This window comes from Faecalibacterium sp. Marseille-P9590, from assembly GCF_017377665.1.
Taxonomy (GTDB): Bacteria; Bacillota; Clostridia; order Oscillospirales; family Ruminococcaceae; genus Faecalibacterium.
Genome location: NZ_JAFREF010000016.1, coordinates 1 through 56,097, shown reverse-complemented (window position 1 = coordinate 56,097; position 56,097 = coordinate 1). Strand labels below are relative to the sequence as shown.

At 57.7% G+C, this 56,097-nt stretch carries 52 protein-coding genes; 19 read left to right on the top strand and 33 right to left on the bottom strand.

The window, feature by feature from the left end; translation table 11 throughout:
- Positions 1-250 precede the first annotated feature (250 nt).
- Complete coding sequence (locus tag J3349_RS13300) at positions 251-1,900, bottom strand: acetolactate synthase large subunit (RefSeq protein ID WP_207677739.1); 1,650 nt, start codon at positions 1,898-1,900, stop codon at positions 251-253.
- Between the two features lie 209 nt (positions 1,901-2,109).
- Here J3349_RS13300 and aroD point away from each other — a divergent pair, with 209 nt between their 5' ends.
- Positions 2,110-2,868 (top strand): type I 3-dehydroquinate dehydratase, encoded by a 759-nt coding sequence (gene aroD / locus J3349_RS13295; protein ID WP_207677738.1) that lies wholly within the window; start codon positions 2,110-2,112, stop codon positions 2,866-2,868.
- A gap of 269 nt (positions 2,869-3,137) precedes the next feature.
- Positions 3,138-3,737, top strand: coding sequence for a hypothetical protein (locus J3349_RS13290; protein WP_207677737.1), 600 nt, complete (start codon positions 3,138-3,140; stop codon positions 3,735-3,737).
- Between the two features lie 164 nt (positions 3,738-3,901).
- Here J3349_RS13290 and J3349_RS13285 read toward each other — a convergent pair whose 3' ends face one another.
- The 9 genes from J3349_RS13285 to J3349_RS13245 all read right to left on the bottom strand — a co-directional run bounded on the left by J3349_RS13285 (position 3,902) and on the right by J3349_RS13245 (position 16,625).
- Positions 3,902-4,858 carry a calcium/sodium antiporter gene (locus J3349_RS13285; protein WP_158395911.1) on the bottom strand — a complete coding sequence of 319 codons (957 nt, stop codon included), beginning with the start codon at positions 4,856-4,858 and terminating at the stop codon, positions 3,902-3,904.
- Between the two features lie 178 nt (positions 4,859-5,036).
- Positions 5,037-5,969: an ATP-binding cassette domain-containing protein gene (locus J3349_RS13280; protein WP_207677736.1), complete on the bottom strand. Its 933-nt coding sequence runs from the start codon at positions 5,967-5,969 to the stop codon at positions 5,037-5,039.
- Positions 5,970-7,067 (bottom strand): ABC transporter ATP-binding protein, encoded by a 1,098-nt coding sequence (locus J3349_RS13275; protein WP_015565959.1) that lies wholly within the window; start codon positions 7,065-7,067, stop codon positions 5,970-5,972.
- A 13-nt stretch (positions 7,068-7,080) separates the two neighbouring features.
- Positions 7,081-8,184, bottom strand: a complete 1,104-nt coding sequence (locus tag J3349_RS13270) for an ABC transporter permease (RefSeq protein WP_149795104.1) — start codon at positions 8,182-8,184, stop codon at positions 7,081-7,083.
- A 1-nt stretch (position 8,185) separates the two neighbouring features.
- On the bottom strand, positions 8,186-9,121 hold the full coding sequence (locus J3349_RS13265; RefSeq protein ID WP_207677735.1) for an ABC transporter permease: 936 nt from the start codon (positions 9,119-9,121) through the stop codon (positions 8,186-8,188).
- Between the two features lie 129 nt (positions 9,122-9,250).
- Positions 9,251-10,954, bottom strand: a complete 1,704-nt coding sequence (locus tag J3349_RS13260) for a peptide ABC transporter substrate-binding protein (protein ID WP_207677734.1) — start codon at positions 10,952-10,954, stop codon at positions 9,251-9,253.
- Between the two features lie 437 nt (positions 10,955-11,391).
- Complete coding sequence (locus J3349_RS13255; RefSeq protein WP_207677733.1) at positions 11,392-12,723, bottom strand: dicarboxylate/amino acid:cation symporter; 1,332 nt, start codon at positions 12,721-12,723, stop codon at positions 11,392-11,394.
- 237 nt (positions 12,724-12,960) lie between these two features.
- Positions 12,961-14,532, bottom strand: coding sequence for a ribonuclease Y (gene rny, locus J3349_RS13250; protein ID WP_207677732.1), 1,572 nt, complete (start codon positions 14,530-14,532; stop codon positions 12,961-12,963).
- A gap of 332 nt (positions 14,533-14,864) precedes the next feature.
- A complete protein-coding gene (locus J3349_RS13245; protein ID WP_158402953.1) occupies positions 14,865-16,625 on the bottom strand; it encodes a tyrosine-protein phosphatase in 1,761 nt (586 codons plus the stop codon).
- 148 nt (positions 16,626-16,773) lie between these two features.
- On the opposite strand from J3349_RS13245, the gene J3349_RS13240 reads away from it, so the two are divergent.
- On the top strand, positions 16,774-17,364 hold the full coding sequence (locus J3349_RS13240; RefSeq protein ID WP_207677731.1) for a chromate transporter: 591 nt from the start codon (positions 16,774-16,776) through the stop codon (positions 17,362-17,364).
- A 1-nt stretch (position 17,365) separates the two neighbouring features.
- Positions 17,366-17,932, top strand: coding sequence for a chromate transporter (locus J3349_RS13235; protein ID WP_158395893.1), 567 nt, complete (start codon positions 17,366-17,368; stop codon positions 17,930-17,932).
- Between the two features lie 38 nt (positions 17,933-17,970).
- Here J3349_RS13235 and J3349_RS13230 read toward each other — a convergent pair whose 3' ends face one another.
- Entirely contained in the window at positions 17,971-18,804 is an 834-nt protein-coding gene (locus J3349_RS13230) for a Cof-type HAD-IIB family hydrolase (protein WP_207677730.1), read from the bottom strand.
- A gap of 10 nt (positions 18,805-18,814) precedes the next feature.
- On the bottom strand, positions 18,815-20,302 hold the full coding sequence (locus tag J3349_RS13225; RefSeq protein WP_207677729.1) for a GH25 family lysozyme: 1,488 nt from the start codon (positions 20,300-20,302) through the stop codon (positions 18,815-18,817).
- Positions 20,303-20,645: 343 nt separating this feature from the next.
- Between J3349_RS13225 and J3349_RS13220 the strand changes: the two genes are divergently transcribed.
- The 3 genes from J3349_RS13220 to J3349_RS13210 all read left to right on the top strand — a co-directional run bounded on the left by J3349_RS13220 (position 20,646) and on the right by J3349_RS13210 (position 22,625).
- The gene (locus J3349_RS13220) at positions 20,646-21,704 is read left to right on the top strand and encodes a PTS sugar transporter subunit IIC (protein WP_015565970.1); all 1,059 of its coding nucleotides are present in this window, start codon (positions 20,646-20,648) and stop codon (positions 21,702-21,704) included.
- Between the two features lie 136 nt (positions 21,705-21,840).
- Positions 21,841-22,020 carry an antitoxin VbhA family protein gene (locus J3349_RS13215; RefSeq protein WP_158402948.1) on the top strand — a complete coding sequence of 60 codons (180 nt, stop codon included), beginning with the start codon at positions 21,841-21,843 and terminating at the stop codon, positions 22,018-22,020.
- 5 nt (positions 22,021-22,025) lie between these two features.
- On the top strand, positions 22,026-22,625 hold the full coding sequence (locus J3349_RS13210; RefSeq protein WP_207677728.1) for a Fic family protein: 600 nt from the start codon (positions 22,026-22,028) through the stop codon (positions 22,623-22,625).
- Here the strand turns inward: J3349_RS13210 and J3349_RS13205 are convergent.
- Both J3349_RS13205 and J3349_RS13200 read right to left on the bottom strand, forming a co-directional pair.
- Positions 22,622-23,134 (bottom strand): 8-oxo-dGTP diphosphatase, encoded by a 513-nt coding sequence (locus J3349_RS13205; RefSeq protein WP_207677727.1) that lies wholly within the window; start codon positions 23,132-23,134, stop codon positions 22,622-22,624. The genes J3349_RS13210 and J3349_RS13205 overlap by 4 nt on opposite strands.
- Before the next feature lie 70 nt (positions 23,135-23,204).
- Entirely contained in the window at positions 23,205-23,795 is a 591-nt protein-coding gene (locus J3349_RS13200) for an RICIN domain-containing protein (protein WP_158395885.1), read from the bottom strand.
- Positions 23,796-24,325: 530 nt separating this feature from the next.
- Between J3349_RS13200 and J3349_RS13195 the strand changes: the two genes are divergently transcribed.
- The 9 genes from J3349_RS13195 to J3349_RS13155 all read left to right on the top strand — a co-directional run bounded on the left by J3349_RS13195 (position 24,326) and on the right by J3349_RS13155 (position 30,148).
- Entirely contained in the window at positions 24,326-24,508 is a 183-nt protein-coding gene (locus J3349_RS13195; RefSeq protein ID WP_207677726.1) for a hypothetical protein, read from the top strand.
- Between the two features lie 173 nt (positions 24,509-24,681).
- Complete coding sequence (locus J3349_RS13190) at positions 24,682-25,170, top strand: GNAT family N-acetyltransferase (RefSeq protein ID WP_207677725.1); 489 nt, start codon at positions 24,682-24,684, stop codon at positions 25,168-25,170.
- A gap of 112 nt (positions 25,171-25,282) precedes the next feature.
- Positions 25,283-25,585, top strand: a complete 303-nt coding sequence (locus tag J3349_RS13185) for a YerC/YecD family TrpR-related protein (protein ID WP_149795117.1) — start codon at positions 25,283-25,285, stop codon at positions 25,583-25,585.
- Positions 25,586-25,673: 88 nt separating this feature from the next.
- On the top strand, positions 25,674-26,225 hold the full coding sequence (locus J3349_RS13180) for a DJ-1 family glyoxalase III (protein ID WP_207677724.1): 552 nt from the start codon (positions 25,674-25,676) through the stop codon (positions 26,223-26,225).
- Between the two features lie 15 nt (positions 26,226-26,240).
- On the top strand, positions 26,241-27,125 hold the full coding sequence (locus J3349_RS13175; protein WP_207677723.1) for a fumarylacetoacetate hydrolase family protein: 885 nt from the start codon (positions 26,241-26,243) through the stop codon (positions 27,123-27,125).
- Between the two features lie 227 nt (positions 27,126-27,352).
- Positions 27,353-27,883, top strand: a complete 531-nt coding sequence (locus J3349_RS13170) for a twin-arginine translocase TatA/TatE family subunit (RefSeq protein ID WP_207677722.1) — start codon at positions 27,353-27,355, stop codon at positions 27,881-27,883.
- Between the two features lie 92 nt (positions 27,884-27,975).
- Entirely contained in the window at positions 27,976-28,176 is a 201-nt protein-coding gene (tatA, locus tag J3349_RS13165) for a twin-arginine translocase TatA/TatE family subunit (protein WP_149795121.1), read from the top strand.
- Positions 28,177-28,179: 3 nt separating this feature from the next.
- The gene (tatC, locus tag J3349_RS13160; protein WP_149795122.1) at positions 28,180-28,983 is read left to right on the top strand and encodes a twin-arginine translocase subunit TatC; all 804 of its coding nucleotides are present in this window, start codon (positions 28,180-28,182) and stop codon (positions 28,981-28,983) included.
- A 214-nt stretch (positions 28,984-29,197) separates the two neighbouring features.
- Positions 29,198-30,148, top strand: coding sequence for an ROK family glucokinase (locus tag J3349_RS13155; protein WP_149795123.1), 951 nt, complete (start codon positions 29,198-29,200; stop codon positions 30,146-30,148).
- A gap of 318 nt (positions 30,149-30,466) precedes the next feature.
- On the opposite strand, the gene J3349_RS13150 is transcribed toward J3349_RS13155, so the two are convergent.
- Genes J3349_RS13150 through J3349_RS13135 form a run of 4 tightly spaced genes read right to left on the bottom strand, consistent with a single transcriptional unit; the run spans position 30,467 to position 34,907 of the window.
- On the bottom strand, positions 30,467-32,251 hold the full coding sequence (locus tag J3349_RS13150; RefSeq protein WP_207677721.1) for an ABC transporter ATP-binding protein: 1,785 nt from the start codon (positions 32,249-32,251) through the stop codon (positions 30,467-30,469).
- Between the two features lie 41 nt (positions 32,252-32,292).
- Positions 32,293-33,012 carry a YggS family pyridoxal phosphate-dependent enzyme gene (locus J3349_RS13145; RefSeq protein WP_207677720.1) on the bottom strand — a complete coding sequence of 240 codons (720 nt, stop codon included), beginning with the start codon at positions 33,010-33,012 and terminating at the stop codon, positions 32,293-32,295.
- A gap of 5 nt (positions 33,013-33,017) precedes the next feature.
- Positions 33,018-33,578, bottom strand: a complete 561-nt coding sequence (locus J3349_RS13140) for a TIGR01440 family protein (protein WP_015565983.1) — start codon at positions 33,576-33,578, stop codon at positions 33,018-33,020.
- 15 nt (positions 33,579-33,593) lie between these two features.
- Positions 33,594-34,907, bottom strand: coding sequence for an SMP-30/gluconolactonase/LRE family protein (locus J3349_RS13135; RefSeq protein ID WP_207677719.1), 1,314 nt, complete (start codon positions 34,905-34,907; stop codon positions 33,594-33,596).
- Positions 34,908-35,209: 302 nt separating this feature from the next.
- On the opposite strand from J3349_RS13135, the gene J3349_RS13130 reads away from it, so the two are divergent.
- From J3349_RS13130 to J3349_RS13120, 3 genes are all read left to right on the top strand, one after another.
- Positions 35,210-35,896, top strand: a complete 687-nt coding sequence (locus J3349_RS13130) for a response regulator transcription factor (RefSeq protein ID WP_149795128.1) — start codon at positions 35,210-35,212, stop codon at positions 35,894-35,896.
- 18 nt (positions 35,897-35,914) lie between these two features.
- Positions 35,915-37,444 carry a HAMP domain-containing sensor histidine kinase gene (locus J3349_RS13125; RefSeq protein WP_158395866.1) on the top strand — a complete coding sequence of 510 codons (1,530 nt, stop codon included), beginning with the start codon at positions 35,915-35,917 and terminating at the stop codon, positions 37,442-37,444.
- Positions 37,445-37,564: 120 nt separating this feature from the next.
- On the top strand, positions 37,565-38,251 hold the full coding sequence (locus tag J3349_RS13120; RefSeq protein ID WP_207677718.1) for a hypothetical protein: 687 nt from the start codon (positions 37,565-37,567) through the stop codon (positions 38,249-38,251).
- A 52-nt stretch (positions 38,252-38,303) separates the two neighbouring features.
- Here J3349_RS13120 and J3349_RS13115 read toward each other — a convergent pair whose 3' ends face one another.
- From J3349_RS13115 to J3349_RS13040, 15 genes are all read right to left on the bottom strand, one after another.
- On the bottom strand, positions 38,304-38,945 hold the full coding sequence (locus J3349_RS13115) for a sortase (protein ID WP_207677717.1): 642 nt from the start codon (positions 38,943-38,945) through the stop codon (positions 38,304-38,306).
- Entirely contained in the window at positions 38,938-39,708 is a 771-nt protein-coding gene (locus tag J3349_RS13110; RefSeq protein ID WP_207677716.1) for an FctA domain-containing protein, read from the bottom strand. The genes J3349_RS13115 and J3349_RS13110 overlap by 8 nt, the downstream gene beginning before the upstream one ends.
- Complete coding sequence (locus J3349_RS13105) at positions 39,705-40,508, bottom strand: class B sortase (protein ID WP_256276015.1); 804 nt, start codon at positions 40,506-40,508, stop codon at positions 39,705-39,707. Before J3349_RS13105 ends, J3349_RS13110 begins: the two co-directional genes overlap by 4 nt.
- Before the next feature lie 25 nt (positions 40,509-40,533).
- On the bottom strand, positions 40,534-41,541 hold the full coding sequence (locus J3349_RS13100) for an FctA domain-containing protein (protein WP_207677715.1): 1,008 nt from the start codon (positions 41,539-41,541) through the stop codon (positions 40,534-40,536).
- Between the two features lie 42 nt (positions 41,542-41,583).
- The gene (gene lepB / locus J3349_RS13095) at positions 41,584-42,159 is read right to left on the bottom strand and encodes a signal peptidase I (protein WP_347565015.1); all 576 of its coding nucleotides are present in this window, start codon (positions 42,157-42,159) and stop codon (positions 41,584-41,586) included.
- Positions 42,156-43,808 (bottom strand): hypothetical protein, encoded by a 1,653-nt coding sequence (locus J3349_RS13090; RefSeq protein ID WP_207677714.1) that lies wholly within the window; start codon positions 43,806-43,808, stop codon positions 42,156-42,158. The genes lepB and J3349_RS13090 overlap by 4 nt, the downstream gene beginning before the upstream one ends.
- Before the next feature lie 182 nt (positions 43,809-43,990).
- Positions 43,991-45,559 (bottom strand): lipase, encoded by a 1,569-nt coding sequence (locus tag J3349_RS13085; protein ID WP_207677713.1) that lies wholly within the window; start codon positions 45,557-45,559, stop codon positions 43,991-43,993.
- 161 nt (positions 45,560-45,720) lie between these two features.
- On the bottom strand, positions 45,721-46,608 hold the full coding sequence (locus tag J3349_RS13080; protein WP_158395855.1) for a LysR family transcriptional regulator: 888 nt from the start codon (positions 46,606-46,608) through the stop codon (positions 45,721-45,723).
- Between the two features lie 651 nt (positions 46,609-47,259).
- Positions 47,260-48,015, bottom strand: a complete 756-nt coding sequence (locus J3349_RS13070) for an ATP-binding protein (protein ID WP_242699656.1) — start codon at positions 48,013-48,015, stop codon at positions 47,260-47,262.
- Between the two features lie 235 nt (positions 48,016-48,250).
- Entirely contained in the window at positions 48,251-51,637 is a 3,387-nt protein-coding gene (locus J3349_RS13065; RefSeq protein ID WP_207677712.1) for a DEAD/DEAH box helicase family protein, read from the bottom strand.
- Between the two features lie 14 nt (positions 51,638-51,651).
- Positions 51,652-52,155 (bottom strand): hypothetical protein, encoded by a 504-nt coding sequence (locus J3349_RS13060; RefSeq protein WP_207677711.1) that lies wholly within the window; start codon positions 52,153-52,155, stop codon positions 51,652-51,654.
- A gap of 30 nt (positions 52,156-52,185) precedes the next feature.
- Complete coding sequence (locus J3349_RS13055; protein WP_207677710.1) at positions 52,186-52,995, bottom strand: RNA-binding domain-containing protein; 810 nt, start codon at positions 52,993-52,995, stop codon at positions 52,186-52,188.
- 61 nt (positions 52,996-53,056) lie between these two features.
- Positions 53,057-54,232 carry a restriction endonuclease subunit S gene (locus tag J3349_RS13050; RefSeq protein WP_207677709.1) on the bottom strand — a complete coding sequence of 392 codons (1,176 nt, stop codon included), beginning with the start codon at positions 54,230-54,232 and terminating at the stop codon, positions 53,057-53,059.
- Positions 54,232-55,764 (bottom strand): class I SAM-dependent DNA methyltransferase, encoded by a 1,533-nt coding sequence (locus J3349_RS13045; RefSeq protein ID WP_207677740.1) that lies wholly within the window; start codon positions 55,762-55,764, stop codon positions 54,232-54,234. Before J3349_RS13045 ends, J3349_RS13050 begins: the two co-directional genes overlap by 1 nt.
- A gap of 111 nt (positions 55,765-55,875) precedes the next feature.
- On the bottom strand, positions 55,876-56,097 hold a 222-nt coding region (locus J3349_RS13040), incomplete at its 5' end, for a hypothetical protein (RefSeq protein WP_207677708.1).

Genomic DNA, 56,097 nt, shown 5'->3' with positions numbered 1-56,097 from the left:
CTTGGCGCTCAAGTATAATACCATATGCCGGGCCACTTTGCAAGCCTTTTTTACAAGTTTTTTGCTCTTTTTTCGCTTTTGTATACATCCGCTAGTTTTTTGCTTGAAATCAGTCCCTGCTTTGACACCGACTCAGCACACCTGCGGCGTGCGGCTCCTCCCAGTGGGAGGAGGCGTTGCACTATATATAATAAGAAGAGCATCTGCTGCCTTCACCGGGCAAACGGATGCTCTCTCTTATATATAATAGTTACTTCTGGGCATACACCTGTTTGAGGTGTTCCGTAAGCTTCATATTCTCGCTATAGTCTACCGGCACCACGATGACACTGGGGACATCCTGTTTGAAAGCCTCTTCCAGCGTGGGGATAAGTTCCTCTGCCTTCTCGACGCGATAGCCCTTGCAGCGCATAGCCTCTGCCAGCAGCTTGAAATCGGGGTTCGAGAAGTCCACATAGCAGTGCTCACCGCCGAACTGCTCCTGCTCCTTCCACTTGATGAGACCGTAGCTGGAGTCCTCCCAGATGAGGGTCACAAAAGGCACATGCTCCCGCACCGCTGTTTCCAGCTCCTGACTGTTCATCATGAATCCGCCGTCGCCGCAGACCGCCAGCACCTTCTTCTCCGGATAGAGAAGTTTTGCCGCGAACGCACCCGGGATGGAGAAGCCCATGCTGGCGAAGCCGTTGGAGATGAGGCAGGTGTTGGGCTCATAGCAGTCGTAGTGGCGGGCGATCCACATCTTATGGGCGCCCACATCGCTGACCACAATGTCGTCGCGGCCCATGACCTTACGGACATCGGCGAGGATGCGTGCCGGCTTCATGGGGCAGCTGTCGTCCGCCGCCATTGCCTCATGCTCTGCCACCATCGTCTGGCGGAGAGCCAGTGCAAATTCCGGCTCACCGGTGCGGTGGGCGCAGCGCAGTATCTCATACAGACTTTCTGAAATGTTGCCCACCACTTCCACAGCAGGCTGATACCGCTTGTTGACATCGGCGGGGGCGCTGTCGATGTGGACGATGGTCATATTCTCCCGTGCGCCCCACTTGGCCGGTGCGCACTCCACGATGTCGTAACCGATCGCGATGACCACATCCGCCCGATCGAAGAGCTGGTTGACATAGTCTTTCTGCGGGATGCCGATGGTCCAGAGGCTGTATTTGTCGTCCATCGGGATGATGCCCTTGGCCATCATGGTATTGACCACCGGGATGTGCAGACGGTCAGCCAGCTCGGTGACAGCAGCGGCGGCATGGCCGCGCACGGCACCTGCACCTGCAAGGATGACCGGATTTTTTGCCTCACTGATGATTTTTCCTGCCGCTGCAATGTGGGTCGGGTCGGAATAGACCTCATGCATCTGCTGGCGCTTGAGCGGCACAGCGTCGGCGGGCATTTTTGCGATATTCTGGGGCAGGTCGATATGGGTCGCGCCCGGCTTGCCCTTTTCGGCGTGCTTGAAGGCCAGCCGCACGATTTCGCCCACCGTGTCGGGGCGGATGATCTGCTTCGAGCGCTTGGTGATAGGCTCAAACATTGCGGTCAGGTCAAGGTACTGGTGGCTGGTGAGCTGCATCCGGTCGGTGCCGACCTGTCCGGTGATGGCCACCAGCGGCGCACCGTCCAGATAAGCATCCGCCACACCGGTGACAAGGTTGGTAGCACCGGGGCCAAGGGTGGACAGGCAGACGCCGGCCCGGCCGGTCAGACGGCCATAGACATCCGCCATAAAAGCCGCACCCTGCTCGTGGCGCACCGGGATGAAGCGTATCTTGCTGTCTCGAATCGCAAACATCAGATCCAGCGTCTCTTCGCCCGGAATGCCAAACATCACATCGACGCCCTCAGCTTCCAGACAGTCCACCAGCACCTGCGCAGTCGTTTTCATTTCCTTCATCTTCTTTCCCTCCCAAAACGAAAAAGGCAGCGCAGCCCCATGCGGGCCACGCTGCCTTTGCTGCGCTTATTGTAAACGATTTTCGGCCATCCCGCAAGTGCAAATTTCCACAAAAAACGACTTGCTTTCGGTTTTTGCTCCGGCAGGCTTGACAAGCGGCGGGACAGGCCGTATGATGAAAGTATCTTTTTTGCAGTGAGGTAGTTATCATGTCCAGCGTCACCATCCGCGGCTGCTGCATCGGCGCAGGCCGTCCGAAAGTCATCCTGCCCATCGTCGCCCGCACAGAGGACGATATTCTCCGTGAGGCCAGGCGGCTGTCCGCGCTGAAAGCTGACTGCATCGAGTGGCGGGCCGACTGGTTTTCTGATGCTCTGGATGCTGCCGCACTGAAGCGGGTGCTGTCCGGTCTGCGAGCAGCGCTGGGCGAAAAGCTCCTGCTCGTGACCTTCCGTACCAAAGCAGAGGGTGGAGAAACCTCCCTGACGCCGCAGCAATACGCTGATTTCTGCGGCACAGTCTGTGTCAGCGGCTGTGCCGATCTGCTTGACGTCGAGTTCTTCCCGAATCAAGAAGAACTTCCGGCCCTCATCGGGCAGGCGCACAAGGCCGGTGTCGCAGTGGTTTGTTCCAGCCATGATTTCCACAAAACGCCGTCCCGGACGGAGATGGTCACACGCCTGACCGCCATGCAGCAGACCGGAGCCGACCTGCCCAAACTGGCTGTGATGCCGAACTCTCCATCTGACGTCCTCGAATTGCTGGCCGCCACAGCAGAGATGGCAGAGCAGCACCCCGAAACGCCCGTCATCACCATGAGCATGGGTGCGCTGGGTGCAGTGAGCCGCCTGTGCGGTGAGACGTTCGGCTCTGCCATGACCTTCGCCAACCCCGGGCAGGCCAGCGCACCCGGACAGGTGGCGCTGGATGTAGTGAATGAAGTACTGGACAGCTTGAGCCTCGAGTAAAAAGTTCAATATTCCCCAGTAATTGCAGCAGCCCCGCTTTTTAGTCGGGGCTGTTTTTCATTTTCCAAAAATTGTCTGATACGTCAAATTTCAACAGCCCACATTGGCTATTTTTCCAGATTTTTGCGAGTTTCTGCAAAGACATTGACATTCTGTCGTTGAAATCATATCATTGTGTCATAAAAGATGAAAAGCGCTGCAGCGAGTTGTATTTCATCGTTTCTGCTCCATCTCAGCGAAATTGTGCCATGCCGGCAGGAGGTCCCACCATGATGCAGTGTGTCAGACGATGCAGTTTTATTTGTGGAGCTGTTCTCAGTCTCCTGCTTCTGCTCTGCAGCTGTCAGATCGGGGTAGGAACAGGACAGTTTGTCCAGCCGCCAGACATTCCCCCGGATGACAGCTCTCAGGGAAAGACGCAGCTTCTTTCTGCTCTGAATCAGGAGTATTTCCACCGCGTCCAGATCTCCAACCATTTTATACAGGGCAGTGACTCTGCTGCTGAGACAGTATTTCTGTATCTTGCGCAGAACTCCGGCGGCGACATCAACAAAGCGGTCGAGTTTTTAGCCGAAAATCCCGAAGATGAATATTGCCGCGCGAATTGTGCCGACGCTGTTCTGAGCAGAATTTCTCCCTCGCCCAGCGAAACTTACTGGGTCAGTTATTCCTTCCTCTCTGCCGACATTCTGGAGGACGGCGTCCTGAAAGAAGATGTAGAGTTTGGCCCCGTTGCTGGAAAGCTCATCGACAATCGGAATCTTCTGGTTTCGTCGGATTCTTATCAGCCTTACGACTGCCAGAGATCCGGCTTTGCCGTCGGCGTCATCGGCGGTCAGGCGCTCGTCGTGGCAGTGTTCGTTTCCTGACAACATTTTTCAAGATAAGCAAAAATGACCGCTGCGGTCTCCTGCTCCGCGGCGGTCATTTTCTCTGTCCGCCCTATTGGGCGAACCATTATACTCTTATAATAAAGGATCCTGCCAACGCTTGTTAACAGAGAAAAGATTGCTTTTTGTCGATTTGCGCAGTTTTACATTGTAAACTGCACTGCGCAGAATGCGGCATAGATACAGAGCAGCGCCACACCCTGCACACGGGAGAGCTTTCCACGCACCAGCGCCGGGATGGTCAACAGCACCATCACCAGCAGCATCACGGGCAGCTCGAGCACCAGACTCGAGTTGATACCGAACAGGGTCGCACTCTGAGGGATTTCAAACGGTGCCAGTGTCACCGACATGCCGCTGACCAGCACGAGGTTGAAGACATTCGCACCCACGACATTGCCCAGCGAGAGGTCGCTGTGGCCCTTCATCAGCGAAGTAATGGCCGTGACCAGCTCAGGCAGCGAGGTACCCAGCGCCACGAAGGTCAGCGCGATGACCGATTCCGGCACGCCCATCGCCTGCGCGATGATGGTGCCGTTGTCCACCAGCAGGTTCGCGCCCAGCGCGATGAGGGCTGCGCCCACCACCAGCAGCAGGACGATTTTTCCGATGCCCATCGGCTCTTCCTCATGCTCCGGCTCTGCCGGGGCATTTTTCATCTGCCAGACATTCGCCGCCATATAGGCCACGAACATCCCCAGCATCAGCAGGCCCATCGGACGGGTAAAGCGGCCCATGCCGTAAGCTGCCACGCAGTAGATGGCCGCAGCCGCAAAGAAGAAAGCCACCGGCACACGCAGGGTCTTCGGATCCACCTTGCCGGGCCGCACGGCCACCGTAATGGCCGCGATGAGGGCCGCGTTGCAGATGACAGAGCCGATGGCGTTGCCGTAGGAGATCTCGCCGTGGCCGGACACTGCCGAGATGGTGGACACCATCACCTCGGGCAGGGTAGTGCCGATAGACACCACCGTTGCGCCGATGAGCAGCTCCGGCAGATGGAATCGGCGGGCCAGCGCCGATGCGCCGTCCACGAACCAGTCACCGCCCTTGATAAGGCAGAGCAATCCCAAAAGAAACAGGATGCCGGGGATTATCATATCGTTCCTCCCAATATCTCTCCGGGCGCAAATCGCGCCGCATCACATAACAAAAGCCATATTGTATATGATACCAAATTTCCGTGTGGAATACAACGTCCGTTAGAAATATTTTACCCCTATCCTATATAAGGTAGCCAGAAACATAAAAAGCTCCCCCGAAGGGGAGCTTAAAAGCTTATTTACACCACTTTGCAAACTCTTCATCGGTACACTTGACGTAGTGGCTGCCGCTGACGAGGTGGCTGGTGCCTTTGCTGTAGTCGATGCCGGAAGTGGCATAGTCGTAAGTCTCGGCCACGCGGCGCTTTTCCACCACCGGGTTCGGCAGCGGGATAGCCGACAGCAGGCTCCGGGTGTAGGGATGAATGGGATTTGCAAAAATTTCTTCCGTGGTACCCGTTTCCAGCAGGTGGCCCAGATGGAGCACACCGATACGGTCGGAGATGTACTTGACCATGGACAGGTCGTGTGCGATAAACAGATAGGCCGTGCCGGTCTCCTGCTGGATGTCCTTCATCAGGTTGACGACCTGTGCCTGGATCGACACGTCCAGTGCCGAGATGCACTCGTCGGCGATGATGAGCTTCGGGTTCATGATGAGGGCGCGGGCGATGCCGACGCGCTGGCGCTGACCGCCGGAGAACTGGTGGGGATAACGCTCAGCGTGCTCGGGCGCAAGGCCGACCTTCTCCAGAATTTTCTCCACCTTTTCGCGACGCTCGTCCTGGGTCTTGTACATATGGTGGATGTCCAGACCCTCGCCGATGATGTCCTCCACCTTCTTGCGGGGGTTCAGGGACGCCATCGGGTCCTGGAATATCATCTGCATCTGGGTGCGCAGGGTGTTGTTCTGGGCGTGAGACAGACGTCCGCTGATGTCCTGCCCGTCGAAGGTGATTTTGCCTGCGGTGGGATCATACAGCCGGATGATGCTGCGGCCAATGGTGGATTTGCCCGAGCCGGACTCACCCACCAGACCGTACGTCTCGCCGGGATAAATTTCAAAGCTGACATCGTCCACGGCCTTGACGGTGAAGTTCTTGTTCACCTTGAAATACTGTTTCAGTCCCTCGACCTTCAGAAGAGGGGTAGCGCTCTGTGCTGCCATTTACTCCGCCTCCTCTATCTTTTTTGCTTCTGCGCTCATACGGGCCACACGGTCTTTCAGCTCAGGCGGCATCTCCACCTTGGGAGCGCGGGGGTCCAGCAGCCAGGTAGCTGCGAAGTGGGTGTCGCTGATCTTGAACATGGGCGGGTCGATCTCGTCGTCGATCTCCAGCGCGTACTTGTTGCGGGGCGCGAAGGCGTCGCCGGCCTTCTCATGCAGCAGGTTCGGCGGCGAACCGGGGATGGTGTACAAACGCTCGTCGGCGGTATCGAGGTCGGGCATGGCCGACAGCAGACCCCAGGTGTAGGGGTGGCGCGGGTCGTAGAAGATCTCGTCGATGGTGCCGGTCTCCACGATCTTGCCCGCGTACATGACATCGACATAATCGGCCACCTTTGCCACGACGCCGAGGTCATGGGTGATGTAGATGACCGAAATGCCGCGCTCCTTCTGGATGCTGCGGATGAGCTCGAGGATCTTTGCCTGAATGGTCACATCCAGTGCGGTGGTGGGCTCATCGCAGATGAGCAGGTCCGGGTCGCAGGACAGCGCGATGGCGATGACCACGCGCTGACGCATACCGCCGGACAGCTGGTGCGGGTAGCTCTTCATCCGCTTTTCGGCGTCAGTGATACCGACTTCTTCCAGTAGCTTGAGGGCCTTCTGATATGCCTCAGCCTTGGGCATCTTGAAGTGCCAGAGCATCCCTTCCATGATCTGCTTGCCGATGGTCATGGTGGGGTCAAGGCTGGTCATGGGGTCCTGAAAGACCATGGCGATGCGCTTGCCGTTGATGTGGCGGCGGATCCACTTTTTATCTTTTTGCAGCAGATCGACGGTTTCAGGGCTGCCGTCGGCGTGATGGTAGCTGAACTGGATGCTGCCGCTGTTCACCTTGGCGTTCTGGGCAAGAATGCCCATGGCCGCCTTCATGGTGACAGACTTACCGGAACCAGACTCACCCACCAGCGCCACCGTCTCGCCCTTGTACAGGTCGATGTTCACGCCGCGGATGGCGTGGACGGGGCCAGCCGTCGTCTTAAAGGTAATATCAAGGTCTCGCACCGACAAGACCTGTTCTCTTTTCGTATCAGGCATGTTGTGCGCCTCCTTACATACTCTTCATCTTGGGGTCAAGTGCCTCGCGCAGGCCGTCGGCCAGCAGGTTGAAGCTGAGCATCAGCAGGCTCATGACCACGATGGGCGGGATGATCTGATAGGGATGGGTGGTGAAGCTGTTGTACAGCTCACTGATCAGGGAACCCAGCGAGCACTGCGGCACCGGGATGCCCAGACCCACGAAGGAAAGGAATGCCTCGGTAAAGATCGCGGTGGGGATGCTGAACATGACCTGAGTGATGATGGGTCCGATGATGTTGGGCAGTACTTCCTTAAAGATAATGAAGAAGCTGCCGGCACCCAGAGTGCGGGAAGCCAGAACGAATTCCTGGTCCTTCAGCTTGAGCATCTCAGCGCGGGCGATGCGGCTCATGCCCACCCACTCGGTCAGCATCAGAGCGAAGATGATGGTGATCATGCCGGGCTGCAGCACCAGAAGCAGCAGCGTAACGATGACCAGACGGGGGATGCCGTTGGCAACTTCAAGAAAGCGTTGCATCAGCATATCCACCTTGCCGCCGAAGTAGCCCGAGATGAGGCCGTAGCTCATACCGATGACCATATCAATGACGGCAGCCGCCACGGCGATGATAAGGGAGACGCGGGCGCCTTCCCAGGTACGGGTCCAGATGTCGCGGCCATAGAGGTCGCTGCCGAACCAGTAGTAGACGTCATCCTTGCCTTTTTCGACATAGTTGTTGACGATCTTCGTACCGGTGGTCGTGCTCATCTTCTCGCTGCCGTCCAGAATGCCGAACTGCTCGATGCCGGGGACACGAGGCGCAAAATTCTTCTGGCTCAGATCCTGGCCGGAATAAGTATAAGCATTCATTCCCGGGCCAAAGATGGCCAGCAGCAGGATGATCATGATCATCACGAGGCCCAGCACGGCGCTCTTCTTGCGGAAGAAGCGGATGCGGACGTCTTTCCAGAAGCTCTGGGCCGCGAAGTTGGTATCCACCGCGATTTCAGCCGCGTTGTCCTTCCGGGCAAACTCTGCCTCGGTGAACTTGTGCTCAGGGTACAGTTCCTGCACGGCCTGCGTGATGGCTGCGGCGGTGCTTTCGCCGCCCAGTCGAATCGCTTTTTCTGCCATATCAGTCGTCCCCCTTTGCCAGACGGATGCGCGGGTCGATGATGCCGTACAGCAGGTCAACGACCAGCATGATGCCAATGTACATGGCGCTGTAGATGAAGCTCAGACCAATGACCACGTTGTAGTCGTTGGACTGGATGGCCGTCACCAGCAGGCTGCCCACGCCGGGGATGGCGAAAATTTTCTCGACCACCAGCGAGCCGGTCATCAAATCAACGATGAGCGGGGCCAAAACCGTAATAATAGGAATGAGCGCATTGCGCAGGGCGTGGCGGAAGATCAGCGCCGGGCCGGAGATGCCCTTGCTCTCGGCCAGCAGCATATAGTCAGAGTCGAGGACTTCTATCATCTCGCTTCGGGTGAAGCGGGCGATGGATGCCATGGTGAACATGGACAGCGACACGCTGGGCAGGACACTCGAACCTAAGACATCCTTGGCGGAGAACAGCATCGGGAACCAGCGGAGCTTGAAGCCGAAGGTGTAGCTCAGGGCCAGTGCGAAAACGTAGGACGGCACCGACACGCCGATGACCGAGATAACGGTGGCAATGGTATCAAAAATGGTATCCCGCTTGAGGGCAGCCACAATGCCCAGCACAAGGCCCACCAAAGCGCCCAGCATAACAGCCATGCCGCCGATTTGAATCGAGATGGGCAGGCGGGACTGGATGAGCTGGGAGATGGGCGTATTTTTGGAGATGTTGTAGCTCACACCCAGATCGCCCCGGAGCATATTGCCTACGTAGCGGAAGAACTGGATGTAGATCGGCTGGTCAAGGCCGTATTTTGCATAGAGCGCGGCTCTCATATCGGCTGTCAGCTTTTCGTCGTTGAAGGGCGAGCCGGGCATCAGCTGCATCAGGATGAACAGCACCAGCAGGATGGCCAGCAGCGTAAACAGCGAGGTGAGGATACGCTTGAGCGTATATTTTTTCACGTCAGGTGAACCCCCTTTGGTTTTCCTGTCCGCAGTCAGTCGTGCGCGGGCCGCGGACAGGTACAATGCCAAAAAGGCGCACAGTGGCTTTTGCGGGCCACTGTGCGGCCTTTGTTCAGCGTTTTTTCTTTAAGCGTTCTTTGCAGCCCGCTTGTACACACGGTTCAGAGCCACCGGGTGGAAATCCACGCCGGTAACGGCGCTGGAGATCATCTCGGCATTGCACTGGCCGTACAGCGGGAAGATGACTGCCTGCTCCAGAACGATGGCTTCTGCATCGTACAGAGCTGCCCAGCGGCCCTCGGGATCGGTGCAGAGGTCGCCGGTGGTGCATTCCTCGATGATGGAGTCAAACTCGGCGTCGCTCCACAGACCGTAGTTGTTGGAGTTGCCGGTGACCCACATACCCAGATAGGTCATGGGGTCAGCGTAGTCGGGACCCCAGCGGGTCAGGCCCAGCTGGAAGTTGCCGTCCTGCATATCCTGCACGCGCTGCTTCTTGGGCTCGACGGTCAGGTTCACGGTCAGGCCGGGGAGAGTGGTCTCGAGCTGCTCCTTGACGACCTGTGCCACCTTCTGAGGTGCATCGTCGGCATCAACGATCATGTCGAAGGAGAAGCTGTCCTTGCCCAGCTCGCTCTTGGCGGTCTCGTAATACTCGGCTGCCTTGGCTGCATCGAATGCGCAGGAATCAGCAAACTTGGTCTGGTCGGCGCTGAAATCGCTGCCGTCCGGGCCGGTGGCGAACTGAGGAGGCACGGCGGTGTAGCAGGGAGCAGAGCCGTCCTTCAGGACATCGCCGGTGATGGCGTCGCGGTCCAGAGCAAAGGTCATAGCCTTGCGCAGGTTCTCGTTTGCCAGTTCAGGCACCGCATCGATGTTGGGGCTGATGTACCACAGGTAGCCGGCGCCCACGCTGGTAAACTGGGGGTCGTCCTTTACCTGGTCCACCTGCTCGCCGTTCAGCAGGGTCAGATCCAGTGCGCCGGTCTGGAAGCTCATCAGAGCCTGCTGGCTGTCCTTGATGACCTGATAGGCCAGACCATCCAGAGCGATGTTTGCAGCGTCGTAGTAGTCGGGGTTCTTGGTCAGCTCGAATGCGGTAGCAGCGGGCTGGTAGTCGGTCATGATGAATGCACCGTTGGACAGGACGGTGTCGGGGCTGGTGCCGAAGGTATCCTTGCAGGTGTTGAAGAACGCCTCGTTGACAGGGTAGAAGGTGGGGAAGTACATCAGGCTCAGGAAGTAGCTGACAGGGACGTTCAGCTGAACTTCGAGGGTCTTGTCATCCACTGCGGTCACGCCCAGATCCGTGACGGGCTTCTCACCGGCAATGATCTCTGCGGCGTTGACCACCTGGCCGATGTCAGACAGCATATAGGAATACTCGGAAGCATTGGCGGGGTCAACAGCACGCTGCCAGCCGAACACGAAGTCGGCTGCAGTGACGGCGTCACCGTTGGACCACTTTGCATCGCGCAGGTGGAAGGTATAAGTCTTACCGTCCTCGCTGATGTCGTAGGTCTCGGCGAGGGCCGGAACAGCTGCGCCGTCGGCGTCCATCTGCATCAGACCGTCGGTGTAGTCGGCGATGACCTCAAAGGAGGTGCCGTCGGTGGCGATCTGCGGGTCCAGAGACTGGACCTCAGTCTCCAGCATGATGTTCAGGGTGCCGCCTGCGGCAGTGCCAGCTGCGCTGGAAGCACCGGTGGAGGCAGCGGTAGACGCTGCCGTGGAGCTGGAGCCTCCGCAGGCCGTCAGGGCCAGAGCTGCTGCGGATACGCCTGCTGCTGCCAGAAAGCTGCGGCGCGAAATACGACGATCGAATCTCATAATATCTTTTCCCCTCTCTAACACCGCTTTAACGCATTAAAGCGACTGTTTCTGAAAAATGCACAAGGTGTTCCGCTCCCCCTCTGGAGCTTTCTGCACACCCTTGTGCCTTGGCCGCATTATACATCGTCCACCGCCGAAAGAAAAGACTTTTTGCCAAATTTATCTCCTCGACCCAACGATTTCTGTAGTTTGCCCAACTGCACACCAAAATTTTGATTTGAATTTTGTATAGTTTTGCCCTTGATGTGTATTCATATGAAGTACAGTTCAGGTGAAATAAGTATTACTTGTGCTTTTGCCGCGTACAGTTTCGTGCTGTATCTTTCTTTTATAAAGAAAACAACCCATTATGCTTTCTCGGCATAGCGGGCTGTCCGGGCTTTATTTTACTTTATGTGCCTGAAGTTTTGTCTCAAAAGCACTTTGAAAAGTGCTCAGACTGCCTCGGCAGCAGGTGCTTCGACCTTGCCATTGTACACAGCCTTGTCCAGCTGGCCTTCGGTGGCAGCCACAAGGGTGGTAGCGGCGGCAGCGCCGACGACGTTGGTAGCAGTACGAGCCATATCAGCAATGCTGGAAATGGGCGAAAGCAGGATGATGGCTTCCACCGGCAGACCGGCAGCAGCAAACAGAGCGGTAGCAGTGATGGTGGCCGTGCCAGGCACGCCGACGGTACCGATGGAGACGACCACAGCCAGCACAACGAGGAAGGCGTACTGCACCGGGGTGTAATCAATGCCCAGCAGGTGGATGGTAAAGACAGCCAGCAGGGTGGGCCAGACACCGGCGCAGCCCGGCATACCGAGGTTTGCACCCAGACTTGCACCAAAGGCGGCGATGTCCTCGTTGACGCCCAGCTTCTTGGTCAGCTGGTTGACCGTGACGGGGATGGTACCCACGCTGCTCTGAGAAGTGAAGGCGACAGTGCCGGCGGGCCAGACGCCCTTGAAGAACTGGACAGGATCCAGCTTGCCGACGATCTTGATGAGCGCGCCCTCGACCACGAAGGCCTGAATCGCGCAGAGGACATAAGCCAGCACCAGAACGCTCAGCAGGGGGACGAGGTCGGCCGGAGAAGAGCGGCTGACGGCACGGGCGATGAGGGACAGGACGGCATACGGAGTGAAGGAGATGACATAGCTGACCACGCGGCCCATCACAACGTCACCGGCGTCGATAAACTTCTTGAAAGGGGCGACCTCTTCGGGCTTCTTGGCGGCTATCTTGTTGTAGCTGATGGCGACCAGAATGCAGAAGACCACGATAGGCACCACCTCGCCGTTTGCCCAGTGGGAAGCGAGGTTCTGGGGGAAGAGGCTGATAACCGTGTCCACAAAGGTAGGGACTTCCTTGGCGGTGTAGTCGGTGGCCAGCTCATACTTCACACCGTGGCCGATGTTGGTCACGACACCAGCGATCAGGGTGATGAGGCTGGCGAAGAAGGTGTTCAGGACGAGGAAGAAAACAGTCTTGAGGCCGATGTTCTTCAGGCGGACGGAATTGCCCAGATTGGTGATGCTGGAAATGATGCTGAAGATCAGCAGCGGGATGACCACAGCCGAAACGACGTGGGCATAGATGGTACCCACAGCGGCGACATAGGTGTGGTGGCCCTTGAACACGAGGCCCACAATGAGGCCGAGGCCCACAGCCAGAATGGTGCGCACGCCGAAGTCAACGTGCTTTTTCCTGTGCAGGTAGTACAGCAGGGCAAAAAATACGGCAGTCAGAGCCAGTGCGGCCAGATCCAGAATTTCTACAGACATAAAACGGATTCTCCTTTATTTTTGAGTGTGATGTCGTTTTTGTCTGTCAACACATTCGCTCTCTCATGATGTTCCTCCCATTTTGCACAAACCTACTTTGTATGTATGTTTGTTCGGTTGCTGTGGAGTATACTACATACAAACCCTGTTGTCAAGTGAATTATGAAAAAATTTTGAACCAGATGCCAAAAGAGCCGCCGTGCATACGCACAGCGGCTCTTGCTATCTTTCGATATTTTATTTTGCGTACTCGACGGCACGGCTCTCGCGGATGACATTGACCTTGATCTGGCCGGGGTAATCCAGCGTGTCCTCGATCTTCTTTGCGATGGAGCGGGCCAGCAGGATGACCTGATCGTCGCTGATGACGTCGGGCTTGACCATGATGCGCACTTCGCGGCCAGCCTGCACGGCGAATGCCTGCTCGACGCCCTCAAAGCTGGAAGAGATCTCCTCCAGATTCTCCAGACGCTTCACATAGCTCTCGACATTCTCGCGGCGGGCGCCCGGACGGGCAGCGCTGATGGCGTCGCAGGCCTGAATGATGAAGGCCAGCGGAGTCTTGGGCTCCACATCGCCGTGATGGGCCTCGATAGCGTGGATGATCTGGGTATTTTCCTTGTACTTGCGGCAGATGTCCACACCGATCTGGACATGGCTGCCCTCGATCTCATGGTCAAGAGCCTTGCCGATGTCATGCAGCAGACCGGCACGGCGTGCCAGCGTGACGTTCACACCCATCTCGCCTGCCAGCAGGCCAGCCAGCCAGGCCACTTCCATGCTGTGGGTCAGAGCGTTCTGGCCAAAGCTGGTGCGGTACTTCAGGCGGCCGATGAGCTTGATGAGGTCGGGGTGCAGGCCGTGGATGCCCAGCTCCATAACAGCGCGCTCGCCCTCCCGCTTCATCTGCAGCTCGAGGTCGTGGCGGCACTTTTCCACCGTCTCCTCGATGCGGGCGGGGTGGATGCGGCCATCGCCGATAAGGCGCTCCAGCGTCATGCGGGCCACCTCGCGGCGGGTCTGGTCGAAGGAGGACAGGGTAATGGCCTCCGGGGTATCATCAATGATAAGGTCAACGCCGGTGGCCGTCTCAAGGGCGCGGATATTGCGGCCCTCACGGCCGATGATGCGGCCCTTCATCTCGTCGCTGGGCAGCGGGACGACGCTGACGGTGGTCTCGCTGCAGTGGTCAGCAGCACAGCGGCTGATGGCCTGGCCGATGAGGTTGCGGGCGATGCCGTCGCAGTTCTCCTTCAAATCGGTCTCGTAGGCGGCGACGCGGATGGCCTTCTCGTGGGTCAGCTCCTCGTCCACCTTGTGCAGCAGCACTTCGCGGGCGTCCTCCTGGCTCAGGCCGGCCAGCGTTTCCAGACGCTCCATCTCCTTGGCGCGCAGGGCATCGACCTCGGCCAGATGGGCCTCGGCCTCCTCGTGCTTCTTTTTCAGCTCTTCCTCGCGCTTTTCCAGAGCCTCGGTCTTGCGGTCGAGGGCAGTTTCCTTCTGGTCGATGCGGTTCTCCTGGCGGCTGATCTCCGCACGGCGCTGCTTGATCTCTTTATCGGCCTCTGCCTTCTGGGCATCGACCTCGGCTTTCAGGCGGAAAGCCTCATCCTTTGCTTCCAGAATGGCTTCCTTGCGCTTCTGGTCGGCGGTCTTGATCGCTTCGTTCACCAGCCGGGTCGCCTCGGCCTCGGCGCTGCCGATCTGGGCCTCTGCGGTCTTTTTACGGTTGTTGTAACCAATAAAATAGCCCGCAGCTGCGGCAGCGACAGCAACGATCAATGCCACGATCACTCCGATCACGGTCATTGTTCTTCACTCTCCTTAACAGTCAAATTTTGCTTTAACAGGCAGGAGACGCTGTGCGGCCGAACGCGGGCCAGACATCAATCAAATTTTCAACGCAAAAGAGGCCAACAAGAACAGACGCAGAGAAAAATCTTCCTGTGCGGTAGGTCTGGTGCAGCTTTTCGATTTACAAGATGTGCTTATAAAAACGGGCAGATGAAGCCCCATTGAAATATCTGGTCGCGGAATGTTCCGCCTGCAGCGTCTTAGATTCCATACTACTTCTTATATTACGAAACATTTTGCACAATGTCAAGGAGAAGTAAGGCCGAAAGCGGAAATTATTTTTTTATTTATTCGAGATACATCCGGCGCAGGCGCATCAGGCGGGCCGGCGTGAGGCCGTATTCGGCTTCCAGATAGGCGTCGGCACTGCCATAGCGCTCCCGGATGATGCTCAGCACGAAGGGAGCAGACTCCGGGTGGACGCCGAACACGCCGAGGTAGAAGTCCTTCCGGGCAGGGTCAGCGGCGATCTCCTCAGCGTGCTCGGCCCAGACGGCTTCCAGCTCCGGCCTGCGCCAGATGTTCGTCTTCTCAAAATCTTCGGCGATGGTCTTGTCCGACGCGCCCAGCGCCAGCAGGATGAGCATGGCGGCCACGCCGGTGCGGTCTTTGCCCGCCGAGCAGTGGAAAAGCACCGGCGTCTCACCGGCTTCCAGCGCACGGAACAGCTCCTTGTACGCCTTGTTGCCGAAGAGCATCCGCTCGTACATGGCGTCCGCCATCCGACGGCCCTCGTCGGGCATTCCCTTCAGCAGATTCTCCCGGTCTTCGGGCGAAAAGTCCACCTCTTTGCCGTTCTCGAGGCAGAGACCGCAGATGCGCACCAGCCGCGCGCCGTCCGGCACGTAGTCGGGCGTCTCGGCAGCTTCGGCCTCGCTGCGCAGATCGAGGATGAGGCGCAGGCCCAGAGAATCCAGCAGCTTCCGGTCAGCCTCGCTGGTGAGTTTCCACGTTGGGATGCCCCGGTAGATCTGGCCCCACTTGATGTGCTTGCCCTCATCGGCCTCGTAGCCGCCCAGCTCGCGGAAGTTGTGTCCGCCCTCAAAGGGCAGCTGAGTGCCGGGGGCAGGATGTACCACGGCGGGCTTTGCCGCCGCGCTGGACAGGACAGGCAGGTTATAGAAGGGCTTCGCCGACCGTCCGCGCCGGGGCGGCAGACTGACCGCACCGCCCAGCACCTCCATCAGGTAGCTGCGCAGCAGGTCGATATAAGCCGAAGCATGGTCGCGCCGCTGCAAAAGTGAGACGCAGAGGGGCGGCAGGTCTTCCAGCAGGACATCCCGCACCCGGTCCAGCTCCCGCCGCGCGCCCGGCTCGTACCGGGTCAGGCAGGTGCAGAGCTGCTCCTGCACGAGGTAGTACGCCTGATAAAAGCTGGGGCCTATCTCAGCGTTGGGCGCAAAGCCCGCCCGGGCGCAGGCCTCCCACAGCGGGGCGAACAGGTCTTGCCGCAGACTGGGCAGAAGGACCCTCTGGTTCCGCAGCTCGGCCAGCGGCACACTCTCCTTTTCCCAGAAGGGGTGGCCGCGCGGCACCAGCAGACAGGCCGGGTCGGCCCGCAGGGTGGTGCGGGCCAGCACCGGTGCGGCACAGCCCAGGTCCATCACAAGGCCCGCATCCAGCTCGCCCTGCTCCACGCCCTCGGCCACGGCGTCGTTGTCCAGCAGGCGGAACCGCATCTCGATGTGGGGGTACTGCTGGCGGAACTTGTCCAGCTGGGTCTCAAGGCCAGGCAGATAGTCCGGCACCAGCGAGACGCTGATGCCGATGCGCACCGGCTGGGCCGACTGTATCTCGGCGTGGAGCGCCGCCTGCATCTGCTGGAACTGCTCCACCACCGGCGCGGCATGGCGCTGCAGGCTCACGCCCCGGTCGGTGAGGCTGAGCTTGTGGTGGGCGCTGAGGAAGAGCGGCCCGCACAGTTCAGCCTCGAGGGCCGAGATGCTCTGACGCAGAGCCTGTCGGGATAAAAACAGGCGCTGGGCCGCGCGGGTGTAGTTCATCTCCTCGCAGAGGACCAGAAAATAATGCAGCTGGCGGATGTCCATCGTTTCCTCCTGAATCTTAGAGTGGTATGGGTAAAGAATACCGCCTTTTGGCCGGATTGTAAAGCCGCTGGAAGCAAAATCCCGCTTTTTCTCCGCTATTGACGCCGTGCTTTCCCGCGTGTAAGATAAAAGAAAGGAGGCTCTGCCCATGAAACATAACACTCCAGCACAGGAGGCCAAAAGCCTCGGGACGCTGTTTTTCACCTTTTTCAAAATCGGTCTGTTCACCTTCGGCGGCGGCTACGCCATGATTGCCCTGCTGGAAGAAGAGTTCATCCAGCGCCGCAAATGGCTGGACAAAGACGAATTCCTCGACATGGCCGCCATTGCAGAATCCACCCCCGGACCGGTGGCCATCAACAGCGCCACCTACCTCGGCTACAAGCTGGCCGGAGTCCCCGGCGCGGCTACGGCCACGGTAGCTGTCTGCCTGCCGTCCTTCCTCATCATCTACGCCATCTCGCTGTTTTTCGAGCAGTTCACCCAGCTCACCGTCATCGCCAACGCCTTCAAGGGCATTCAGGTCTGCGTCATCTACCTCATCTTCTCGGCAGGCGTGCGGATGCTCAAAGCGCTGGACAAGTCGCCCTTTGCCACTGGCGTTCTCGCCGCCGTCATGCTGGTGATGGTGGGCCTCTCGCTGGCCGGTGTCAGCGTCTCGTCCATCCTGCTCATCCTTCTCAGCGGTGCGGCAGGCGTGGCTGCATGGCTCATCGGCCGCAGAAAGGAAGGGAAGTAAGATGTTTCTGAAATTATTCCTCACTTTTCTGGAGATCGGTGCCGTCTCCTTCGGCGGCGGCTACGGCATGATCTCCCTCATCCGGGAGAAAGTCCTGCTCAACGGCTGGCTCTCTGAGGCCGAGTTTTTGAGCTTCATCGCGGTGTCGGAGTCCACACCCGGCCCGCTGGCCGTCAACATGGCTACCTTCATCGGCGCGTCGCAGGGCGGGGTGCTGGGGGCGTTCTGCGCCACGCTGGGCGTCGTTCTGCCGTCCTTTTTCATCATCCTGCTCATCGCGGCCCTCATCCACGACCTGCTCAAGTACGCCGGGGTCGAAGCTTTCCTCTCCGGCGTCCGGCCCTGCGTCGTGGCCCTCATCCTCTCCACAGCCTTCACCATGGGGCTGAGCACTCTGCTGGGCATCTCCACCGCCGCTGAAACGCCCTCGCCCGCATGGCGGGGCATTGGCATCCTTGCAATTCTGGCCGGGGTGCGGCTCATCTGGCAGAAAGCCAGAGGCAAGGCCCCTTCGCCCATCGGGATGATCCTGCTCTCGGCAGTGCTGGGCGCACTTTTATACCAATAAAAAAGAACGGCATCTGAGCTTTTCTCCGATGCCGTTCTCTATTTTGCTCTTCTGAAATCCGATTCACAGACCCGGCCATTCTGGGCCAGAACGCGGCGCAGGACCTGCATCACGCCGGAGCTAGTGTTGGGCGGCGCGAGGAAGGGCACCTCCTCCCGGAGGGCGGACGAGCCGTTCTCTACAAGGAAACCGTATTTTGCCGCCTTCAGCATCTCCGCGTCGTTGAAAGTGTCGCCGAACGCCATCATGCCCTCGGGCAGGACGCCCAGACGCTCCCCCAGCCGAAGCAAGGCCGCGCCCTTGTGGACGCCGGGGTTCATGATGTCCACCCAGTCTGCACCGGCCACCGCCACCGAGAAGCGCCCGCCCCAGACCGGGCCATAAAGCGCGTCGTAGCCCTTCTGGGCATCTCCCTCGGGGAAGTAGATGGTGAATTTATCCACCTGGGCGGTCACGTCCTCCAGATGAGGGACATATTCCACCTTGGTGTAGAATCTCTTGAAGACCCTGTCGTATGGCCGGAACTGCTCCTCCACATAGGCCGTTTCCAGCCCGCAGAGGACGGCGGCGTGGCCCGCGCTCCGGGCCTGCCCGGCCAGCGTGTGCCAGTCGGCAACGTCCATCTCGGAGAGATACAGGCTCTCGCCCTTCCAGCAGATGGCACCGCCGTTGTCACCCACAAGGATGATGTCGTCCTGCAGGGGCGCGAACATCTCCTCTAAGGTATAGATGGGCCGTCCGCTGGTGGCAGCAAACCGGATGCCCCGTTCTGCCAGAGCGCGGACAGTCTCCGCAAAGTCCGGCGGGAGCTGGCTCTGGTCGTCCAGCAGGGTGGCGTCAAGGTCGGAGGCAATGAGGCGGATGACGTCCATTCTCGTCTCCTTAGCCGACGTAGCTGATGTTCACGTCGATCTGTCCGCCATAACCGGGGATGCGGGCGGTGCAGGTACCCTGCCACATATCGCAGGCGATGGGGCTGCCGGCCACATTATAATGGGCGTTCCAGATGCTGTAGCTCTTCAGCTGGTTCAGGTCGATGCGCTTGCGGAACCACAGGGTGGAGGCGTAGACGCCCGGCTGATAGCCCTGGGCCTTGACTTCCTCGCAGAAGGCGATGGCACACTTGGTGCGGTCTTCGACGCCCAGACCATCGGCACGGCCATTCTTGCCGCCGGAGGCCTCAGTATCGAAGTAGATGGGGTAGTCCAGCTTGCGGCCGTTCAGGACATAGGCACAGCCCTGCGCTTCCTCCCGGGCCTCGTTCTCGTTGACTGCCTGGCTGAAGAAGTAGACGCCCACCTTGAGGCCCGCGTTCCGGGCGTTGGTGAAGTGCTGCTCGAACATGGGGTCCAGCACCAGTGCGCCGCTGCCGTAGCCGCGGTAGCCGATGCGGATGATGACGAACTTGACGCCCGCCGTCTTGACCTGCTCCCAGTTGATGTTCGACTGATATTTGGAGACGTCGATGCCGAAGGTGGCGTCCTGCTGGACACCGTTGGCGTCGAAGTAATAGAGCTTGTTGTCGATGGACTGGATGCCCGTGACCGGCTGGTTGGTGTACTGGTCATAATAGTAGGTCTTGCCGCCCACGGTGCGCCAGCCGGAATAGACCGGAGCCGGGGTGCTGCTGTCATCGTCTCTTTTCCCGAACAGGAGGCTCCACAGCCAGCTCAGCAGGCCGTTCTCGTCGGTAAGACAGGCAGTATCAATGTTGCTCGCATCCAGCGTACCCGCATCCAGCGCCGCGCGTATCTCTTCCGGCGTCAGCAGGATGGTGCCTTCCTCGGTCTTCACCGGCAGAGTGCTCTGCTCTTCGGAGTTCGTCTCCGGCTCGGCGGGCTGAGACACTGCATCCTGCTCCACCGGAGCGCTCAGGGGGTCTTCGGCGGCCAGTGCCTCGGTCTCCTGCTGTAAGCGGGGGAAGCCGTTCTCCTGTTCCAGCTCGTCGATGCCGCCCATCATGGGGGCAGAAGGAGCTGTTTCCGGGGCTGCTGGCTCTGCGGCAGTCTCCTCTGCGGGTGCAGCCGGAGCCGCCGAGGCAGCGGGCTCTTCTTTCACGCTCTGGCTGGGAGCAGACGGCTGCGCGGCAGACGCAGCAGTGCTCTCCGCCTCAGAGGATGCAGAGTTATTTTTCGGAGTTTCCGTATTATTTTTCTTCGTTTCCTTTTTGGTGCTGTGGGCCGCATCGGTCTCGCCCTCCCACAGCAGAGCCGACGGCTCCACCGTCAGACCCGCAGGCTGGGACGCCAGCAGGGCTGTGGTGCCAAAACCGCCCACCGCGATGGCAAGAGCCATCACCGCCGAGGCCACCATCTGGCCCGCCGCACGGCGCGTCTTCTTTTTTGGTGTTCCTGTATCTTTCTGTCTCATTCCGCTTGCTCTGCCTCCAAGCTGTATTCTAACGCGGCCTCTCGCCGCCAAAAGTGCTTCAAATGCCATTTATACGTCTATAGTATACACCCAACCCCAAGCTCCCGTCAATGTCCTTCGGTGTCTCATGCGGGGCGTTTCGTGGAAGTTTTCCACCACAGCCGACGCTTCATGTGGAAAACGGATCGGGCTGCCGTATTATTGCACTCAAAAGAAAAAAAGATGAGTTCCGAACGGGATTTTTGCGTTTTCCTCTTGCTGTCTTGACACGTGTATGGTATCATGATGGTCATGCAGCTTTTGCTGCACTCTGAACGTGTTAAGACGGAAAGGCAGATTCTTTATGTCAAATGTAAAAGATTTCTTAAAACGCAAGGACATCGTCATCACCCCCCAGCGCTACCTCATCGAGGCGCTGGGCGCGATGGCACAGGGCCTGTTCGCCAGCCTGCTCATCGGCACCATCATCAAGACGCTGGGCCAGCAGACCGGGCTTGAGACGCTGGTGGACCTGGGCGGTTACGCCACGGCCATGAGCGGCCCGGCTATGGCCGTGGCCATCGGCTGGGCGCTCCACTGCCCGCCGCTGGTACTGTTCAGCCTCGTGACGGTGGGCTACTCCTCCAACGCCCTCGGCGGCGCAGGCGGCCCTCTGGCCGTCCTCATCATCGCCATTGTGGCCGCTGAGCTGGGCAAAGCCGTCAGCAAGGAGACCCGCGTCGACATCCTTGTCACCCCGCTGGTGACCATCTTTGCCGGCGTCGGCCTCTCGATGCTCATCGCCGCCCCCATCGGCGCAGCCGCAAGCCAGGTGGGCACCCTCATCATGTGGGCCACCGAACAGGCACCCTTCCTCATGGGCATCCTCGTCTCGGTCATCGTGGGCGTCGCCCTGACCCTGCCCATTTCCTCTGCCGCCATCTGTGCGGCCCTCGGCCTGACGGGCCTCGCCGGCGGCGCTGCCGTGGCGGGCTGCTGCGCCCAGATGATCGGCTTTGCCGTCATGAGCTATAAGGAAAACGGCGTCGGCGGCCTCATCAGCCAGGGCCTCGGCACCAGTATGCTCCAGATGGGCAACATCGTAAAGAATCCCCGTATCTGGATCGCCCCCACGCTGGCCAGCGCCATCACCGGCCCTCTGGCCACCTGCGTCTTCCACATGGAGATGAACGGTGCCGCCGTCTCTTCCGGCATGGGTACCTGCGGCCTCGTGGGCCAGATCGGCGTCTACACCGGCTGGGTCAGCGACATTGCCGCCGGCACCAAGGCCGCCATCACCCCGATGGACTGGGCTGCCCTCGTCCTCATCTGCTTCGTCCTGCCCGCCGTGCTCAGCGTTCTCTTCTGCGAGATCGAGCGCAAGCTTGGCTGGATCAAGGACGGCGATTTGAAGCTGAACTGATCCCGTAAAAATCGCCTCTGTGCAAAAATGTCGTCAAAACATTTCTGCACAGAGGCTTTTTTATCTTATTTTATTGCATTCCGCACTTTTTCTCTGCTATAATACTGTTACACAATTCAAGACCGGAGGGTTCATCATGACCGTAAAACGCGAAAAGGCATTCCGCAACGCCATTGCATCCACACGGATGGAGGGCCTCTCTTTTTCCAAAAAATCGGAGCAGGACTGTCTGCGCTATCTGGACGGTCATCTTGACGCCGCCACCCTCGTCCGTGAGGTTCTGCGGCAGCCACAGGACACTGCGGCCCAGAGGTAACGCTTATGCCCTACACGATCGACCCATCTTCTGCCGACTGCTATCCCTGCACTTCCGTCCTTATCAATAAATTCGACCTCCGCAGTCAGCAGGAGCTTGACCGTGTGGAAGCCGTGCTCGTCACCGCGAAAGCAGCACAGTGGGAAGAATCTCCCTTGTGCTCTACCTTCGACTTTGAGCATTACAAGGCCATCCACCGCCATCTTTTCTGCGACCTCTACGAATGGGCCGGTGTACCCCGCAGCATCAACATCTCCAAAAAGGGTACGCAGTTCTGCCCCGCAGATGAGATCCCACGCGTCAGCTCTGCTATTTTCCGGCGGCTGGCCGAGCAGAATTTCTTCCAAAGCCTTTCCTTCGACGATTTTGTAGACGCCTTCGTTGATTTTTACATCCGCACCAACGAGCTTCACCCGTTCCGCGAGGGCAATGGGCGGACACAGCGCGTCTTTCTGGCGCAGCTCGCACAGCACGTTGGGTATCAGTTGGATTTTTCCTGCATCGACCCCGACGAGCTGATGGTCGCCACCATCTGGTCGGCGCAGGGCGTGGATACTATGCTGCGCCAGCTTTTCCGTGAAATGCTTTCGCCTTTGGCAGATTAATCCACGATTCTTTCCCCATCCAGCACCGCCTGCCGGAGGACATCCCCCTCATACACCAGCTTGAGGGAGAACCACGGATGTTCCTCGTTGAGCAGCTTGAAGAAAATTTTATCGCCCTCCCAGATGGGCAGCTGCTCCACCTTTTCCTTCGGCACCCATTCCAGCACGCCTTCCCGGCAGGCATCGCCCTGTATCATCTCGCCCGTCCATGCGTCGGCAGTGTAGAGGTGGATGAACTCGGTCATATTGCCCCAGATGAAGGTCAGCAGGCCCCGGCTGCGCCAGTGGGTCAGCGTCAGGCCCGTCTCTTCCTTCACTTCACGGAGAAGGCAGTCCTCCGGACTCTCGAACCGCTCGAATTTTCCGCCGACGCCCACCCATTTGTCGTGGTTGTAGTCGTCCTCCTTCTTCACGCGGTGGAGCATCAGATAGGCGTCGTCCCGCTCCAGATAGCACAGCGTCGTGCTGAAGATCGGGTATTCGGGATTCATAAAGGCCCCAAGATTCATCTTACTTTCCCTTTCTTTTAACAGCAAAGCGCCCCGCAGATGACCCCTGCGGGGCGCTGTTTTTATGCGTTTATGCCTTGCGGCCTGCGCGGCCCTTGCCCGCATTGTTCAGTTTACGGACGAGATCGTTCTGATGTTTGCGCTGGGAGGGCGTCGGCTCCGGATCATGGGCCTCTTCGGCCTTGGCCCGGGTCTGCTGGACGGTGGAGTCCACACGCTCAAGGTTCCACTCCTGATTGCCGCCCGAGACGAAGTTCCAGATCTGAGCCTGCGCACCGTTGGAGGTGTTCATGCCCACAAGATCGATGTACTTGTCGGCCAGCACGTTGCGGATGCGGGTCCGGCCATTGCGGGTAGGCTCGAGCGCCCAGCACTGGCTCAGTCCGCTGGTGCGGCCCCACTGATGGAGCCAGGTGCCTTCCACCACACCGCCGAGGGCAAGGTCCATCATTTTGCCGGTAAAACGGTTCTGGATGCGCCAGCGTCCTTCGCCTGCATCCACGAATTTCCACTGCTGCCACGGATGACCTGCGTAGTCCCACAGACGGATCGCAGCGCCGTTCTCCGTGTTGAAGTTCTTTACTTCCAGCACCTTTCCATTGGGGGCCTTGATGAGGTAAAATTCATTTTCTGATAATACGACCTGCGATGCCTTTGCCATAACTGCGTTCTCCTTTCAGCGTAGACTTTTGATGCTCTTATTATAACGCATTTTGGTTTGGGCAGCAAGAATAGTTTTCCATAATTTTTGCGAATTTCTTTATGCATTCTGCTCGTTTTGCTGAGATTTCCTCACTTTACCCTCCGGCCCAAATTCCACCGCCGGAGCACGCTTGTATACATCTCAAAAACGACCCCACAGCTGTCGTTTTCCACCCTGTTTTTGCTCCAAGAACAGCACCCCTGTTTTCGGCCCGTTTCAGCTTCAAAACGGGTCGAACTGTCCCTGCCGCAAGGCCAATTCAGTGCAGTGACTTCAGTTTTATAAATCAAAGCTCACTTCGGTGCTTTACTTTAATGATAGATATTACATTTCAGAAAGAGCTTTAATTTGTTTCACGTTTTTTGCTATTGACTTTATTTCAAAACCGGTGTATAGTAAGCTTGCAGGGAGCGGAAAGCGCCCCCGTAACAACGAGCTTCAGGCTCCGCACACTGCGGGCCTGTGAGAAAAATATAGGAGGTTTGACTATGTATTACTACATTCTGGGCTGCGGTATCGCTTGTTTGGTTCTGTTCGGCATCTACAGCATGGAGACGGTATGCGTCAAGCCGGCTGAGATGGTTGGCAAGGTCCTGCTGTGGCCTGTCACCCTGATGGAAGCAGTTGTCCGTTACAGCTCCACTCATCACAACTTCAAGGCTGCGCTGTAAAACGCATCACGTCTGAGGATGTTGAAAAAGCCATCAAGGCTGCCGTACTCTTTGCGGGTACGGCAGCCTTTTTGCTTTACACCCGGGGGCCGGATGTGGTACACTGTATATTGTAAAGCGATTTCCCGCCGAATCTTATCGTGCGCAGTTCCGCGCTATTTTTCAGGAGGACTATGAAACCCGATTACAAGCTGGTCGCCAAGGCCAAATATATCCACATGACCGCCGACCTTGCCAGCGAGGTCTGGCACGAGGTCTACAAACGCTATTTTCCCGCAAAGCAGCTGGACGCCCTCATCGAGAACTTGCAGAGCGCCGACGCTATTGAAGAGGACATCGACAACGATGTGAACTACTTCCTCGTCTTCCTCGGCAGCAGCCTCATCGGCTACTTTGCATGGAAGATGGAGAACACTTCGCTCCATCTGCTCCACCTCTACCTCAAGCCCGAATACCGCGGCAAGGCCATCGGCCGGGACATCGTGGCGTCCTGCGAGCGTCTGGCCCGGGGCGAAGGCCGGGGCCGCGTCTGGTGCGGCGTCAACGCCAAGGCCCTGCCGGTGCAGCAGTTCTTCAAGACCCGGGGCTACCGCTCCCTCGGCCCTGCCGAGAGTGAGGGCAGCATCGAGCGCAACGAGCTTATCTTTGAGCGGATGTTGTAAATTTCCTGCAAAGACCATTGCATTTTCTTCTCATTTGTACTACACTAAAGTAGTGTATTGAAGTACCCGTCTGCGGGTCCAACATCATTGAATGACCGGGGAGGAACTGTATATGGCAAAGGACCATCCGACCGGAAAATCCGGCCTGTATGCCGCTTTTCTGGAGCTTGAGACGCCCGAGGAGTGCTACCGCTTCTTGCAGGATGTATGCAGCTACGCAGAGCTGAGCGCGATGGAGCAGCGCTACAACATCGCCGAAAAGCTCATGCGCAAGCAGAGCTACACCAGCATCATGGGCAACATCGGCGCATCCAGCGCCATCATCAGCCGCGTGAGCCGTGTGCTGGGCCGGGATGACAGCGTCCTGCGCCGCATTCTGGAAAAGAACGGCGTCTCCGCTGACACCGAAGACTGAATTTCTACTGACCGCTGGCGCACTGCGGGCCGGAGATGCCCCGCCTGCGGTGCGCTTTTTCTTTGATTTATAAAAGGAGTATCTGATTATGAGCAAAGCTGTTCTGTTTTTTGCCGACGGCACCGAGGAGTGCGAGGCCCTGCTGGTGGCCGACCTTCTCCGCCGCGCCAGGGTCGAAGTCATCATTGCGTCCGCCATGGGCCGCCGCGCCCTCGTCAGCAGCCACGGCATCCACCTGAACGCCGACGCGCTGGCCGAGGATGTGGATTACAGCGACGTAGACATGGTCATCCTGCCCGGCGGCATCCCGGGTACGCCCAACCTCGCCGAGAACAAGACCGTCACCGACACCTGCGTTTCTTTTGCCAAGGCAGGCAAGAAGGTCGCCGCCATCTGCGCCGCGCCCAGCGTCCTCGCCAGCCTCGGCCTGCTGGAAGGCAGGAACGCCACCGCCCACGCCGGATTTCAGGACAAGCTGGCCGGTGCCATCGTCCACGATGAGGAAGTCGTCGTAGACGGCAGCATCATCACCAGCTACGGCCTCGGCGGCGCTATCCCGTTTGCCCTCGAGCTGGTGCGCCAGCTGGCCGGCCCCGCCGAAGCCGACCGCATCCAGAAGGCTATCGCGTATCGGCACTGAGAAGGAGGCTTTTCTATGCGTTTCATCACCTGTCGTCTGCCTGACGGCGTGGAAGACCCTGCCATCCTCTCTGCCGATGGCCGTCAGGTCTGGCCCCTGAGCTGGCTGGGCCTTTCTTACGAGACATTGTCCGACGCCATCCCGTTTCTGACCCCGCAGGTGCGGGCCGGGCTTTCGCTGGCCATCGCAGGCATCCCGGCGCTGCCTATTGAGGCCGTCACGCCGGAAAGCCCCATCCCGTCTCCGGCGCAGGACGTCATCTGTCTGGGCATCAACTACATGGCCCACTCCGACGAGGCCGAGAAATACTCCGCCGACGCCTTTGCGACCAAACATCAGGACGCCATCTACTTTTCCAAGCGGGTCACCCGGGCCGTGCCGGACGGCGGCTTCATCGAGGCCCATACCGACCTCGTGAAAAAGCTGGACTACGAATGTGAACTGGCCGTCGTTCTGGGAAAGGACGCGAAGGACGTTCCCGCAGGGCAGACGAAAGACTACGTCTTCGGCTACACCATCCTGAACGATGTCTCCGCACGGGATGTCCAGACCTCCCACAAGCAGTGGTATTTCGGCAAGAGCCTCGACGGCTTCACTCCCATCGGCCCCTGCATCGTCACGGCAGACGAGTTCGACACCTACCCGCCCAAGCTGCCCATCCGGTGCTTCGTCAACGGCGAAAAGCGGCAGGACTCCAACACCGGCCTGCAGATCTTCGACATTGACCATGTCATTGCAGAGCTTTCGCAGGGCATGACCCTCAAGGCCGGTACTATCATCGCCACCGGCACCCCGGCGGGCGTCGGCATGGGCATGGAGCCGCCCTGCTTCCTCAAACCGGGCGACGAAGTTCGCTGCGAGATCGAGGGCATCGGCACCCTGACGAACACAGTCCGCTGAGTAGGTTTGCATTCCATTTTGTATTATTTTTCTGAATTTCTACTCATTCGATGCATTTTCGTCTGAATTGCTCTTTTGTTCACGAACAATTCATATTAAATTCATATTCCGTTCATGCATCTTCGGTATATGTATGGCATCAAAGGCGCGGTGCGCGCCGAAAGTCCCTGACAGCACACTCCATATCGCCGCTCTCCCGGGCGGCTGAGGAAAGGAATCGGAAGAATATGAAAATTGGTTTTTGGGAACTCGTGGTCATCGTGGTCATCGCGTTCGTCTTCATCGGCCCCGACCAGCTGCCCGTCTACGCAAAGAAGCTGGGCAAGATGCTGCGCGAGCTGAAGAAGTACACCGGCGCTGCCTCCGAGGAGATCCAGAAGAACGTCGTGGAGCCTCTGAACGAGATCCAGGCCCCCCTCAAGGAAGCCGTTGCCCCCCTGACCGACATCAAGAAGGACATCGACAACAGCGTGAAGGATGTCACCAAGAGCTTCACCGGCATCGGCAAGACCAGCAAGGAAGAGGCCGCCAAGGCCGAACAGGCTGAGGAAGTCACCGAGCTGGAAGAAGTCGAGGAGCTGCCCGAGGAGACTCCTGCTGAGGCGCCCGCAGCCGAAGCTCCCAAGGCAGAGAAGACCCCTGCTGCTGAGCCTGTGAAGGCCGAGGAAAAGACCGACGCCCCCGCAGAGGCAGCACCCGTGGCCGAAGAAGCCGCACCCGCTGCCGAAGCCGCACCTGCCGAAGAGGCAAAGTCTTAATCCCCCCACCGATGCACCCGCGCCTGCGGTTGCCTTATACATTGTAATCAGCCCGCCTCGCGGCGCGGCAAAGTAAAAAGGAGATCATTATTATGCGTATTGGTACTAACGAGCTGCTTATCATCCTGGTCGTCGTCCTGCTCATCTTTGGACCCAAGAACCTGCCGAAGCTGGGCAAGATGTTCGGCAAGACCATGAACAACTTCAAGAAGGGCATGGAAGAGTCCGAAGAGGAGGACGCGACCACTGCCAAGGCCGAGACCAAGACTGAGAAGAAGGACGACGAGGAGTAATCTGTGGCTACGAACGTAAAGCGCAAAAAGAAAGCCGAAGTCATGCCTGACGACGGCAACATGACGCTGACGGGCCACCTGAAAGAGCTGCGCAACCGGCTGATCGTCTGCGCCGTGGTGTTCGTGGCGGCGGTCGTGGTCACGCTGGCTTACGCCGACCGCCTCATCGACCTGCTGACCGCCATGGGCCAGGGTTTCTACACCTTCGTGTCCATCGCCCCGCAGGAAAAGCTGATGCAGTATTTCCGCGTCTCCCTGCTGGCGGCTGTGGTCGTCACAGTGCCTGTGGCGCTGTATCAGGTGTACGCCTTTGCAAAGCCCGGCCTGAAAAAGAGCGAGACGTTCTTCCTCAAGCTGGTCATCCTGCTGGGTCTGGCCCTCTTTGTGGTGGGCGTGATGTTCGCCTACAAGCTCATGATGCCCTTCATGCTCCGGTTCCTCAGCACCGGCATCGAGGGCGCCGACTACATCCAGACCACTACCAGTATCGAGAGCTATGTCAGCCTCTGCCTGACCATGTTCATCATCTTTGGCTGTGTGTTTGAGATGCCTCTGGTCACCATCATCCTCTCCAAGATGGGCATCGCCAACCCCGAGATCTTGAAAAAGGGCCGGGGCGTTGCCATCGTGCTCATCTTCTTCATCGCAGCTGTCGTCACCCCGCCGGACATCGTGTCCCAGTGCATGGTAGCTATCCCCATGGTGCTGCTCTACTTTGTCAGCATCTTCCTGAGCGGCATCTTCTACAAGCCCCGCTCTGAAGACGGCGATGACGAAGAGGACGCGGAAGAGGAAGACGAGGACTAAGGCTTTTTCATCCGTCACGAAAGCGCACTCTGCTGCTTGCAGGGTGCGCTTTTTTCCGGCCTGTTTTATGCCATTCTGCCAAAAAGGCGGTGTTATTTCCGTCTGATTGCATAAAAACCGGCCCGCCCCCTGCTCTTTTGGCCCGGAGTATGTTATACTGATGTCAAATGATAACCGGCGGGCGACCGCCGCAGAAAAAAGGGGTAAATGAGTTATGAAAGAATACGCATTCGGCATCGACCTCGGCGGCACCACGGCCAAGGTCGGCCTGTTCACCACCTCGGGCGCTCTGCTGGAAAAGTGGGAAGTCCCCACCGATACCTCCAACGCCGGTGAGCACATCCTCGAGAATCTGGCCGACGCCATCCACGCCAAGATGGCCGAGAAGGAGATCACCTCCGAGCAGGTGGAGGGCGTCGGCATCGGCGTCCCCGGCCCCGTGCTGGACAGCCGCGTCGTCCCCATCATCTGCGCCAACCTTGGCGGCTGGGGCGAACGGAACGTCTCGGCCCAGCTGTCCGGCCTGCTGGACGGCATGAAAGTGCTGGTGGGCAACGACGCCAACGTGGCTGCTCTGGGTGAGATCTGGATGGGTACCGCCAAGGGCTGCCGCAGCGCAGTCATGGTCACGCTGGGTACCGGCGTCGGCGGCGGCGTCATCGTCAACGGCAAGGTCATCGACGGCGCACACGGTGCCGGCGGCGAGATCGGCCACATCACCGTCAACCGTCACGAGACGGCCACCTGCGGCTGCGGCAAGCACGGCTGCCTCGAGCAGTATTCCAGCGCCACCGGCGTCGTCCGCTGCATGAAGAAGCTGCTGGACGAAAACCCCGACGCAGACTGCGTCCTGCGCGGCAAGGATTTTGAGGCCAAGGACGTCTTTGATGCCGCCCGCAGCGGCGACGCCCTCGCTGCCCGCGAGGTGGACGAGATGACCGACACCCTCGGTATGGCTCTGGCCTCCATTGCCAGCACCACCGACCCCGAGATGTTCCTCATCGGCGGCGGCGTGGCCCGCGCAGGCGACGTCCTCTTCGACCCGCTGGTGGAGCACTTCAAGACCTACGCCTTCAAGTCCTGCCGCGAGACGCCCATCAAGGCCGCAAGCCTCGGCAACGACGCCGGTATTTACGGTGCCGTGCGGCTCATTGTCGGAGAGTGATCGTTTCTTTTTGATATAAAAATAAGAGGCTGCCTGCAAAGTACAACCTCTCAGTCTCGCTGTCGCTCGACAAGGCCGGGTTGCGGCACCCAGCATCCGTTGCGCATTGCGCACGTCTTGCTGGCCGCTGCCCCAACAACGACTCCCTGTTTCCGCCACTGGCGGCGGTCGTCGTTGTTGCCCCTATCGAGGGGAGCCTCTGGCGAAGAGATGAGGCTTTCCGCCATGCCAAAGCCTCCCCTCGGTAGGGGAGGTGGCACGGCGAAGCCGTGACGGAGAGGTTACTTGCAGCAGCCTCTTTTATTTTTGTGATCAAGCTTATAACGTATCTTCCCCGGGCAGCTGATTCCACAGGCGGTAGTAGACGCCCTTTTTCGCCAGCAGCTCATCGTGGGTGCCAGACTCCTCGATACCCTCTGCGCCCAGCACAAGGATACGGTCGTAGTCCTTGATGGTGGTCAGTCGGTGGGCGATGGTCAGGGTCGTGCGGCCATGGGCCAGCTTTTCGAGGCTCTGGCCCACAAGGATCTCGCTCTCGTTGTCGAGGGCGCTGGTGGCCTCGTCCAGAATGAGGATGGGCGGGTTCTTCAGGAAGACCCGCGCGATCGCAATGCGCTGCTTCTGACCGCCCGAGAGCTTGACGCCGCGCTCACCCACATAGGTATCAAAACCGTCCTTCAAGGCGCTGATAAAGCGCTCTGCGCCCGCCAGACGGGCCGCTTCAATGATCTCCTCCCGGGTCGCGCCGGGCTTGCCGTAGGCGATGTTATCCGCCACCGAACCGCTGAACAGATAGACGTCCTGCTGGACGATGCCGATGTCCTCCCGCAGGCTCTTGAGGGTGACGTGCTGGATGTCCTGCCCGTCGATGAGGATACGGCCTCCCGTCACCTCGTAGAAGCGGGGGATGAGGTTGCAGAGCGTCGTCTTGCCGCCGCCGGACGGGCCGACCAGCGCCAGACGCTCACCGGCCTTGATGTCAAGGCTTACATGGTGGAGCACCTTGTTATGGTCGTCGGGGTACTCGAAGCTGACGTCCTCGAAGCGGATGTCACCCGGACCGGGCTGCAGAGGCTTTGCGTCTTCGGCATCCTTGATGGTCACGGGGGTGTCCATGATCTCCGCAAAGCGCTCGATGCCGGTCATGCCGCGCTGGAACTGCTCGGCGAACTCGACGATGCGGCGGATGGTGGCGATGAGAGTGGTGACGTAGAGCATATAAGCCACCAGGTCACCGGCGGTTATCTTGCCGTACACCAGCGACAGACCGCCCGCAAGGATGACCACCAGATACATCAGGCCGTCGAAGAGGCGGGTGGAGGTGTTGAACGCAGCCATGGCGTAGTAGCCCAGCGTCTTGATGTGCTCGAAATCCTTGTTGCCCCTGGCGAATTTCTCGCGCTCTTCGTCCTCGGCGGCGAAGGCCTTCACCACGCCCTGACCCAGCAGGCTGTCCTCGATGGTGGCATTCAGCTCACCGATCTGGACGCGCTGCTGGCGGAACCGGGCGCGCAGGCGCTGGTTCAGCTTGACGGACACGACGCCCATCAGCGGCACGCAGGCGAACACGGCCAGCGTCAGCGGCACACTGGCCTGACACAGGATGAGGAAGGACGCCAGGATCTTGATGCCCGCGATGAAAAATTCCTCGGGGCAGTGGTGGGCGAACTCGGTCACGTCGAACAGGTCATTGGTGATGCGGCCCATGATGGTGCCGACCTTGGTGTTGTTGTAGTAGGTGTGGTCGAGCTTGAGCAGGTGGTCGAAGGCGTCCCGGCGCATGTCCGTCTCGATGTGGACGCCCATGATGTGGCCGATGCCCGACATGAAATACTGCGCAGCACCGTCGATGATGCGGAGCACAAAGTACACTGCCGCCAGCTTGAGCACGATGCCCGCCGTGAGGGTGATGCCCACGCCCATGGCGGAGTTGGTGATGGTGCTCATGATCTTGGGCAGGATGATGTCGCACAGGGTGGTCATCGCCGCACAGAACAGGTCGATGAACAGAGTCTTTTTGTATTTTGCCAGATAGGGCAGAAAGCGCCGGATGAGGGCGCCGCTGCTGGTGTGCCGCACTGCGGGGTCGTTGACTTTTTGCATGGTTCCTCCATTTTTCAAGCTGGCTTGCCCTCTCAGGCCGCTTATTTCTTACTATAATCTCTCTCGCCGTAGATGGCCGTCCCAATGCGCACGAGGGTCGCACCTTCGCGGATGGCGTTCTCAAAGTCGCCGCTCATGCCCATGGAGAGGGTCTCCATCTTCACGTTCTGGTACCCCCGCTCCCCGGCCTGCACGAACAGCTTGTACACCTGGGCCAGATACCGGCGGTTCTGGGCGTCATCGTCGTTGACGGGCGGGATGGCCATCAGACCCTTGACCCAGATGTGCTCTTCTGCGGCGGCAGCGTCCAGCAGGGGCCAGAGCTGTTCCGGCGAGACGCCCGACTTCGACTCCTCGCCGCCGATGTTCACTTCCAGCAGGACGTCCTGCACGATGCCGGCCTTGGCGGCTTCCTTTTCGATCGCGGCCAGCAGATGCTCGCTGTCCACGCTCTGGATGAGGCTTGCGCGGCCCAGCACCTTCTTGATTTTGTTGGTCTGCAAATGGCCGATGAAGTGACTGGGCTTGCCGCAGTAAGCACCGGCGTCGTAGTTGGCGCAAAGCTCCTGCACATGGTTCTCGCCGAACACATCGATGGCAAGAGCCGCGCTGGCGGCGACGGTGTCTGCGGTGCGGGTCTTGCAGGCCGCGCAGAGCTGCACTTCGGCGGGGTCGCGGCCTGCTTCCCGGGCCGCTGCGGCCATCTTTTCGCGGATAGCCTCCACTGCCTCCCGCATCTCTTCCAGATTCTTTTCTGCCATAGAGCTCAGTCCTCCTCGGTATATTTTGCGCGCTCGCCGCCGATGAGCTTCGGGCGGGTGCGGGCGCAGAGAATGTTGGCCTCGCCGATCTTCGAAAGGCTCAGCCGCACCGGCACAGCCACCCGGCGCAGATGCATTCCGATGAGGGTGCCTCCGATGTCGATGCCTGCGTGGGCGCGGATCTCCTCCACCGCGATGGGGTCTTTGAACTGCTTCCAGCAGGTGGTGGCCCAGCTGCCGCCCGCATGGGGACGCGGCACAACGCAGACTTCCTCCCAGCCGTATTTCTCAGCGGCTTCCCGCTCAATAATGATGGCCCGGTTGAGGTGCTCACAGCACTGTGCGGCCAGCCAGATGCCGTTTTCGGCCAGCACCGGTGCGACGCCGGCGTAGACAGCCTGTGCAGCCTCAAGGCTCGAGTCCTTGCCGATGTGGCCGCCGACGATCTCGCTGGACGAGCAGCCCACCACAAAGACATCGCCCTTTTTCAGCTTTGCCTGGGCCAGCAGCTCCGTCACGGCCTGCCGCGCTTCGGTCTCGATTTGCTTTTTGAACTCTTCCGTCATAAAAAACACCTCGTTTTATACTCTTGCAGACAGCAGGCTGGCAGAGCCTGCCGCGCCGAAATACACTTTGCTTCCCGCCGGGCACACCGCCGTGCAGCCGTCCAGCTCTCTGCCTGAGAATGTCTGCTTCCAGCTTCCGTCGGCGGTGTCCACAGCCTCGGCGCAGGGGGCGTCCGCAGGCAGCTTGAACAGCTTCTTCTGGATGTTCTCACCGGCCCGCAGGGCGATGCCCCGCAGAAGGGTGCTGTCCGCGTGCTTTTCCAGCCAGCCGCTGCGGGTCCAGCGGTAGCTGATATAGAGGATGCCGTCCTCGTCCAGCGCCAATGCGCCGGGGTATCCCGGCAGGCCGGACACAAAGCTCCCGCAGTTTTTGCCGCCGGCGGTCAGCTCCCGGGCGTCGGCGTCCACACTCCAGACGCAGCGATTCCCGAGGTCGGAAACGTACAGCGTTCGGCCATCCTCCGAGAGGGCCAGACCAGCCGCACCGGCCACGCCGCCCAGCACCTGTTCCACCGTCCGGGCCGACGGGTCATACACATAGACGCAGCCCGTGCCGGTGTGGGCGATGAGCTCGGTGCGGAGAGCGCTTTCCAGCCCGTTTTTCGCAGCGGCTTCGGTGGACACGGCGAAATAGACCTTCCCGTCCGGGCCGGTCTCCACCGCCGACAGCACACCCAGCGGTGCGCCGTCGATTTGGGTCACCACCTGTTCCACTGAGGTTCCCCAGCTGTCATGCCGGGCACGGCAGAGCGCCCCGCCGGAGGACGTCACCACCGTCAGCCACAAGTCGCCGTCGGCGTCGAAGGCAAAGCTGGTCAACTCGCCCTCCACCGACAGGATGGCCGCGTAGTGTCCGCCGTCGGTGCGGACAAGGTCGCTCTGACGCTTTTTCATGGTTGCACCGTTGTAGGCAGCAGCGTAGACAAGGCCGTCCTGGGTACGGACGCAGTCCACGCCCAGATAGCCGCCCAGCTTCCAGCTGTCCTTGCTGTCGGCGGAGAGGGCCGTCTGCGCGGCGCCGGTGTCCTGCCGCACATCCGGGGCGGTGTAGGCTTTCGGCGGCGTGTCGATGGGCCGCAGCAGCAGGCCGTACGCCAGCGCCGCCAGCATCAGCAGGGCAAAGATGTTGCTGGCCACCCGGAAGCGGGTCATCAGAGCTTCCCGCTCGATGGCGGCCTGTGCTTCCAGCTGGGCCTTCCGGCGGGCAGCGGCGGCAGACGTGCGCTGGGCGCGGCGGAGCCACCGGTCCACAAAGAGGGCCACGTTCGGCCCCACCGTGATGGATGCAATGAAGAGGAGCAGTACCAGCTCTACGAATCCAATGCGCATGAACAGTTTTTCCTTTGTATTTGTCAGATTTCGGGGAAGTCTTTTATCATTGTAGTATAGCACACTTCGGCTTTTCTGCGCAAGATGAGGCCGAGCTTGACAGCTCCCGAAGCGGCCTCTTATAATCAGTGCAGACACGAAACGCACCCACTGGGATGTTTTCCCAAAAAATCTACTCAAACTTCACAAAAATTCCTAATTGATAGGGTATGATAGACTTAAACGCAGTATACAGTTCCGCCGGGCTGACTCTGAGCAGCCTCCGGCGCTTGGGAGATAGAAGCTTTTAGGAGGAATGCCTTATGGCAAAAATTCTTATCGTTGACGACGAGCCCCGCATCCGGGAGCTCATCCGGGAGAATTTACAGTATTCGGGCTACACCTGCGAGGAGGCAGGGGACGGCTCCGCCGCCCTGTCGCTGCTCACCGGCGGCGGCTACGATTTGGTCATCCTCGATTTGATGATGCCCTTTATGGACGGCATGACCTGCCTGCGGGAGATGCGCACCCGCCGCATCAATACCCCCGTCATCATCCTGACGGCCCGCGGCGAGGAGTACGACAAGCTGGCCGGCCTCGAGGGCGGCGCTGACGACTATGTGGTCAAACCCTTCTCCCCCCGGGAACTGGTGGCCCGTGTCAAGGCTGTGCTCAACCGCACCATGCCCCGCACCGAGGCTTCTGACAGCACCATGACCTTTGGGGAGCTGTCCATCGACACGGCCAGCCACACCGTCAAGGTCTCGGGCGAGGAAGTGAGCCTCACGCCCAAGGAGTTCGACCTGCTGGTCTTTCTGGCCTCCAACAAGGGAATCGCCCTCAGCCGCGAGAAGATCCTGCAGAAGGTGTGGAACTACGACTACTTCGGCGAGGACCGCACCGTAGACACCCACGTCAAGATGCTGCGCGGCCATCTGGGCAAGTGCCGCGGCTACATCGCCACTGTCTGGGGCATCGGCTACAAGTTCGACCCCGACGCGGCGCGTTAAGCGGAGGCTCTGCTCTTCATGCGGCAAACGAGCAAAACACGGCGCACCATCGGCATCCGGGGCCAGCTCATGGGCTTTCTGTGCTTCATCTGCCTTTTGCTGGTGGGACTGTTCTGGTTTCTGAGCACCCAGCTGCTGGAGCCCCTCTACACCACCCATATCCAGAAGCAGCTCACCGAGCAGGCTGAGGCCATCGTGGCCCGGATGGACGAGGCCATCGGGAAGGGCGAGACCCTCTCCTACTGGGCCTTCGGCAGCCGGCTGTACGTCAACAACACCTTCTTCAACGCGCTGCAGGACGACATCTTCGAGCTGGGCGGGATGAGCAGTTTCTGCATCGACATCTCCGACACCACCCTGCGGCAGATCTTCAAGGTGGATAACCTGTCCTACTGCAACCTTCACCGCACCCGCCCCACCGACACTGCCGACGAGCAGACCGCCTACACCACGGCCCGCGCCATGCGGCAGCTCTGCCGGGAGAGCGGCGGCACAGTGGTGCGGAAGATCAACCCGCCCACGCCCTCCGGCTCCGTCCAGCTGATGGTGGGCCGGATGACCTCCGACGGAAATTACACTGTGCTGGTGACTACCAGCCTGATGCATGTGGCCGAGGCCGGCAAGGTGCTCAGCACCGTCCTGCCGCTGGCTGCGGCCCTCATTTTCGCGTTCTCGATGTCGGCGGCATGGTTGTTCAGCGAGTGGTTCACAAAGCCTCTGCGGGCTCTCTCCGGGGCTGCGCGGCAGGTGGCACAGGGCAACTACGCCGTCCATGTGGACTCGGTGCGGAACGACGAGCTGGGCGACCTTGCTCAGGAGTTCAACCACATGGCAAAAGAGGTCCAGCACGCCTCCCAGATGCAGCGCGACCTGCTGGCCAACGTCTCCCACGACCTGCGCACCCCGCTCACCCTCATCAAGGGCTATGCCGAGACGGTGCGCGATTTGACCGGCGACAACAAGAAGCACCGCGACGAGCAGATGAACATCATCGTGGACGAGACCGACCGCCTGACGGCCCTTGTTTCCAGCGTCATGGAGCTGAGCAAGGTCACGAGCGGCGCACTCAAGTGCGAGAAGGTCCACTTCGACATGGGCCAGCTCTGCGACGAGGTGAGCGAGCGTTACGACGCCGTCTGCGCCCAGAACGGCTGGCAGCTCAAGCTGGAAATCCCCGACGAAGAACTGCCCGTCTGTGCCGACCCCGACATGATGCAGCGCGCTCTGCATAACCTTTTGGGCAACGCCATGCACCACATCGGCGAAGACGGCATCTTCGTGCTGCGGGCGCTCCGCTGCCCCGAGGGCGTCCGGGTGGAGGTAGAAGACCACGGCCCCGGCATCTCTGCCGAGGACCTGCCCTATATCTTCGACCGCTACTACCGCTCCCGCTCCGACGCAGGCAAGCAGGGGACCGGCCTCGGCCTCTCCATCACCAAAGCTATTTTCCAGCAGCACGGTTTCCGCTTCGGCGTCCACAGCACTGTGGGCAAAGGCACTGTGTTCTGGTTCATCATGACCGATACCGAAGATGCAACTGCACAATAAAGCTGCCGACATTTTGTCTTTTCTTCCAAAATCGTATTTCTCTCTTGATGTTTTTTTCTTCGACGCCTATAATCGAGTTGGATTCAATTTATTGCATCGTGTAATACAGGAGGAAAGAACATGAAGCCCTGTCCGCATTTTCTGAAAAGATTCGCAGTTCTGGCAGCTGCCTCACTGATTCTGAGCGCGGTCACTTTAAGTGCCAGTGCCGCAGCAGCTCCCGTAAAGTATGAAGAAAAGCGTTCCACTGTTACCACTGTCGATGGCGCACAGAAAAAGGAAGATCTGGCTGTGACCGTCGAATATCAGATCGGCTCCACCTCTATCCGGGCTTATACTGTAGAAAAGGATGAGGTCATCGGTGTATCAAAGGACATGTGGTCTCTTTATGGTGCCTTTACTTCTGATTGGATCACCGATGGCACCTATACCCTCTCTCAGCCGCTGAACAGTGTGGAACAGATCACTGTAAGCGTTCCTTACGGCGACACAGCCCGCACAAACGAGAGTTATTTTGTATTCCATGTTCCCGAAGGCACCGTCGTCACTACTCCTTCCTGGAGTTATGACATGGACCTTTATAAGGGCAAGACTATTGCAGATGTAAAAGCCGTAGTGGAAGCCGGTCAGGACCCCAATACCCTCATTGACACTGAGGACGATTACGACCCCTTCGAGACCGATGTTGAATATACCGACACTTCTGCAATTTATCACCTCCGTAAAGGTTACCTCTACCGCGTAAGCGTCAGCTCCACCGAAGAGTCTTTCCCTGTTCCGGAGAACTTCTATTTCTGTGTAGATTAAACAACGACCAAAAACAGGAGCGGAAAGCCGCAGGCTTTCCGCTCCTGTTTTTTCATGCCGCATTTTCTCTCTGGCAGTACACCACCACCCTCGCTTTTCCGCCGGGAGTACAGGTGTAGAGCACGAGAGGACAGCCGCCCTCCCGCAGGGCTTCGGGTTCTTCGGGCGAGACCTGCGCAGTCCGCTCCACAGTGTACACTGCCTCAGCGCCGTCCTGTGAAGTGAAACGCACCTCGTCGCCCTCGGAAAGGCTGCTCAGCCGCCCGAAGTGCGATTTGTAATTGTGAGCCGCGATGACAAGGTCTCCGCCCGCCGTACTGCCGCATTGACGGCAGGGCGAGACCTTGAGGTTCGCTTTGCTCCACTCGGTCTGCACCGGCAGCTCCAAGCCCAAAGCGGGAATCGTCAGCACCCCCAGATACTCCCGCTCGACGCTTGACGCCGGGGTTTCCGAAGCCGATTCCGATTCGGACTCTGCATCTTCCGTGGGCAGGCTTTCCGCGCTGTCTGCGGGCCGTTCTGCCTCCGACACTGCCGCAATGCTCTGGCTCTGGCGCAGCTGGCTCACCGCCGAAGCGGCCTGAGCGCCTGCCCTTGCATCCTCGAGCCGGTCGTAGACGTAGAGGCAGACCGCTGCCAGCACCAAGGCACTGCCCAGCATCAGGCAGAGCCGCTCCGGCACCAGCCTACGCATCGTGTCTGCGCTTCCGGCTCAGCCAGAGGCCCACCGCCACGAGGGCGATGCCCCCGCCTGCCAGCACCGGCACGGGCCAGAGCAGCTGGCCGGTCTGGATGAGGGTCCCCACCGGTTCCGGCTCCGCAGCCGGGATGACTTCATCCGGCATCTCTGCCGAGGGTGTCGGCGGGCGGATGACCGTTATCTCGCCCGGCTGGTCCACCGGCTTCGGGGTCGGCGTCGGCTTATCCGGCACATAGGGCGGCGTCACCGGTGGTGGAAGAGGGTCGGTGCTGCGGTAGCTGTTCTTGAAGAGCAGTTCCGTCTTCGCCCCGTCGTCCCCATCCCGCCGGACGGACACGTGTCCTTTCAGTTCACCGTCGGTGTCCCACGCCACCATGACTTTCAGGTAAAAGACGGTGTCGTCGTAGTCGGCCCGTTTCCGTCCGCCCGCATCCTGAGTGACCGTATACTCGTATATGCCGGGCGCGGTGTAGACGATGGTATCAAAAGTCTTCGTCAGGGTCTTGTCGTCGGCGTCGCGGCAGTCCCGGGCCGGAAAATCCAACTCAGCCTCGTCGTCACAGCCTTCCGGCATCGGCGCGCCGTCCAACGCGGTCAGCCGCACCGTCAGCGTCTCGTCAGCTGCCTCTCCGGTGCAGCGGACGGACGCCTCCAGTTCCAGCTCCGCCCGCTGGTCTGCGGCCAGAGCAGGCAGGGCAGCACTTACCGCAAGCGCTGCTGCCAGCAGGGCCGCTGCCATTTTCGGGAGCCTTCTCATGATAAGCTCTCCTCCTTTCCGTTTTGCAGGTCTGACATTGGTTCCATCCGGGCCAGCACCACCGTCCGCGCGTCGGTGTACTCCCCCGAGCAGGTAGCCATCGCCAGGAACTGCGCTCCTTCCGGCTCCTTTTCCAGCGCACGGAGGGCCTGTGCATCCATCTGAAGGGCATTCTCCTCCACAAAGGGGAGCAGCCCGCCTGCGTCCGAGCGCCACTTGCCCGGGGCAAAGATGGCCTGTTCCGACGCAGGCACCACAAGGCAGGCCAGCACTTCCAGCCGATAGCTCCCGCCGGGCAGCGTCAGGGTGCCGGTGGTGTTCTGGCGGAAGAATGCTCCGTCCTTGTATTTGTCGAGGTCGCCGAACATCCGCCCGTTCTCCATATGGTGGCCGTAGAGCAGGGAATACCGCCCGCTGAAGTCCGCGTCGCAGTCAACATCCAGAAAGATGCTGCCCGCCAGCGCAAAGCTGCCGTAGACGTCGGTGTTCAGATAGGTGAAATTGCTCTCGCCCTGCACCACCGGGTAGTCGATAGCCGTGCCGTCCAGCGTCAGCCACCCGCAGACATCGGGGTTGATGTCCCGCAGCTGGCCGAAGGAGAGGCTGTTGTCCTCCTGCGGCTGGGGCTTGAAGGCCAACAGCCCGGCCTGCACATTGTCGGCAGCGGCGTACACCCGGCTGTTGTCCCACAGCGCATAGCCCGACCAGACCACCGCCAGCAGCACCAGCAGGGCCGTCACCCCGTCCAGCAGGCCGTTCGCCGCCCGCAGGGCCATCTTCTGCCACCGGATGTTCCTCACCTCCCTTGCCTTATTTCCTCCGCGCTTACTTCTGATGGCGGCGGCGCAGGGTCAGCAGCAGCCCGACGCCCGCAGCACCCGTCAGGGTGAAGAGATAGGGTGCGCTGTCCAGCACCACACCGGCATCCACGGTGCCGCCCTTGGTGTTGGTGAAGTTCGCCTGCTCGACCGCCTCATCCACTTCGCCCTCGGTTCCAGTCTCCGTCGTCACATAGTCTGCGACCGGCGTCTCAGACACCTTGTACTCGACGCCGTAGGGCAGGTTCTCGATGTGGATGGTATCGCCGTCTTTCAGATAGAAAGTCGCTTCCGTCGTCTCGCCGGGCCTGATCTCGATCGAGGCGGGGTTTGCGTCATAGCTGCCGCCGGTGATGGCGTAGCTGTCCTGATAGGTCTTGCCCTCCTCGCCGGTCAGCTGCACCGTGAACTCGAAGTATTTGTCCTTATTGCCCATGATGCCCTCGACGTCCTTGTGGACTTCCAGCTTACCGGCAGAGTAGAGGTCGTCGAAGTCGTCCTTCTTGCCCTCGCCGGTGGACTCCGGATCCTCGGTGTGGACAGCGGCAATTCGGAGCTTGCCGTCCTGCTCGATGACCGTCACCCGCAGCAGGATGGCGTCGTCGTAGTAGGTCACGCCTGCGCTGTCGCCCGCCGCCTCATGGATGATGTAGGTGTAGACGCCCACGCTGTCGTACTTGGGCAGCTGAATTTCGATCTGCCTGGTCTTGTTCGCGCTGCCTGCTTCGCCCTGTGCGTAGGTCACGTCGCCGACAGACGGCATATAATCTGCGGCTTCAATGCCCTCCGATGCGTCGGTCACGGTATCCGGGTCGATCGTAAACGTAAAGGTCTCTTTCGGGGAGAGCGTACCCGTGTTGGCCAGCTCATAGTTTTTGGTGAGATACACCCGGGACATATCCTCATACGGAGGGCCTTGCACCTGTGCCGCAAAGGCGGGCATGACGTTGACGCCCATGGCCAGAGAGATGGAAAGCACACCTGCGAGAAGCTTTTCTACCTTGTTCTGTTTCATCCTAGAGTTCCTCCTATCTTGTCTTGTATGGTTTTTGGCGGCTCAGAGCCCCCGCCGCCGGATGAGGGTGATGACTTTTGCCTTGACCGCACTGCACTGCACCGGGCCGAAGTCACGGCTGTCCTCGGCCTGTGTGCGGCAGTCGCCCAGAATGAAGACGCTGTCCTCCGGCACAGCGTAGGGGTAGCTGAGCAGAGATTTGGGGTAGGTGGGGTAGAGGATGCCGCCGCCCTGTGCCGAGCCGTTGACCTCCACAACGCCGCTCTCGCTCAGGGTCACGATGTCCCCGCCCCGGGCCAGCACGCGGCCCACCCGCAGCGTTCCCGAGCGCTCATATACCACGACATCATTCTTGGCATAGTCTTTTTCCAGCCGGCAGCCCAGCACGAGGTCGCCGTCCTTCACGGCGGGAAACATCTCGCTGCCGGACGCCTGCGTCACCAGATACACCTGCGTCAGAAGCACCCAGAGCACGGCGGCGAACACCGCCAGCCGCACCGCCAGACTGCGCACTTCCCGCAGCAGGGGGCTTTTTTCCGGCTTCGCCGGTCCAGACAGGTTCGCTTCCGGCGTCCCGGGCGGGGCCTCCGGGGCAAGCGCCTCGTTTGGTTCCTTCACTCATCTTCCTCCTTTTTTCTGTTTTTGCAGCCCAGAACGGCCGCACCGGCACACAGCATCAGCGGCAGCCCGAAGAAGTCTGTCTCCACGCCGGTGTCCGGGTCTATATCGGCCAGAACGTAGTGGGCATAGAAATTGACGACGCCGTTTTCCAGCTCTTCGTCGGTGGGCTCATAGCCCTTTTCCCACTCGTCCTGCGATACCTTTTCCTTCGGGTCCGGCTCATCCGTCACCGAACCGGGGAGCTCTTTGTACCAGCCGTCGAAAACGTAGCGCGCACCGCCGATGTCGAGCTCTTTTTCGATGTCCGCCGTCGTCTCTTCCACCCGCTCGCCGCTCTGGTACTCGCGGCTTTCCCGGATGCTGTAGTCGTCCTCGCCCGGGGCGCGGACGTTGAACCGGGCCGTGAAGTTTTTCCTGCTCTTGACGCTGATGATGCAGTCGATGTGCTTATCCGGTTCTGTCCCGTTGTTGCGCGAGATCTTGTACGGCGTCACCACGATGCTCTCCAAATCTTCCTGCGTCAGCCCCGTGATGCCGGTCTGCTTCTCGATGGTGTCCTTATACTCGTCCCATATCTCATCGACGACCTCGTCCCAGTAGTCATCGCCCGGTTTCAGCGACCATGCGTCGCCAGTCGCGCCGCCCGGCCACGATACAACATAGTCTGACACATTTGTCAGGATGTTCTTGCCGTTATCTTCCCATGCCGCGCCGTAGGTCTTCACCTTGCCGACCCACTTGCACTCGCTGTTGTCCGGCGCCCACTGGCTGGGGTCATTGCTGCCGGGCAGACTGGTGGGGGTCTTGAGCAGGAAGACTGCCGCCAATTCCTCCTGAGTCCAATCGCCCCAGCCCGGTGCATCCTCATCAAGTTCGTCCGCAGGCAGGGCATTTTTATCCTCGGCTACGCTGTCGTCAGCCAAGTCGGCATCTTCCTCAGAGAATCTGTCTTTTTCGGGCTGTTCTGCCTCATCCAGAGGCGTTTCCTCCTCGACGGCGGGCCGTTCTTCCGACAGCTCCGGCAGAACGGCGATGTCTTCCTCCTCGTCTAAAACGGGCTCCTCCTGCTGGGCCTCATCGTCGGTGAAACAGGCGTAGAGGCTGCACTCGCTGTCCGCTTCCGGCCAGAGCGGTCCTTCATCCGGCATGAAGCGGATCGCCGTCCCTTCGTCGCCCCGGCTGTACCAGAAGCGGAAGCTCTTTCCCTCCACCTCCGGCTCTTCGGGCATCAGAAGCTCTTCGCCGCTGCCCACGATCTGTTCCGCGTAGGGCAGGCCGCCGTCGGCCTCGTCCGACTCGCTGAGCCAGAAGAGATAGGTCCTCTCAAAATGCTCGTCCGCTTTGACGGCCCCGCTGTCCGGAGTCGGCGTCTCGTCGGGCAGCCCGATGTCGTCGAGCCCGTCCACCACGACGGGGATGCCGCCTTCCGCGGGCAGAAGCACCGGCTCGTCTGTCCGGATGTCATCTTCTTCGTCCCCGGCAGGCTCGTCCTCTATTTCCTCGTCCCATGTCTGGTCCGGCACGCTGTCCGTCCGCTCCGGCCCCTCGGCAAATGCGGGCAGCAGACAGCCGCACAGCAGCACCAGCACGATGCACAGTGCTGCGGCGCGCAGTGTCAGCCGCCTCCGTTCCAGTCGATTCCGCATACAACAGCCCTCCTTCATTCTCGCTCCCGGCGGGGATGCCGCCCTTTGCGTTATCAGGATACCGTTTACCGGACACGAAGGATGTCATTGCGTGCCAGTGCAAAAAAATTTTGCGCATGAAAAAACCGCCGCCGGGGTCTTTCGACTCCGGCAGCGGTCTGCTGTCTCCGAATTTTCGGTTTTCAGGTGCGGGTGGTGGCTTCCATGCAGTGCTCTGAGGGGGCGTAATATTCCATCAGAGCAATGTAATTCTCGCAGTGGTGGCAGAACGCCGCCCGGATGGCGTCGTCGGGCGCGCTCTTCATTGCCACGAACATCAGGATGTACTTTGCAATGAGGCTCACAGCCTCGCTCTCGAGGTCATAGCAAAGACCCACCGCCAGGATCGGCACGACGATCTGCTGCGCACGGATGGGGATATTCTCCGCATCGACCCGCTTGAGCACGGCACGGCTCATGGTGGATGCCGCCCAGACGGCGCGGGAGATCTTCCAGTAATCCATATTCTTCAGATGGGTGAGGGTGCGCAGCCGCTGGATGACCTCGCCATCGTCCAGAACTTTGTTCTGCGTGACCTCCTTCTCCGAGCGGATGAAGGCGCACTGTATCATGTCCATCAGGGCGGCTTCGTACTTCTCATGGTAGTTCTCGCGGGAGATAAAGTACTCCTCCATGCTGAGCATGACTTCGTTCGTCTCTTTGTCGGTCGCCAGCCAGCTGAAGTCCAGCGGCGTCGGGCCGAAATCATTCTTGCCCATCTCGTTCAGGTCTTCCAGCTCTTCCTCGTTCCGGGTGGAGGGAAGGAAGCGGTCGTTGCCGTTCCGGTGGAAGCTCCACTCTTCGGGCAGAAGATGCGGCACGATGTCGCCGCTGGAGATGATGTTGAAGATGTTGCTCTCGCCCCAGCTCTCTTTCAGGCTGCCGTCGGCGTTGTGGTTGTTGTCGTAGTCCTGCTGCAAGTCGGGGTAGTCCTGCGGGCCGAGGGCTACCGGTGTCGCAAAGGTGTAGACGAAGACATTCTCCCGTTCCAGTCCGGGCAGCTCCTTGTTGACACGGGCAGCGAGAAGGTTCGCCACTGCCGCACCGCGGCTGTAGCCGCCCATCCAGAGCTTGACGACGCCCAGCTCTCCCTTTTGCTGAGCTGCCGCCAGATAGTTCTTCAAATCGGCAAACACCTCATGCACCGGGATGATGAAGCCGCTGTGGGCGTGGCCCGCGCCGGTGTGCAGATTGCTCACCCACTCGCCGCCGTAGCCGCCGCCGCGCAGGATGAGCGCCACGATGGTGGTGCGCTTCCCGTTCAGGGTGATGGTCTTGCGGGCCGTGGACCAGCCCACGAAGTCGCCCGCCTTGCCCACATCGACATCATAATAGCGGTATTTCACGTCGCCGAATCCCAGCTTGGTATAGGCTGCATCGAGGCTGTTCTCGCGGCCCACGTCCCCGTTGGCCCAGTATTTCGCATCGCTGGCCCATGTATTGAAAGCAGCCGTCACCATGCCCAGCGTCGCCAGTGCCAGCTGGTGGTCGTACTGGATGGAGGTGTGCGCAAAAAAACTGTCGCTGTAGTAATATTCGTGCTCGATGTCCATCTGGCTCAGCTCGCTGCGGAAGGACATTGTATAATTGCCCGCCGGGACTGCCCGGCCCACCGTCTGGCTTTTTGCCGCTGCCTCAGCCCGGGGCAGTGCCAGCCCGGGCGCAAGAGCTGCACTGCAAACCAGCGCTTTACAGAAATCACGTCGTTTCATGGTCTTTCCCCCTTGCTGCTTTCATAAACCTCTGACATTTCTATCGTATAGGTGGTTTGCTATAGTATACCGTATTTTTCCAGCGGATTCAATCATCAACTCTGCCGATTGGGTATGTAAAAACCGGACAGCATCACTGCTGCCCGGTCATTTTCGTATTCTCAGAGAAGCTGCGGGTCCATCTGGCGGCAAAAGTCCACGATGTGGCGGAACATCTGCTCGACCGCCGGAGCCATCGCCGTGGGGCGCTGGACAGCCAGACCCACCACCCGGTACTCTTCCGGCTCGATAGGGTAGATCTTGACCGCCGCCGTGCAGCTGCGCAGCAGCATCCGGGGCATGATGGAGATGCCGAGGCCCGCCTCCACCATGGCGATGTTGGACTGGTCGTCGATGACGTGGCAGCGGCGCTCGGTGGAGATGGAGTATTTCTTGAGGAACTGGCGCATCTCGGCGTCGGTAGCGTCGCACTGGACGACAAAGCTCTGGCCGTTCATCAGCTCCGGCGTCATAATGCCGTTTGGCGGTTCGGGCCAGTCCTGCGGTACGATGCAGAGCAGCGGCTCACGGAACAGCTCGGTCAGGTTGAACTCTTCGCGGCAGGTGGCGGACAGGAAGGCCAGGTCCACCTGACCGGTGCGCAGCCACTCCTTCACATCGTCGTAAGTACCCTGATAGACCTCGACTTCGATCTGGGGGTAGCTTGCCATGAAGCTCTTGAGGATCTGGGGCAGCAGGCCGGCGCAGACCGAGTTGAATGCACCCAGCTTCACCTTGCCCTTTTCCAGGCCGTTGAGGCGGGCGATGCTCTGCTGCAGGGCCTCGTCGCTGTTGAGCACCGCCCGGATGGACGGGTAGAGCGAAGCGCCATAGCTGGTCATGGTCACGCCGTTTTTGCCGCGGTTGAATAAGGTAAAACCAAGCTCAGCCTCCATCACCGCGATGGCATGGCTGATGGCAGAGGGGGTCAGATGCAGCTGCTGAGCCGCTTTGTTAAAGCTGCCCTGACGCGCGACTGCATCGAAAATTTCGTAAGAAAACAGCGTCATGTCCCTAGCCTCCTTCCGTTTTTCAGTTCGGAGACGCCCGTTCTTCTGTGAATCTTTTTCACCTTGAGGATGTCTTGCATCAATTTTCTTTTTGAGTGTACTATCCTATCTCCGCTTTGTCAAGCATCCAAACCTTAATTTTGGACGTTGAGCCAAATTTCTGCTTTTGAAACGCCATTTATAAGGTATATTGCGCCCTTTTCCGTTCCAGTATTTTCCTGTTTTGAACAAAAAGACCGTCAGCCCTCCATCCCGGAAAGCCGTCGGTCTTCTGCGTTCTACAGATGTTTTTACTCGAGCACCAGCAGCAGGCTCATCTTGATGCGGCCCTGCGCCGTGACGCCGTGGAGACCGTTCTTGTCGAGGCGGAAGCTCTCGCCTGCGTTCAGCTCATAATTCTTCATGAATCTTCTTCATTTTTGTACCTCTGACCTCTAAAATTTTTGAAAAAATCAGATGATTTTTGATCCATGACTTGGTGGCGATTTGAGTGACCACAAAGGTATATTTGATATATAGGAAGAAGAATGCCCACTCGTCTGAGGAGTTCTCAGGGGAGTGGGCATTTCTGCGCAGGTGGTTAATATAATTTCGATTATGATAATTCAAATTATATTAACTAAACCATAAAAAACATAAAAGCGAACTTTTCTATTCTTTCACAAACCTGTAAACACCAAATTGTTCTTTTTTTACAAATCCGTACTCTCTCATTTGACGAACTACCACACGTGCCCTTGCCTCTTTTACTTCAAATACATTTTCAACATTATTTGTGTTGAATGTATATCGGTAGCCATATTTTTTGAACAATTTTGTAATTTTCACTTTTGTGCTATTAGCTAGTGGGAGTGTATCAACCATTTTACTGAAATCCGCAATTTCTTTATCTCGTTTAGCTTCTGCCTGCATCAAAGTCGATACTTTTTCCTTGGAAGTCGATACATCAAGTGGTGAGGTCGATACTTTTTTCTCAGAAGTCGATACTTTTGCAGGCTGAGCCTCCACACTTTCCATACTGACCTGTGCCGGAGTCGCCACACTTCTATTCGGCAGCGTAACGATAAAGAAATCTGAATCCGAGTAGAAAGTCGGCTTCTGAGCCGCTTCCACATAAGAGTTCAGGATGCGGTCAATGCCGCTGCCACGGCGCTCCATAAAGCCAAGCCGCGAGAACACATCCGAGATCACCTGATTTCGCCGCATAGACGGAATGTGCCGGATATCCATATCCTGCACCCTGCGGCCATTCATCATGCCGCCCGGCGAAGTGATTTCCAGCCGATCATCGAACACTTCTACATGAATCTCCGAACCAAGAATCTGATAATTCCGATGAATCAGCGCATTGACCAGCACCTCACGAACGGCTTTATAAGGGTAATCACTGCGTTCTTCACGGGTCATACCACGGATTTTTGCTGTTGTTGCGAACAAAATCTTCCGCATTTTGCAGCAGCGTGATCAGACTTGCACCCTGAAATTTCTTGTCATCCAGAGCATCTTCTTCAATGCTGCCTTTGTAGTTGCCTTTCCAGCGGGTGCAGAAAATGCGTGACTGCGTAAAGATGGTATCACCTACTTTTCTGTATCGTTGGATCAGAGATTATGATACCTCATTCAAAGCTCTGACCCCACCATTTTATGCCGTCACATGGACAGCATTTTCCCGGACGGCATCAATGGTTTCCATCAGTTCACTGCCTGTTTTGCCATCAAACAGGCGGGTAAACAGAATGGGCTGGTCAAAGGGAGGTTTCATCAGAACCGCTTTGCTCTCCACATAACCGTTCTGCTCGATGTAATGAATGACCTTCTGCACGAATGCGATCTGCTTTGCATTCAGTGATTCGTCGTTGATAAATTTAGAAAATGCCTTCATGGCAGCGTCGTGATCCAGCTTTGCCACTTTGCGCACCAGCAGACCAAAGGGTGTATCCCGAAACTCCCGTGCGTAGTCCTCTTTGCTGCCCAGCTCACAGGTTAAGATATGTTCCAGCTCGGTGTAGTCACCCCGGGAAAGCGGAATGTTCTGGGTCAGTTTGTGGATAGCCAGCGTGTCGATGCGGTGCTCCATGATGTATCGGTTCACACGTTCCCGGTACTCGCCGAAATCATAGCCGGAATCCAGCGTTTTTCCCTGGGTCTGTTCCAGTACCGGGTCGGCAAGGGCGGTGTAGACAGGCTTTTGCCCTTCTACACCGTCCACCAGAAACTTGATAAGCTCCCGCAGCTCCTGCCGCATTTCCTCAAAGCGGAGCAGATCATGCGAGGTCAAAAATTCGTCCGTCTGCACCTCCCGGATGAAGGGCAGCTTTGCCTGCACCTGCGGGATGGTAGCTTTCCCTTCCAGCATTGCCACTGTGCTGCGCAGCTGTTTCTGGGCGCGGCCCAGCCCCGGCAGACCCTCCAGCTCACAGAGCAGCAAGCCATACACAAAGTTATCGAACCGCTTGGCGGCCTCGTCCTTATCGTCCAGCGAGATGAGCGGTGCCACCTCTTTCATCAGAGTACCCTTGTCCGTTTCGGTCAGGCTGACAAAGGCTTCCGGCTTTTGATAGTGTTCCACGGCCTGTCGGTGCAGCCGTACGGATACCAGCTCCGGGTTCAGCGCTCCTACTTCGGCACGGCAGGTCTCTGTTAAAATTTTGCGCCAGTTCTGGTATTTTTCGTCCCCATAGGCTCCATCCTGCAGCGCGGCGGCAATGCGCACCTGCTTGCAGAAAATGCTCTCGGACAGGCTTTTGGTGTCCGCGCCCTCGTAGCCGTTGGGTTTCTGACGGAAAAACTCAAAGTTGCCGCAGTAGTCGAAGATCAGAAACCGCCGTTTGCCCGTATATTCGCCGTCGATGGCATCCACGCAGGCAAGGGATGGGCAGAGCCGTGTACCACGGCCGATCATCTGCCAGAACTTCGTTTTGCTGCGCACTTTTTTGAAAAACACCAGATTCACGCACTCCGGTACATCGATGCCCGTATCCATCATATCCACCGAGACCGCAATAAACGGCGGCTTATCCGGCTGTTTGAAATCGTCAATGATGGACTGCGCATAGGTGTCGTCGCAGACCACCCGCTGGATGAATCCCGGGTACTGGGTCTCCAGCTGCGGGTAGAGCTTGCCAAAGCGTTCCCGGATAAACTCCGCGTGGCGCTTGTTCTGGGCAAAGATGATGGTCTTGCCGATGCGGTCGCCGCCCGCCGTCTGGATGCCGCGTTCCATCAGGTCTTGCAGCACCGTGTCCACGGTGTTGGCGTTGAAGATGAACTTATTCAGCTTTTCGGATGGGATAAAGGTGGGCAGGGTGTCGTCCTCGGCAAAATCGTCCTCGTAGCGGGCCTTATCCTCCGGTGAAAGCTGGTCGTAGTGGATGCCCTCTTCTGTGAATTTCGTCTTGACCTCGTAGTTGTAGTAAGGCACCAGCACATGGTCGGTGTAGACCGCCGTATCGTAATCGTAGGCGTAGGTGGGGATGCCGTGTTCCATCTCGAAAAAGTCGTAGGTGTTGCGGTCCACGTCGGTTTTCGGGGTGGCGGTCAGACCCACCAGAATCGCATCGAAATAATCAAAAATGGCGCGGTATTTCTTGAAAATGCTGCGGTGGCTTTCGTCCACGATGATAAGGTCAAAGTGGGCAGGCGAAAACAGCGGTACGCCGTCCTTGGTCTTGGCGTTGTCGATGGCGTTGAGCATGGTGGGATAGGTGGAAAACACGATGCGCGCGGCCTTATCGTCCTTGGAGGAGCAGAGGTTGCACAGCGACTGGTCCGGCAGATACTTTTTGAAGTCGTCCTTTGCCTGCTTGACCAGCGCGGTGCGGTCGGCCAGAAAAAGCACGTTGGTCACATGACCGCCCCGGCTCAGCACATCGGTCAGGCTGGATGCGGTGCGAGTCTTGCCTGTGCCTGTTGCCATGACCAGCAGATTGCGCCGGAAGCCCTGCGTAATATGGGCGCAGACAGCCCGGATGGCGTTTTTCTGGTAGTAGCGGTCGGTGATTTTGTCGTCAATTTCGATGGTGTCCAGCGACTTTTTCTCGGTGCGGCGGTTCATCAGCTTCTGCAAGTCGTCCTTGCAGAACACCCCGCTCACGGCACGCTGCGGGCCGCTCTGCTCATCCCAGAAATAGGTGGTGTAGCCGTTGGTGGTAAACAGCATCGGACGGCGGCCAAACTTCTGCTCCAGACAGTCTGCATAAAGCTGAGCCTGCTTGCGCCCGATGTTGGGGTCTTTGGTGCTGCGCTTGGCTTCAATGACCGCCAGCGGCAAGCCGTCCTTGCCCATCAGCACATAGTCTGCATAACCCTTCTGCCCCAGCACACCGTTCATGTTGTCCACTTCGTACTCGGTGCGCACATCAGCGGCCGGCCCGGTGAATTTCCAGCCCATGGCCTTGAGGTCGATGTCGATGATCTTCTGCCGCGTCTCGGCCTCGGTCAGGTCGGCGGCGGTGAAGCTGCGGCTCTGCTGGTTCTGCTGTTTACTGGCTGTGTACGCCGCCGAAAGGCTCTCCACCTGCTTGCGCAAGGCTTCCAGTTCGGCATCCTTCTGGGACAGTAAACTTTCCTGCTCCCGGATCTTCTTTTCGTCCAGTGCTACCTTTTCGCCGGGGATGGCTGTTTCGTCAAAGGAGCGCTCCACATAGTCCGTGCCGTAGCAGTAATCCACCCACTGGATAAAATCAAACAGCCCCCGCAGGCTGAACACTGCATCCGCTGCCGACACACTATGCCCCGTATGTACCGCCAGATTGCCCGCCTTCACGATGCTGGGCAGCACGCTCCACACATCCCGGTCCACCGCGAACCGGAAGCTCGGCTCGTGCAGAAGGGATTGCAGGTTGTCCTTGTAGGGCATCGTGATGGTTTTATCTGCCGCATACACCCACTTCACCGCCAGCTCCAACGCCTTCCGGCACCCCACCGCGCACATCGCCGGAGAGGTGGAGAACACTTTCTCGGCCTCGATGGCAGAATTAGCGAAGAGGGAGTATGCGGGTCGGGTGGAGAGATAGGAGAAGTTGGACATGGGAGGGCTCCTTTCTATTTAGAATAATTCTCATTCAAATATTGCATTCGTTTTTTCGGAGTTCTTGTTGTGTAAAAATTTCCTGCTGTATCTTGAACAAAAAGCGTAATTTTTGAATTACCTGACGTTTTACACTGGTCTTTTAGTACCTGAATAAATTCTTCTTTTTTCCATGTTATGATTTTAGATTCTTCTATGTCCAAAACCACCGGTCTCCTCGTGTTTATCATTTCTGTTTCATCCGGAAACGAAACCACAAAAAAGCCCTCGTTAAAACTCATCCCATATCGATTTATTATAATTTTACGATTTCCAACATTGGAAATCTCAAGTTCCACATACGATTCTTTTGAAGTCTTGTTTGTCAAAATCACATTATCTCGAAATTTTATTTTAAGTCTTTTTTTATTGCTATATCTTGTTTGCCACAATGCAACAACTACCGCCGCCGTTGTTGCTATTGCGCTAGCCGCTTGCCAAAATAATGCCCAGTTAAAGCATACTTCTTTTGTTTCCACTTCAATACTCCAATAAAATTATATTCATATTCATCTCAAATCAAGAACTCTTTCGATTTTTTGTTTTTTCTTTTCAATCATATTTGCAATAAATTCTTCGTATGTCTCATCCGGGTAAAGAGGATTAACTTTTTCCTCTCGTTGAGGAACAATTACGGATATAATCTCTGCAAGGCCACGAACAGCTTCTCCGATTCCAGATGCAGTCTTATATGTTGTTATTGTCGGTTTTATATTTTTATAGAGCGTATTTAGTTGATTGAGGTGCTCCTGCAACTTAAGTGGCTCACCCGTTGCAGGAAACATATGTTGATTTCTCCGCTTAAGAATACCACTGAGTTCTTGTTCATCAACTAGTTCATCGGAAGTTCCTCTTCTAATATAAATAGCTGCTTTTTTTATCGATGTACCTTCTTTGTGAGAAATAAACGGCAAGAATTCCGGGGTGTCTTCCACAACTAACATCTGGAAATTTTTCCCGTTGAGTGCCTCATATTCAGAGGATTGATAAGTAAAATCATATATCTCATATTTAAGATTGGTTGAGATATATGCCTTCACCTCGGCTTCGACTTGTTCTTTTGCGTGTAAAGATTGCAATCCTTCACAAGAAAATGTTTTGTCATCGTTCTCTTGCACGCCAAAAACCACAACGCCACCGCCGTAATTGGCAAGCGCAAGCATAAGCTTTGCTAGCTTGTCTTTACAAATCCATTCTCTCTTAAAGTCGATTGCATTATGTTCACCTGTTTGATTTTGTAAAAACTCTCTGAAATTATCTAATGTCGGTTCTTGAAGCAATTTATAAACGATGTCTTTTATCTGTTTTGGAAATGCCATACGGATCACCTCACATCTTTTTCTTTCATTATACCGCTAAAATCCGCTGTTGCACACACTTTTACCCAAAATATTCCTGCATCAGCGCCTTTTTCATCAGTTCCAGCTTTTCAAGGCTCTGCTGTACGGTCTGCTTCTGCTGGTCTACGTGCTTTACAAAAGTGGCAAAATCATCTTGAAGTTTTTTAGGCGGCAAAATAACATTTATTTTCTTCAACATCGTAATCGATAAGTATGCCACTGTCGAGCCAGCTTGCAGACTTTCAATTTGTTTTTGGATATATGGTTGCGCAAACAAATATGAAATATAAATACTTGAAACTTTCGGACTAAAATTGGAGAGCCAGCTAATCATGCCATCTTGAAAATAGAATTCATCATCCGATTGAACGATATAACACTTTCCAAGAGTTCCTCTTGAAGTTATAAGAATATCATTTTCTGTGGGTGTTAGCTCTTTATACAAAAGCTGTTCGTATCGTTCAAGAGGAATAAATGTCGAACATGAATATTTTCCCGTATCAATCAGCTCGTTCAAGTCCGCCACTTTTAAGAAAGGAATACCACTTATACTTTGTTCTTCTTGATAAATTCGTTTACTCGACCCAACATCGCAAAGTTCACATAAGTGATACACCTGAAATTCTTTGGGATTAAACTCAAAATCTCCAAACATCTCCACAAATCGTGCCTTTACCAGCTCGTCCAGTTTGGAAAGTTGTTTTTTTCGAGCTAGAATTAAATCCGAAAGTTTATTTAATGTACTTACGACCTTTTCTTGTTCTTCTAATGGGCTAACCTTGATTTCTATATTTTGCAATCTCGATTTTTTTACTGATGGAACAGTTGTTGATTCTGAATAGTCGCTTAAATTCAGATTTTGTAGCCAATAAAACAAATATTCATCATTTAATCGACTATTTTGTGCTTTTATTCCCATCACATTGTTATCAACCAAGCATTCGCAACTAGTAATAGCTCGTCTATTTAGTTTTAGCGCTTCTCCTATTTTAGCAAATACAATGGTCTTAGGGGGAAGTATACTTCCTTTTAATTTTTGAACTACCTCTTCGTCAACATAGTTTGCACATATTTTAAGTTCTCGATTGCCTTCCAAAACATTTTTTGAAATATCTCCAACTTTATAAAACGGATACTTCCCAGTCACTCTCCCCTGATATTCATTTGGGAAACCTGTTCCTGCATAAAAATCACAAACCTCTCCCAACTTCGCCATCACACCATCTCCTCCAACTCTGCCAGACCCTTGGTGATCTCCATTTCCAGCTCATGCAGGTCGGCAAGGATCTCCGTAGTCGAGGGATACTCCACCGGCACATACTCGGTCTCTTTGTACTTATTGATGGACAGATCATACCCGTTGGCGGCAATTTCTTCTTTGGGCACAAAGAAGCTCTGCTCGGTGCGCTTGCGGTCAGTTTCGGCGTTGAGGTTATGGAACCGGGCGATGATGTCCGGGATGTCGTTTTCCTTCACCTCGGTGCGCTTGTCGTCCAGCGAGAAGCCGTCGGCTTTCATATCGTAGAACCACACCCTGTCGGTGCCGCCCGCGCCGGTCTTGGTAAACATCAGCACCGCTGTGGACACGCCTGCGTAGGGCTTGAACACGCCGGAGGGCATGGAAATGACCGCCCGCAGCTGGTGGTTTTCAATCAGTTCTTTTCGGATGCTCTGGTGCGCTTTGCTGGAACCGAACAAAACGCCGTCCGGTACGATGCAGGCGCAGCGCCCGCCGGTTTTGAGCATCCGCAGGAAGAGCGCAAGGAACAGAAGTTCCGTCTTTTTGGTGTTGGTGACGGCTTTCAGGTCGTCGTTGATGCTCTCGGCATCCACAGTGCCCTTGAACGGCGGGTTTGCAAGGCAAATGGTGTACTTGCTGCAAATGGAGTTTTGCTTCGACACGCTGTCCTTGTAGTCGATTTCCGGGTTCGTGATGGAGTGGAGCATCAGGTTCATGGCCGAAATGCGCAGCATGGTGCGGTCTGTGTCAAAGCCGGTGAACATCGGGCCGGCAAAATGCTGCCACTGCTCCGGGGTCATGCTGTCCTCGTAGTGGGCGCGGAGGTACTGCGCGCTGGACACCAGAAAGCCCGCCGTGCCGCAGGCGGGGTCGCAGATAAAGTCGTCTGGCGTGGGCTGCACCAGTTCCACCATCATGTCGCGGATGTGCTTGGGCGTGCGGAACTGGCCGTTCTGCCCTGCTGTTGCCAGCTTGCCCAGCATATACTCATACAGGTCGCCCTGCATATCAAGGTCGGCGATGTCGTGGGTGTAGAGATCCTCCAGCCCGGTGATGATCTTTTGCAGCACCTGCGGCGTGGGGATCAGGAACATGGCATCGTCCATGTACCGCGCAAAGGCGGTGTTGCCCTCATCCGGGCGGGTGGGGTCGTCCTCGATCTCCACCAGCTCGCCGTTTGCGTCAAAGTCCGGCAGACGGCCATACTTCATCTTTTTGATGGCCGGGAACACCCGCTGCTGCATGGTCAGGAAAATTTCGCGGGAGTCCTTGTCCTTGAAGCGGCTCCACCGCATAGACTGTCCTGCTTCGCTGGCCGGGAAGATGTGCTCCATCTTTTCGCCTGCCATGTTCTCAAAATCTTCGGTGGCAAGCTCTTTCTCGTCCAGTGACCGGATGAACATGAGATAGGTCAGCTGTTCAATGACGGTCAGCGGATTGGTGATGCCGCCTGCCCAGATGTCCGTCCAGATCTTGTCTACCTTATTTTTAATGGCTCCTGTCACCATGCGTTCCTCCTGAATGTTTGCCAATCGCAAACGCTTTGTATCTTGGATTTTTGGTGATAATATCACAATTTTATTATAGCAGTGTACGATTGCATTTTCAATGTAGAGTGTTTAGCGGAAGTGCTTTTCTTCAAAACGGTAAAGTTGATTTTGTCTGCTTTGCCGTTTTTTCTTCACATCTGGACTCCAACATGCCTTTGTGCTATTCAGCGATTCCATCGTGCAGCCTGCGCCGGGACGGCGCAGATTTGAAAGGGTTTGGGATTTCCCAACAAGCCTTTTGCAACGCAAAATGGTCTTTGTATATACGAAGACACTGCTTGCTGGTACAAT

What these genes read in the sequence shown, in the direction of transcription:
- J3349_RS13145 (WP_207677720.1), bottom strand. Translation starts at nt 33,012, where the DNA reads ATGGCAGAAAAGAATCTGGAAGAGATGCGGGAGGCAGTGGAGGCTATC.
- J3349_RS13300 (WP_207677739.1), bottom strand. Translation starts at nt 1,900, where the DNA reads ATGAAGGAAATGAAAACGACTGCGCAGGTGCTGGTGGACTGTCTGGAA.
- J3349_RS13285 (WP_158395911.1), bottom strand. Translation starts at nt 4,858, where the DNA reads ATGATAATCCCCGGCATCCTGTTTCTTTTGGGATTGCTCTGCCTTATC.
- J3349_RS13170 (WP_207677722.1), top strand. Translation starts at nt 27,353, where the DNA reads ATGAAAATTGGTTTTTGGGAACTCGTGGTCATCGTGGTCATCGCGTTC.
- J3349_RS13240 (WP_207677731.1), top strand. Translation starts at nt 16,774, where the DNA reads ATGAAACATAACACTCCAGCACAGGAGGCCAAAAGCCTCGGGACGCTG.
- J3349_RS13070 (WP_242699656.1), bottom strand. Translation starts at nt 48,015, where the DNA reads ATGACCCGTGAAGAACGCAGTGATTACCCTTATAAAGCCGTTCGTGAG.
- J3349_RS13050 (WP_207677709.1), bottom strand. Translation starts at nt 54,232, where the DNA reads ATGGCGAAGTTGGGAGAGGTTTGTGATTTTTATGCAGGAACAGGTTTC.
- J3349_RS13135 (WP_207677719.1), bottom strand. Translation starts at nt 34,907, where the DNA reads ATGCGCATTGGATTCGTAGAGCTGGTACTGCTCCTCTTCATTGCATCC.
- J3349_RS13065 (WP_207677712.1), bottom strand. Translation starts at nt 51,637, where the DNA reads ATGTCCAACTTCTCCTATCTCTCCACCCGACCCGCATACTCCCTCTTC.
- J3349_RS13215 (WP_158402948.1), top strand. Translation starts at nt 21,841, where the DNA reads ATGACCGTAAAACGCGAAAAGGCATTCCGCAACGCCATTGCATCCACA.
- J3349_RS13275 (WP_015565959.1), bottom strand. Translation starts at nt 7,067, where the DNA reads ATGCCTGATACGAAAAGAGAACAGGTCTTGTCGGTGCGAGACCTTGAT.
- J3349_RS13130 (WP_149795128.1), top strand. Translation starts at nt 35,210, where the DNA reads ATGGCAAAAATTCTTATCGTTGACGACGAGCCCCGCATCCGGGAGCTC.
- J3349_RS13140 (WP_015565983.1), bottom strand. Translation starts at nt 33,578, where the DNA reads ATGACGGAAGAGTTCAAAAAGCAAATCGAGACCGAAGCGCGGCAGGCC.
- J3349_RS13185 (WP_149795117.1), top strand. Translation starts at nt 25,283, where the DNA reads ATGGCAAAGGACCATCCGACCGGAAAATCCGGCCTGTATGCCGCTTTT.
- J3349_RS13180 (WP_207677724.1), top strand. Translation starts at nt 25,674, where the DNA reads ATGAGCAAAGCTGTTCTGTTTTTTGCCGACGGCACCGAGGAGTGCGAG.
- J3349_RS13235 (WP_158395893.1), top strand. Translation starts at nt 17,366, where the DNA reads ATGTTTCTGAAATTATTCCTCACTTTTCTGGAGATCGGTGCCGTCTCC.
- J3349_RS13290 (WP_207677737.1), top strand. Translation starts at nt 3,138, where the DNA reads ATGATGCAGTGTGTCAGACGATGCAGTTTTATTTGTGGAGCTGTTCTC.
- rny (WP_207677732.1), bottom strand. Translation starts at nt 14,532, where the DNA reads ATGACCGTGATCGGAGTGATCGTGGCATTGATCGTTGCTGTCGCTGCC.
- J3349_RS13220 (WP_015565970.1), top strand. Translation starts at nt 20,646, where the DNA reads ATGTCAAATGTAAAAGATTTCTTAAAACGCAAGGACATCGTCATCACC.
- J3349_RS13120 (WP_207677718.1), top strand. Translation starts at nt 37,565, where the DNA reads ATGAAGCCCTGTCCGCATTTTCTGAAAAGATTCGCAGTTCTGGCAGCT.
- J3349_RS13280 (WP_207677736.1), bottom strand. Translation starts at nt 5,969, where the DNA reads ATGGCAGCACAGAGCGCTACCCCTCTTCTGAAGGTCGAGGGACTGAAA.
- J3349_RS13110 (WP_207677716.1), bottom strand. Translation starts at nt 39,708, where the DNA reads ATGAGAAGGCTCCCGAAAATGGCAGCGGCCCTGCTGGCAGCAGCGCTT.
- J3349_RS13225 (WP_207677729.1), bottom strand. Translation starts at nt 20,302, where the DNA reads ATGAGACAGAAAGATACAGGAACACCAAAAAAGAAGACGCGCCGTGCG.
- J3349_RS13190 (WP_207677725.1), top strand. Translation starts at nt 24,682, where the DNA reads ATGAAACCCGATTACAAGCTGGTCGCCAAGGCCAAATATATCCACATG.
- J3349_RS13230 (WP_207677730.1), bottom strand. Translation starts at nt 18,804, where the DNA reads ATGGACGTCATCCGCCTCATTGCCTCCGACCTTGACGCCACCCTGCTG.
- tatA (WP_149795121.1), top strand. Translation starts at nt 27,976, where the DNA reads ATGCGTATTGGTACTAACGAGCTGCTTATCATCCTGGTCGTCGTCCTG.
- J3349_RS13260 (WP_207677734.1), bottom strand. Translation starts at nt 10,954, where the DNA reads ATGAGATTCGATCGTCGTATTTCGCGCCGCAGCTTTCTGGCAGCAGCA.
- J3349_RS13045 (WP_207677740.1), bottom strand. Translation starts at nt 55,764, where the DNA reads ATGGTGACAGGAGCCATTAAAAATAAGGTAGACAAGATCTGGACGGAC.
- J3349_RS13055 (WP_207677710.1), bottom strand. Translation starts at nt 52,995, where the DNA reads ATGGCATTTCCAAAACAGATAAAAGACATCGTTTATAAATTGCTTCAA.
- J3349_RS13155 (WP_149795123.1), top strand. Translation starts at nt 29,198, where the DNA reads ATGAAAGAATACGCATTCGGCATCGACCTCGGCGGCACCACGGCCAAG.
- J3349_RS13090 (WP_207677714.1), bottom strand. Translation starts at nt 43,808, where the DNA reads ATGCGGAATCGACTGGAACGGAGGCGGCTGACACTGCGCGCCGCAGCA.
- aroD (WP_207677738.1), top strand. Translation starts at nt 2,110, where the DNA reads ATGTCCAGCGTCACCATCCGCGGCTGCTGCATCGGCGCAGGCCGTCCG.
- J3349_RS13100 (WP_207677715.1), bottom strand. Translation starts at nt 41,541, where the DNA reads ATGAAACAGAACAAGGTAGAAAAGCTTCTCGCAGGTGTGCTTTCCATC.
- J3349_RS13115 (WP_207677717.1), bottom strand. Translation starts at nt 38,945, where the DNA reads ATGCGTAGGCTGGTGCCGGAGCGGCTCTGCCTGATGCTGGGCAGTGCC.
- J3349_RS13255 (WP_207677733.1), bottom strand. Translation starts at nt 12,723, where the DNA reads ATGTCTGTAGAAATTCTGGATCTGGCCGCACTGGCTCTGACTGCCGTA.
- J3349_RS13080 (WP_158395855.1), bottom strand. Translation starts at nt 46,608, where the DNA reads ATGACGCTGTTTTCTTACGAAATTTTCGATGCAGTCGCGCGTCAGGGC.
- J3349_RS13205 (WP_207677727.1), bottom strand. Translation starts at nt 23,134, where the DNA reads ATGAATCTTGGGGCCTTTATGAATCCCGAATACCCGATCTTCAGCACG.
- J3349_RS13085 (WP_207677713.1), bottom strand. Translation starts at nt 45,559, where the DNA reads ATGAAACGACGTGATTTCTGTAAAGCGCTGGTTTGCAGTGCAGCTCTT.
- J3349_RS13270 (WP_149795104.1), bottom strand. Translation starts at nt 8,184, where the DNA reads ATGGCAGAAAAAGCGATTCGACTGGGCGGCGAAAGCACCGCCGCAGCC.
- J3349_RS13150 (WP_207677721.1), bottom strand. Translation starts at nt 32,251, where the DNA reads ATGCAAAAAGTCAACGACCCCGCAGTGCGGCACACCAGCAGCGGCGCC.
- J3349_RS13175 (WP_207677723.1), top strand. Translation starts at nt 26,241, where the DNA reads ATGCGTTTCATCACCTGTCGTCTGCCTGACGGCGTGGAAGACCCTGCC.
- J3349_RS13125 (WP_158395866.1), top strand. Translation starts at nt 35,915, where the DNA reads ATGCGGCAAACGAGCAAAACACGGCGCACCATCGGCATCCGGGGCCAG.
- J3349_RS13195 (WP_207677726.1), top strand. Translation starts at nt 24,326, where the DNA reads ATGTATTACTACATTCTGGGCTGCGGTATCGCTTGTTTGGTTCTGTTC.
- J3349_RS13210 (WP_207677728.1), top strand. Translation starts at nt 22,026, where the DNA reads ATGCCCTACACGATCGACCCATCTTCTGCCGACTGCTATCCCTGCACT.
- J3349_RS13200 (WP_158395885.1), bottom strand. Translation starts at nt 23,795, where the DNA reads ATGGCAAAGGCATCGCAGGTCGTATTATCAGAAAATGAATTTTACCTC.
- J3349_RS13245 (WP_158402953.1), bottom strand. Translation starts at nt 16,625, where the DNA reads ATGGACATCCGCCAGCTGCATTATTTTCTGGTCCTCTGCGAGGAGATG.